This is a genomic window from Klebsiella sp. GG_Kp173 (genome assembly GCF_040062415.1).
GTDB lineage: Bacteria > Pseudomonadota > Gammaproteobacteria > Enterobacterales > Enterobacteriaceae > Klebsiella > Klebsiella quasipneumoniae.
In genome coordinates this window covers 168315-223914 of the sequence record NZ_JBEAFZ010000086.1, presented here as the reverse complement: position 1 = coordinate 223914, position 55600 = coordinate 168315, and the positions used below count along the sequence as shown (strand labels likewise).

Below are 55600 nucleotides of genomic sequence, written 5' to 3'. Positions count from 1 at the left end.
CGCCTCTCACGAATACACCTCGGATCAAGAAGCGCGAAAATCCTCGCTGAAAAGAAGGGTTAAAGCCGACCTGTTAACGTTTTAAGTAATTATTTAATAACGTAATGTTGATCCCATCAATATTTGTATATCTTCCTTGACGAAGCCCTCATTTTGTCACAAAACTAGTGGGTCTTATCTGCTATAACGTCTGCCGAAAAAACTGCATTTACAGGGATCTCTTTATGCGTACTCGCGTGTTATTTAAAGTCGCCGCTCTGGCGGGGATGTTAGCGTTGACGGGCTGTGCGTCCAAACTGGCGCAACCGAATCAGTATTCGGGCTTTTTAAAAGACTATTCCAACCTGAAAGAAGCCACCACTGCCTCCGGTAAGTCGGAGCTGCGTTGGATCGATCCAAACTACAATCCGGCCAACTACGATAATGTCGTCTACCATCCGGTAACGTACTATCCGGTACCGAAGCCGACGACCCAGGTGGGTGAAAAGGCGCTGCAGGATATTTTGAATTACACCAACAAGCAGCTCAAACAGGCCATTTCCGAGCGTAAACCGCTGGCAACCACCGCCGGCAAGCGTAGCCTTATTTTCCGCGGGGCGATCACCGGAGTGGACTCCAGCAAAGAAGGGCTGCAGTTCTATGAAGTGGTTCCGGTAGCGATGATTGTGGCCGGTACTCAAGCCGCCACCGGCCATCGTACGATGGACACCGACCTCTATTTTGAAGCCGAACTGATTGACGCCAGCACCAACAAGCCGGTGATCAAAGTGGTTCGTAAAGGTGAGGGCAAAACCCTGGCCAATGAAAACACGCCGCTGACTATCGAAACCATGAAGCAGGTGATCGATGATATGGCGGTAGACGCCGTCAAATTCGACCCTTCCCAGCGGTAATCTCGTCAGCGCCGTCTGCCGACGGCGCTGATTTATCTTCCGCCGTTTCAGGCCAGCTTTCGGCGCAGCAGCAGCTGTTCCGGTTTGGCAAACATCACCAGATTACCCAACAGGATCAGCGCCAGTCCGATAACGGCGTTGCTGTGCCATACATACCCTTCATAGACGGTGGAGATGGACAGGGCGACCAGCGGAAACAGCAGCGTACTGTAGGCGGCTTTGCTGGCGCCGATGCGCCCTACAAGGGTGAAATAGGCGCCGAAGGCGACAACTGAGCCGAACAGCGCCAGGTAAAGCAGGGCGCCAAGATAGCTGACGGTCCACTCTGGCATGAAATTATCCCCGCGGAGCAGAGCGATAGCCCCCATCACCAGCGTGCCGTACAGCATCGCCCAGCTGTTGGTGGTCAGCGTCTCCAGCCCCCGCCGCTGGTGACGAATACTGAACATATTGCCCAGCGAAAAGCCATAGGTGCCCAGCGCGCTCAGACCGATCCCCCACAGTAGCGTAGCGTTTAGCCCGTTGGCCAGCAGGTCATCCCAGAACAGGGTGACGATACCGGCCAGACCGAGCGCGGCGGCAGCCCAGAAGCGTCCCGGCGGCTGCTGGCGGAAGAAAAGAAAGCTGTTGATGGCGTTAAACAGTACCGCCATGGAAAAGATCACCGATTCCAGACCGGTGTTGATCCAGGCGGCGGCGGTATAAAAGCACCAGAAATTGAAGCAGAAGACGCAGCAGCCCTGCAGCAGGCAGCAGAAATGGTCCTTCGCGCCCAGCGGCCGCAGACGTCGTGTGACGAGCAGAATCGTCAGCATTGTGACGCTGGCCACGGCGAAACGCCAGAATATCGATACCGGCGCCGCCACCGGCCCCTGCTGTAAAAAAATAGCAATCCACGTCGTCCCCCAGATAACGACAACGAGTGCATAAAGTAATGCGTTCACCCTGGTTCTCCTCTGCTTGTTGAACGGAGGAGTATGCCGCCTGCCGCAACCTGCGGCTTTCATCCGCTTGTTGTCGGCTTGCAAATTCTTGCGCTTATTTGTCTTTTGCCGGCGGTGAGGACTGGAAACCGCATCGCAGTCTCCCTAGACTAGAGTTTTCTTGACAGAACAGATGTGTGAAGGCGATGGGTTACGGGACGTTTGAAACATTACGGCGACAGAATGCGGTGCTGAAGGGCACCGTGGAGCTGAATTCCGGTATTCAACTGGCCGCGTGGTATAACAACTGCGATACCGTGACGGTGCGCAGCGATCATCATACCTTAAGCCTGTACATCGCCGATGGTTATGAAAGCTATCAAAAGACGCCGCACGGCTGGAAGAATGGCGGCGGCCCGGATCGCTTTTGCCTGATGCCGAAAGGCGATGAAAGCGTCTGGGATATCCGCGGCGATCTGTCGTTTGTCCATCTCTATTGTACCGATGCGCATCTGCGCCGCGTTGGGGAGGAAGTGTGGGATCGCAGCCCGGCTAACTTCACCCTGCAGGAAAAAACCTTCGCCAGCGATGACAAAATCACCAGCGTGTATCGTCAGTTTTTGCTGGCTAATGACTGGCGACAGCCGGCGAACCAGCTGACACTTAGCGCCGCCAGCAGTTTGTTGCTCACCCATCTGATCCAGCACTATTCCACAGTGCAGTGGCGCTTGCCCTCGGTCACAGGAGGACTGGCGCCAGGGGTGAAGCGTCACGTGCTGGCCTGGATTGACGCTCATCTCGATCAGCCGTTGACCCTGGCCGACCTGGCGCAGCAGGCGGGACTGAGTGAATTTCATTTTGCCCGTATGTTCCGCCAGTCGCTGAATATGGCTCCGCATCAATATGTGATGCAGCAGCGAATGGCGAAGGCGCAAAACCTGATCTGCCACAGCGCGCTGCCGCTCACCGAGATCGCTCTGGCATGCGGTTTCAGCTCCGCCAGCCATTTCAGCCATCGGGTCAAAGCCGCCACCGGCCTGACGCCCTCCCAGCTACGGGCGGCGCAGCGCGGATAACACGCCGTAGCTCACTCCGCCGAGCATCACGCCCCAGAACGCCGAACCAATTCCCGCCAGCGTCACCCCGCTGGCGGTGATCAGAAAGGTCAGCACCGCCGCGTCGCGCTCACTGGCCTGGTGTACCGCCTGAAACAGGCTACCGCCGATGGTGCCGAGCAGCGCCAGGCCGGCCAGCATCTGGATCCACGCTGTCGGCAGGGCCGACATCAGCGCAGTGATCGATCCCCCGAACAGACCGGCCAGCAGATAAAAACCGCCGGCAGCCATGGCCGCCAGCCAGCGCTGCTGAGGATCCGGGTGCGCTTCCGGGCTCTGGCAGATGGCGGCAGTGATCGCCGCAATACAGATGGAGTAGACCCCAAACGGCGCCAGCAGCAGCGCCAGCACCCCGCAGACAACGATCAGCGCGGAGACCGGTACGACATAGCCTGCTGCCTGCAGGGTAGCGAACCCGGGCGCGTTCTGTGAAGCCATGGTGACGAGGAAGAACGGCAGGCCGGCGCTGAGAAGCAGCGCCGGGGTAAACTGCGGGGCGATCCATTCCGGTGCGACAAACGCCAGCGGCACAGCGGCGCTGGCTACTTCCCCGGAGACCGCGGCTATCAGCGCCCCCGCAGCCAGCGCGGCCACCACGGCGAAGCGGGGCCACAGCGCCTTACACAGAAGCCAGGCGGCGAGCATGCCGCCGCACAGCAGCAGATGATCCTGTAAGCCGGCGAAGGCTTGCAAACCGAAACGCAGCAGAATGCCGGCCAGCATTGCGGCGGCCAGCGAATGGGGAATGATTTTCATCAGCCAGGCAAACAGGCCTGTGACGCCGCAGAGGACGATCAGCGCATTGGCGAAGATAAATACCCCCACCGCCTCGGGTAGGGTCACCCCCTGCAGGCCGCTGACCAGCAGGGCGGCGCCCGGCGTTGACCAGGCGGTGAGCACCGGCACTTTTCGCCAGCCGCTCAACGCGAGGGTGCTGACGCCCATGGCGAGGCCCAGGGCCGTCATCCAGCCGGCGATCTGCCCGGGCGTGGCGCCGGCGGCCGCGGCGGCCTGCCAGATGATGGCGGCAGAACTGGCGTAGCCCACCAGCACGGCGACGAAGCCGGCGAACAGGGTGGGAAGCGGAACGGTAAACGAGCGCATAGTTTTCTCTTGTGCGTTATAACGTCCGTTTACTCTATCATTGTACGTTATAGCGCACAAGCTATTCGCGGCGTGAGGGTAGCGCCACCGAGGCGCTCGTCGCAAACGGCCCGCGATGCCGCTAATCGCCCTGTAGAATGAGGCAAATGGGGGTATACTCTGGGCTGAAAAATCAGGAGGTAGGATGAATATTGCGCAACATCTGGCGGCCACCCTCAAACATCTGCGTCAGCAGCGCGGCTGGAGCCTGTCGCGTCTGGCGGAAGAGACCGGGGTGTCGAAAGCCATGCTCGGGCAGATAGAGCGGAATGAATCGAGTCCGACGGTAGCGACGCTGTGGAAGATTGCCACCGGGCTGAACGTGCCGTTTTCGGCATTTATCGTTCCGGATGACAGCGTGGCGCCCTCCGCGTTTGACCCGCAGCAGCAGGCGATGGTGGTAACCCCTGTCTTTCCGTGGGACCCGGAGCTGCGCTTTGATCATTTCTCGATAACCCTCGCTCCCGGGGCGCTGAGTGAATCGACGCCGCATGAACAAGGGGTGATTGAGCATGTGGTGGTGATTAGCGGTACTCTGGAGCTCTGCTTACAGGGGGAGTGGCACTCGCTGCAGGCGGGTGAGGGGCGGCGCTTCGCCGGCGATGCGGCGCATGCCTATCGGAACAGCGGCGTCCTGGCGGCTCATTTCCATTCGCTTATCCATTATCCAAAAGAAAAAACCGCGGGCGAACCCGCGGCCAGACAAGATGACTGATGATAACCACTCACAACGTGACGAGGAAAATCCGGAATACGTAATGACAGTACTCTGTACGGTGATTTGAAGGAAATATCTTTTCCTTCAATACTTTGCTGAAAACTGAAAATTCGTCGTCCCGCGACGGCGGAAAAGGTTTTCGTCTGCGCCCGGTTCTGACTACAATAGCCGCCATTTCGACCTCCTTATACTGGATAACAACACGCGTATGCGCCTGCACAATCATCGTCTTGAACTTCTTAGTCCTGCCCGCGACGCCGGTATCGCTCGCGAAGCGATCCTTCACGGCGCTGACGCCGTTTATATCGGTGGACCTGGCTTTGGCGCCCGCCACAACGCCAGCAACAGCCTGAGTGACATCGCCGGGCTGGTGCCTTTCGCCCATCGCTTTGGCGCCAAGGTCTTTGTGACGCTGAACACCATTCTGCATGACGATGAGCTGGAGCCGGCGCAGCGGCTGATCACCGATCTCTATGACGCGGGCGTCGATGCGCTGATTGTTCAGGATATGGGGATCATGGAGCTGGATCTGCCGCCAATCGAGCTGCACGCCAGCACCCAGTGCGATATCCGTAGCGTGGAGAAAGCAAAGTTTCTCTCAGACGCCGGCTTCAGCCAGATCGTGCTGGCGCGCGAGCTGAACCTCAGTCAAATCAAAGCCATCTACGATAATACTGACGCCACCATTGAATTCTTTATCCATGGCGCGCTGTGCGTGGCCTATTCCGGCCAGTGCTACATTTCCCACGCTCAGACCGGACGCAGCGCCAACCGCGGCGACTGCTCGCAGGCCTGTCGCCTGCCGTATACCCTGAAGGACGATCAGGGGCGCGTGGTGGCCTATGAAAAGCATCTCCTGTCGATGAAAGACAACGACCAGACCGCCAACCTGGCGGCGCTGATCGACGCCGGGGTACGCTCCTTCAAAATTGAAGGCCGTTACAAAGACATGAGCTACGTGAAAAACATCACCGCTCACTACCGCCAGATGCTGGACGCCATAATCGAAGACCGCGGCGACCTCGCGCGCGCTTCAGCCGGCCGCACCGAGCATTTCTTTATCCCGTCCACCGATAAAACCTTCCACCGCGGCAGCACCGACTACTTCGTTAATGCCCGTAAAGGCGATATCGGCGCCTTTGATTCGCCAAAATTTATCGGACTGCCGGTGGGCGAAGTGCTGAAGGTGGGTAAAGACCATCTCGACGTCGAGGTTAGCGAACCGTTAACCAACGGCGACGGCCTTAACGTGATGATTAAGCGCGAAGTGGTGGGTTTCCGCGCCAATACCGTGGAAAAAACTGGCAAAAATCGCTATCGGGTGTGGCCGAACGAGATGCCTGCGGATCTGCATAAAGTGCGTCCGCATCAGGCGCTTAACCGCAACCTCGACCACAACTGGCAGCAGGCGCTGCTGAAGACCTCCAGCGAACGCCGCATCGCCGTAGACGTCACCCTAAGCGGCTGGCAGGAGCAGCTGGTTCTCACCATGACCTGTGAAGATGGCGTCAGCGTGACCCATACCCTTGACGGGGCGTTTGCCGAAGCTAACCAGGCAGAGAAAGCGCTAACCAACCTGCGTGACGGTGTCACAAAACTGGGGCAAACCATTTATTATGCGCGCGATGTGCAGGTCAACCTGCCGCCGCTGTTTGTTCCCAACAGCCTGCTCAACCAGCTGCGTCGTGAAACCGCCGAAATGCTGGATGACGCGCGTCTCAACGCCTGGCAGCGCGGTACCCGCAAGCCGGTCTCCGTGCCGCCCCCGGTTTACCCGGAGACCCATCTCTCCTTCCTCGCCAACGTCTATAACCATAAGGCGCGGGCGTTCTACCAGCGCTATGGCGTGCAGCTGATTGATGCCGCCTATGAAGCGCACGAAGAGAAGGGCGATGTGCCGGTGATGATCACCAAACACTGCCTGCGCTTTGCCTTCAATCTCTGTCCGAAACAGGCGAAAGGCTCCATCAAGAGCTGGAAAGCCACGCCGATGCAGCTGATCCATGGCGATGAAGTGTTAACCCTGAAGTTTGACTGCCGTCCGTGCGAAATGCACGTGGTCGGCAAGATCAAAAACCATATCCTCAAAATGCCGCATCCGGGGAGCATCGTGGCCTCCGTTAGCCCTGACGAGCTGATGAAGACCCTGCCGAAGCGCAAAGGGGTCTGATCGGCGGCGACGCTACTGGCTGTGTGATGCCCGCGGTTTGCGGGCGTCCTGCCAGCGGTGATGCTCGCGCAGGTCGGCGGCGTTCTCTTCGCACCGGCTGCGAAGCTCATCGCTATCCGCCTCATGCAGCAGCTGCTGTTCGAGACCCTGTACCGGAAAGTAATCGTGCCCCTGACGGTGGGCCAGCAGATGCCCGGAAAATAGCGCGCACAACAACAGCAGGGCACTCGTGCTTCTTCTCAACATACCTTTTCTCTGTGAATCAATGGCGTGGGCTTACTATGCCAGGGGCTGTGCAGGTTTTTTTCCCGATTTATCAAAGAAGGGCAAGGGTTTGTCAATGTCTGCTGAAAGAGGGTGAAAAAAGCCTGGCGTAGAAGGCCAGGCCTGAGGGATTACGCTTTTGGCGGCAGTGGTCTCCCGCTGTGCTCGCCGCCTTTTGGCGGCTGCTTACCACCATGCTGCGGTTGTTTGCCGTCTCGTTGCGGTTGCTTGCCATCATGCTGCGGCTGCTTGCCGTTGTGTTGCACTTGCTTACCGTCGTGTTGGCCCTTTTTCGCCGGCAATTTACCCTGATGGTGCGCGCCTTTTTCTGGCGGCGGCGGCGGGTTGTCGGCAGCGAAAGCCCATGACGATATTCCCAGCGTCAACGCGGCGGACAGTAAAGCTAACTACTTCATAGCAATATCCTTTATTCTGATGTGTCCGCGTATTTCAGCAGGTAAAAGTGAAGACAAGATGGAGAAGTCCAGATCCGGAATACTCTGCATCCCGGTTCAAACTTTAAGACCTGCGGCGGTCATCAGCAGGCGAAATAGCAGGCTGATGGCGGCCAGCGTCAGCACGCTGCCTCCCCACAGCGCGATCAGCCACAGCAGACGTTTGGACCAGACGGTTTTCATCAATGATACCCCTCCCCGGGCTGGACTTTGCCGCGGAACACGTAATAGCTCCAGCAGGTATAGCCAAGAATAACCGGAATAATCAGCAGCGCGCCCACCAGCATAAAGCCCTGGCTTTGCGGCGGGGCGGCGGCCTGCCACAGGGTGATCGACGGCGGAATAATATGCGGCCAGATGCTGATCCCCAGTCCGCTAAAGCCGAGAAACACCAGGCTCAGCGTCAGGGTGAAAGGCGAGACATGGCGGTCATGCAGAGGCAGCGTGCGCCATAGCCAGGCGCTAATCAGGAGCACCAGCAGCGGCACCGGCAGCAGGAAATAGAGATTCGGCAGGCTGAACCAGCGGGCGGCGATCGCCGGGTGCGCCAGCGGCGTCCACAGGCTGATGACGGCAAATACCCCCAGCAGCGCGATCAGCATCTGCCGCGACGCCCTGCGCATCCGCTGCTGCAGCGCGCCTTCGCTCTTCATTACCAGCCAGGTGGCGCCGAGGAGCGCATAGGCCACGCACAGCCCGAGTCCGCAAAAGAGGTTGAACGGGGTCAGCCAGTCAAACATGCCGCCGCTGAAGGCGCGACCGCTGACGGTAAAACCATTAATCACCGCTCCGACCACCACGCCCTGGCTGAAGGTTGCCAGCAGGGAACCGCCGAAAAAGGCGCGATCCCAGAACGGCCGGTGCGACGGCGTGGCCTGGAAGCGAAATTCAAAGGCCACGCCGCGAAAGATCAGGCCGATCAGCATCAGGGTCAGAGGGATCGACAGGGCGTCGATTATCACCGCGTAGGCAAGAGGAAAGGCGCCAAACAGACCGGCGCCGCCCAGCACCAGCCAGGTCTCATTGCCATCCCAAACCGGGGCGACGCTGTTCACCATCACGTCGCGCTCTGTGCTGCCCTCGACCGTGCCGAACAGTATGCCAATGCCCAGATCAAAGCCGTCCATGACGATGTACATCAGCGTGGCAAAGACGATAATCACGAACCAGATCACCGATAATTCGATACCCATTAGCGGGACTCCTTCTGCAGATAACCTTCAGTAGCGGCGGACAGTGGGCGGGCTGGCGTACCGGTTGTCGCGGGTTGCACCGCCTGCGGCCCCTTGCGGATCAGGCGCAGCATATAGCTGTAGCCAACGCCGAAGACGGCGCTATAAACCACAATAAAGGTCAACAAACTGACCGACATATGCAGATCGCCGTGGGCGGAAACGGCCTCGGCGGTGCGCTGAACGCCATACACTACCCATGGCTGGCGGCCCACTTCGGTGGTCACCCAGCCGGCGAGAATGGCAATCAGTCCTGAGGGGCCCATCCACAGGGCGAAGCGCAGAAACGGCCGCGAGTGGTACAGCCGGTCGCCACGGCGCAGCCACAGGGCCAGCACCCCGAGCAGCAGCATCAGCATACCCAGACCGGCCATCAGGCGAAATGACCAGAACACCACGGTGGAGTTTGGGCGATCCTCAGGGGCGAACTCCTTCAGCGCCGGCACCTGTTTATCCAGGCTATGGGTGAGGATCAGACTGCCCAGCGCCGGGATCTCAAGCCCGTAGCGGGTGCGCTCCTGCTCCATATCTGGCCAGCCAAACAGCAATAATGGCGTAGGCTCGCCGGGCGGGTTTTCCCAGTGGCCCTCAATGGCGGCGATTTTTGCCGGCTGGTGTTTCAGGGTGTTCAGGCCATGCATATCGCCGATCAGCGCCTGGACCGGCGCGACCAGCAGCGTCATCCATAGCGCCATGGAGAACATCTTGCGGATCGCTGGCGACTGATTGCCGCGCAGCAGATGCCAGGCCGCCGAGGCGCCGACGAACAGCGCGCTGCTGAGAAATGCCGCCACCGTCATGTGCAGTAAGCGGTAGGGGAACGACGGGTTAAAAATCACCGCCAGCCAGTCGACGGGCACCACCTGGCCATCGACGATTTCAAATCCCTGCGGAGTCTGCATCCAGCTGTTGGAGGCGAGGATCCAGAAGGTTGAGATGATGGTCCCCAGGGCTACCATGCAGGTGGCGAAAAAGTGCAGCCCCGGCCCCACGCGGTTCCAGCCGAAGAGCATGACCCCGAGAAAACCGGCTTCGAGAAAGAACGCCGTCAGGACTTCATAGGTCAGCAGGGGGCCGGTGATGCTGCCCGCGAACTGCGAGAAACCGCTCCAGTTAGTGCCGAACTGATAGGCCATCACCAGCCCGGATACCACTCCCATACCGAAGTTGACGGCGAAGATCTTCGACCAGAAATGGTACAGCGAGCGCCAGGTGGGATTTTTGCTTTTCAGCCACAGGCCTTCGAGAACCGCCAGGTAGCTCGCCAGGCCAATGGTGATGGCGGGAAAGATAATATGAAACGAGACCGTAAAGGCGAATTGAATTCGCGCCAGATGGAATGCATCAAGACCGAACATGCAGGACTCCACAACAAAATTGATTCAGCGCAATTTTAGGCAGGGCGGTGGCAAGGGGGCAGAGGCAGTCGGGCCATTTTTTAGCATAACAGTTAACGGCTGTTATGATCTTTTTGCCTGTCTCCGGGACATTCGGCGCAGTACTGCCCCTCGAGGGAGTCGCGCCGTTTTTTCAACCCTGAAAGCACAACCAAATTATTGGCCATGGGGAAATATGGATTATATATATCCCTTAATTATCGAAGGCTTACGAATTGGCTTAGACCTGAACTGAGGCGGCTATGGCCTTTCAGGTTTTTTGGGCAATATCCTCAGAGCACGACAGTCAGAGCATTTCTTGTCGGTACTTTATTCATAAAAGTTTATGCTTCAACTCATTTATTAGTATTAGGAACAGTAAAAAAGATGAGGCAGTTAATTGTGAATTAAATAATTTTAAATTGTCGTCTTTTACCGCGCTTTGTATTTTATTCTCAGGATATCAATACAAAGGAATGTACATGTCAGAAAAAGGATTACATAGTTTATGTATTACGCTCGGTATCATGCTCATTTTTTGGTTGGGCATAATTACGTTGTTTTGGGCAATTTTCGCGTAACTCCGGCCTGGGGGCTTTCTGCGCGATAGGGTTGCGCTGTTTTACATAACAGTTTCTTAAAACTGTTAATTTATAACAACTGATATATGATAAAAGGAGGTTGCAGCAAGGAAAGGGTAACAATGAAAAAGTATCAACAGCTGGCGCAGCAGTTGACCGACCAGATCGCGCTGGGCGTCTGGTTACCGGGCGATCGGCTCCCCTCGCTGCGCGAGCAGGTGATCAGCAGCGGCATGAGCTTTATGACCGTCAGCCATGCCTATCAGCTACTGGAAAGCCAGGGGCGTATCGTCGCCCGACCACAGTCAGGGTATTACGTTGCCCCCCAGCCGGTGAAGCTTCGTCAGCCGGCGCCGCCTGCCCAGGTGACCCGCGATGAAGCGGTTGATATCAATACTTACATCTTTGAGGTGCTTCAGGCCAGCCGCCAGGCGTCAATGCTGCCCTTTGCCTCGGCCTTCCCGGATCCGCGCCTCTTTCCGCTCCAGCAGCTTAACCGTTCGCTGGCGCAGGTGAGTAAAACCGCCACCGCCATGAGCGTGATTGAGAACCTGCCGCCGGGCAACGCGGAGCTACGGCACGCCATTGCCCGGCGCTATGCTCTGCAGGGGATGAACGTCTCGCCCGACGAGATCGTCATTACCGCCGGAGCGCTGGAGGCGTTAAACCTTAGCCTGCAGGCGGTGACCGAGCCGGGGGACTGGGTGGTGGTGGAAAATCCCTGTTTTTACGGGGCCCTGCAGGCGCTGGAGCGGCTGCGCCTGAAGGCGCTGTCGGTGGCCACCGACGTCAAGGAGGGCATTGACCTGACGGCGCTGGAGGCGGCCCTGCAAAACTATCCGGTCAAGGCCTGCTGGCTGATGACCAACGGTCAGAACCCGCTCGGCTTCACCCTCCGCGCCGAAAAAAAAGCGGCGCTGGTGGCGTTGTTGGCGCGCTATAACGTGATGCTGATTGAAGATGATGTTTACAGTGAGCTCTATTTTGGCCGCGAGAAGCCGTTGCCGGCGAAGTTCTGGGATCAACAAGATATGACGCTGCACTGCAGTTCGTTTTCAAAATGTCTGGTGCCCGGCTTTCGTATCGGCTGGGTGGCGGCAGGGAAACAGGCGCGGCGGATCCAGCAGTTGCAGCTGATGAGTACGCTCTCCACCAGCTCGCCGATGCAATTAGCCCTGGTGGATTACCTGTCGACCAAACGCTACGACGCCCATCTGCGCCGTCTCCGTCGCCAGCTGGCGGAACGTAAACAGCAGGCCTGGCAGGCGCTGCTGCGCCATCTGCCGCCGGAGGTCACTATTCATCACAGCGACAGCGGCTATTTTCTGTGGATCGAACTACCGGAAGGGGCGGACGCCAGCGTGCTGAGCGCCCGGGCGCTGGCGTCGCACATCAGCATCGCTCCGGGAAAAATGTTTTCCACCTCTGCCAGCTGGACCTCGTTTTTCCGTTTCAATACCGCCTGGGGCTGGGGAGAACGCGAAGAGCAAGGGGTGAAGCGGCTGGGTGAACTAATTCGTGAGCAGCTTTCCTGATCGCTTTGGCTATTTTTCGCCGCGATAACCAATCGCTATAAATAAACGAAGAGTTTTTTTTATCGAGGCCGGTCATTATTTTACCGGCGCTCACCATAGGAAATATGCATACCCCTCCTTTTTCTCTAACTCGTTGTCTATAATCCATAAAGTCATTCTTGTGTTGGCGATTTTTGCGTAATGCGTCCCGGGTCACAACCTGAATAAATTCCCTCGAGGGCGTTAATCCGCTGACTACCCTTATTTCAGGAGATATTTTTACGGCACGGCTGCCGCTAATTCCCTTGTGACAGGAGTAACACCTGATGAGCAAAAAATTGGCCCGTTGCAGCCTTTATGTGCTGGGGATGGCCTGCCTGACCGTACAGGCGGCTGAGCCACTCACCTCGCTGGATAAACCGGAAGGGCGCCTGGATATTATCGCCTGGCCGGGGTATATCGAACGCGGTCAGACCGACAAGCAGTACGACTGGGTCAGCCAGTTTGAAAAGGAGACCGGCTGTCAGGTCAATGTGAAAACCGCCGCCACCTCCGACGAAATGGTCAGCCTGATGGCTAAGGGGGGCTACGATCTGGTGACCGCCTCGGGCGATGCTTCGCTGCGTCTGATCATGGGTAAACGCGTTCAGCCGATTAACACAGCGCTGATTGCTGGGTGGCGCACTCTTGACCCGCGCATTGCGCAAGGGGCATGGTTTAACGTCGGGGGCAAAGTTTACGGCACGCCGTATCAGTGGGGACCGAACCTGCTGATGTACAACACGCGCGTATTCCCGACGCCGCCGGACAGCTGGAGCGTGGTCTTCGTGAAGCAGGATCTTCCGGATGGCAAAACCAATCAGGGGCGGGTGCAGGCCTATGATGGCCCGATCTATATCGCCGACGCCGCGTTGTTTGTCAAAGCCACCCAACCACAGCTCGGGATCGACGACCCCTATCAGCTGACCGAAACCCAGTACAACGCGGTGCTGAAAGTGCTGCGTGACCAGCAACCGCTGATTCACCGCTACTGGCATGACGCCACCGTGCAGATGAACGACTTCAAAAACGAAGGGGTGGCCGCCTCCAGCTCGTGGCCCTATCAGGCCAACGGCCTGAAGGCGGAAGGCCAGCCTGTCGCCACCGTATTTCCGAAGGAGGGGGTGACCGGCTGGGCGGATACCACCATGCTGCACAGCGAGGCGAAGCACCCGGTCTGCGCCTATAAATGGATGAACTGGTCGCTCACGCCGAAGGTGCAGGGCGATGTGGCGGCCTGGTTCGGCTCGTTGCCGGTGGTGCCTGAGGGCTGTAAAGCCAGCGCGCTGCTCGGAGAGAAAGGCTGTGAGACCAACGGCTATGACCAGTTTACCCGCATCCACTTCTGGAAAACGCCGATTGCCGAGGGGGGGAAATACGTTCCCTACAGCCGCTGGACGCAGGACTACATTGCGATAATGGGCGGCCGCTAAGGATCGGAGGCAAACAATGACGTATGCGGTCGAGTTTCAGAATGTATCGCGCCTGTATGGCGATGTACGGGCAGTGGACGGGGTCAGCATTGGCATCCGTGACGGCGAGTTTTTCTCGATGCTGGGTCCTTCGGGCTCGGGGAAAACCACCTGCCTGCGGCTGATTGCCGGTTTTGAGCAGCTCTCCGGCGGCACCATCCGGATCTTCGGTCAGCCGGCCAGCGAGCTGCCGCCCTGGCAGCGGGACGTCAATACCGTGTTCCAGGACTATGCGCTGTTTCCCCATATGTCGATCCTCGACAATGTTGCTTACGGCCTGATGGTCAAAGGCGTGGCGAAGAAAGCGCGCCATGCCCGCGCCCAGGAAGCGCTGGAAAAGGTGGCCCTCGGTTTTGCGCACCATCGCAAGCCCTCCCAGCTCTCCGGCGGTCAGCGGCAGCGGGTCGCCATCGCCCGGGCGCTGGTGAACCAGCCGCGGGTGCTGCTGCTCGACGAGCCGCTGGGCGCTCTGGATTTAAAGCTGCGCGAGCAGATGCAGGTGGAGCTGAAAAAGCTACAGCAGTCGCTGGGGATCACCTTCATCTTCGTTACCCACGACCAGAGCGAAGCGCTGTCGATGTCCGATCGCGTGGCGGTGTTTAACAACGGGCGCATTGAGCAGGTGGACGCCCCGCAGGATCTTTATCTGCATCCGAAGACCGCCTTTGTCGCCGGTTTTGTCGGCACCGCCAACGTCTTTGAGGCCGAGGCGGCCCGGCGGTTATGCGGCCTGGCGGGCTGCTGGTCGCTGCGCCCGGAGCATGTTCGCCTGCAGGGCGGCGGGGAGGTGCAGGTGCAGGGCGTGGTTCAGGCGGTACAGTATCAGGGGGCGGCGACGCGGATCGAGCTCCGGCTGGCGGATGGCGACAAGCTGCTGGTTAGCCAGGCCAATATCGACGGCGCGGCGGCGGCGAGCGTTCCTCGAACCGGGCAAACGGTGCAGGCGTCATGGTCGCGGGCGGCGATGACCCCGCTGGAAAGCGGAGGCTGAGATGACCATGGCGATTGTTCCTGCGCAGGCCGGACGCGTATCGGGGATCTTCTGGCGCCGGCCGGCGCTGGGCCTGTTTTTGCTGCTGCTTGGGCCGTTGATGTGGTTTGGCATCGTCTATCTGGGCTCGCTGCTGACCCTGCTGTGGCAGAGTATCTACACTTTTGACGACTTCACCATGTCGGTGACCAGCGACTTTACGCTGGCCAACCTGCAGGCATTGTTCAACCCCGCCAACTACGACATTATCGTCCGCACCCTGGTGATGGCGCTGTGCGTGACCTTGGCCAGCGCCCTGCTGGCGCTGCCGATGGCCTGGTATATGGCGCGCTACACCAGCGGCAAAATGAAGGCCTTCTTTTATATCGCGGTCATGCTGCCGATGTGGGCCAGCTATATCGTCAAGGCCTACGCGTGGGTGCTGCTGCTGGCCAAAGATGGCGTAGCGCAGTGGTTCCTCGGCCATCTCGGGCTGGAAGGGGCGCTGAACGCTCTGTTGACCGTCCCGGCGGTGGGCGGCAACACCTTATCCACTTCCGGCCTCGGACGCTTTCTGGTCTTCGTCTACATCTGGCTGCCTTTTATGATCCTGCCGGTGCAGGCGGCGCTGGAGCGTATTCCGGGCTCTCTGCTGCAGGCCTCGGCCGATCTTGGCGCTGCCCCACGGCAGACCTTTCGCTACGTGGTCCTGCCGCTGGCTATTCCCGGAATTGCCGCCGGGTCGATCTTCACCTTTTCGCTGACGCTGGGCGATTTTATCGTGCCGCAACTGGTCGGCCCACCGGGGTACTTTATCGGGAATATGGTCTACTCGCAGCAGGGGGCGATCGGCAATATGCCGATGGCGGCGGCGTTTACCCTCGTGCCGATCGTGCTGATTGCCCTTTATCTGGCGTTCGTGAAACGTCTGGGAGCCTTCGATGCACTCTGAACGCGCACCCTGGTACCTGAAACTGGCGACATGGGGAGGGGTGGTGTTCCTCCACTTTCCGCTGCTGATCATCGCCATCTATGCTTTTAATACCGAAGATGCTGCCTTCAGCTTTCCGCCGCAGGGGCTGACGCTGCGCTGGTTCAGTGAGGCGGCAGGGCGCAGCGATATTTTGGAAGCTGTGACGTTGTCACTTAAGATCGCCGCCCTGTCGACGGCCATTGCCTTAGTGCTTGGCACGCTTGCTGCAGGCGCCCTGTGGCGGAGCACCTTTTTTGGTAAGAACGCGGTGTCGCTACTGCTGCTCCTGCCCATCGCCCTGCCGGGGATTATAACCGGCCTGGCGCTCCTGACAGCCTTTAAAGCGGTCGGCCTGGAGCCTGGTCTGCTGACCATCGTGGTGGGGCACGCGACCTTCTGCGTGGTGGTGGTATTTAACAACGTCATCGCTCGCTTCCGCAGGACCTCCTGGAGCCTGGTGGAGGCCTCGATGGATTTGGGGGCGACTGGCTGGCAGACCTTTCGCTACGTGGTGCTACCCAATCTGGGTTCGGCGCTGCTGGCGGGCGGGATGCTGGCATTCGCCCTGTCATTTGATGAAATCATCGTCACGACTTTTACCGCGGGGCATGAGCGAACCTTGCCGCTGTGGTTACTGAATCAGCTGGGGCGGCCGCGAGATGTGCCCGTCACCAACGTTGTCGCGCTGTTGGTGATGCTGGTAACAACGATACCAATCTTAGGGGCCTGGTGGCTCACCCGCGACGGCGATAACGTCGCCGGAAACGGGAAATAAAACCATGAAACAGGATAATGCTATGCAACACAACCTCTTAATAAACGGTAAGTTAGTGGCAGGTGAAGGCGAAAAGGTGCCGGTATACAACCCTGCGACCGGCGAAGTGATCCTGGAGATTGCCGAAGCGACAGCGGCCCAGGTGGATGCCGCCGTTGAGGCGGCGGATCGGGCGTTTGATGCCTGGAGCCAGACGACGCCGAAAACGCGCGCGGAATGTCTGCTGAAGCTGGCGGATGCCATCGCGGCGCAGGCGGAGCCCCTGGCGCAGCTGGAGTCGCTGAACTGCGGCAAGCCGCTGCACTGCGTGCTTAACGATGAGATGCCGGCCATTGCGGACGTTTTCCGCTTCTTCGCCGGCGCCGCCCGTTGCCTGCCGGGGATGGCGGCCGGAGAGTATCTGGAAGGGCATACCTCGATGATCCGTCGCGACCCGGTGGGCGTGGTAGCCTCCATCGCGCCGTGGAACTATCCCCTGATGATGGCGGCCTGGAAGCTGGCCCCGGCGCTGGCGGCAGGCAACTGTGTGGTGATAAAACCCTCCGAGATCACGCCGCTGACGGCGCTGAAGCTGGCAGAGCTGGCAAAAGATATTTTCCCGGAAGGGGTGATCAACGTACTGTTCGGCCGCGGCAAAACGGTGGGCGATCCGCTGACCGCCCACGCGAAAGTGCGGATGGTTTCCCTGACCGGGTCGATTGCCACCGGCGCCCATATCATCGGCCATACCGCCTCGTCGATTAAACGTACCCATATGGAGCTGGGCGGTAAGGCGCCGGTCATCGTCTTTGACGACGCGGATATCGACGCGGTAGTGGATGGCGTTCGGACCTTCGGGTTTTACAACGCCGGCCAGGACTGTACGGCCGCCTGCCGGATCTACGCCCAGCAGGGTATTTATGAGCAGCTGGTGGAGAAGCTCGGGGCGGCGGTGGCCAGCCTGAAAATGGGGGCGCCGGAGGATGCCGCCACCGAGCTGGGGCCGCTGAGCTCGCTGGCCCATCTTGAGCGGGTCAGCGCCGCGGTGGAAGCCGCAAAGGCACTACCGCATATTAAAGTGGTTACCGGTGGCAATCGGGCTGACGGCGCCGGCTATTATTTCCAGCCGACGCTGCTCGCCGGAGCCCGGCAGGAGGACGCTATCGTGCAGCGCGAAGTGTTTGGCCCGGTGGTCAGCGTGACGCCTTTCAGCGATGAAGCGCAGGCCCTGAGCTGGGCAAATGACTCCCAGTATGGGCTGGCCTCTTCGGTGTGGACGAAAGATGTTGGCCGCGCCCACCGGCTCAGCGCCAGGCTGCAGTACGGCTGCACCTGGGTCAACACCCACTTTATGCTGGTGAGTGAAATGCCGCATGGCGGCCAGAAGCTGTCGGGCTACGGGAAAGACATGTCGATGTATGGCCTTGAGGATTACACCGTGGTTCGCCATGTGATGGTTAAACATGGCTAACGGATTGACCCTTAAGCGGCAAAAGATTATTACGCAATGGGTGTGTTAGTGCGCTAATAGTCACGATGGCAAAAATGGTTAAAACTCGCGGCGGGGGATGTGAGATTATTCTGATACCCCTTCAAGAGCTAAGCCATCGTGAGTGCCGGAGATAAGCGCCGGATGGGGTTCGCCAGCCACCCTGGGCGCATCGCGCCCGGCGGGTGAGGCGGCAACGTCGCGGTTTGCGACCGGATACCGGCCCCTGCCTGATGGCAGGGGCTTTTTTATGTCCACAGTAAGCCAGGAAGAGGAGGATGCCAGCGACGCTGGAGCAGGGAGGAATTTGTTTTAACCGTATTCAGCGTTTGGTTTTTTTGCTCGGCAAGCTGGCGCTGCGACGGTCACGTATATAGGAAATAAGATTATACACCGCCGCGACCAGCAGGATCAGCGCGATGACCAGCGTGATGATTCCGGACATATCCACCTCGAAATATAAAAGCGCACTGCGCTAAAAACATTACCAATAGTTATGAATGTAAGTATTCTCTGCAGAGAAGGCAAATGATATTTGTTGTCATTTAGCGCTATTTTGGGCCCTGGCCAGCGAGGCCAGACAGGAAAAGGTTTGGTTACAATAGCTTGTAGTCGCCTGTTATCTTATTCAGATCCAGCGCCAGCGTGGTATATCGCATTTTCGGTCAAGGCGCGCTAATCTTTTCATTTGCGATTGGCGAAATATGATCTTTATCAGATGAATCAGATTGCGCTGAACAGAAACTATTTCACGACTATAAATAAGGCTTTTATATTTGCAGTCAGCGGGTGATATTTATTCGCAATATTTAATCACCGACGAATCAATCCACCATACGCGCCAGCGCGGTGGCGCACGCTCCCGGGTTTGACTTTCCGCCGCCGCTCATGCGATCATTTCATGCATATTCGGTTTTAACGTTGATGTCGCTGTGAAAATTTTGGCTTTTATTCTGCTGGCAATCGGCACCGTGGCGCTGAGCTATGGTAACGCGCCGGCAAAACGTATTAAGGACTGTGAGAACGCGGGAGTGGGGCAGGCCGTCTGCGCCGCTGCCGAATGGGATAATGAGAAAGTGAATGTTCTGCCTCATTATAACCCTGAGCTGAATAAGGTTATTATCGCAGGCCATTCAGCCCGTAGCGTTTATGACCCTGATAATGGCGCCAGCCTCCGCACGTAAAAAAGCAGCCCAGTGGGCTGCTTTTTTAGGTTTCGTTGCTGAGTAAAATGATTAAAACCAGCCAAATCTCACCGACAGCAGGCTGATAAGCGCGAACGCGGCGCAGACATTAATCATAACGACGGTCTTGCTGGAGACATCCATAACGCCACCTTAATGAGTAAGTCCCTAAAGGTATAGTACGGCTGGCGCGGTTGCGCTATCGGATTAAGACGAATCAGGCTTTGTTCTGAATATTGAGCCCGATTCTGAATTTGTTATACAGGTATCTCTGAATCACGACGTCATGGCAGATAATTATCCCACCATGGAACGCTCCTCAGGGAAGGAAAACTAAGAATGACGTTATATCAAAAAATGTTGGTGTTTTACGCCATTATGGGCGTGATCTGTGCCGTAATTAGCTGGTTTTTAACCAAAGAGAGTTGGGTGATCCGCCTGCTGGCGGCTCTGTTGATCGGTGCCACCTGGCCGTTCAGCTTCCCCATGGCGCTGCTCGTCTCGCTGTTTTAACCTTCCGGCTGCGGACGACAGAAAAGGGTGGCGGCAAAGGTAAGGATACTGTATAAAAACACAGTAACCTTATCATGGAGGCAAACAGGTGAACGGTTTCTTTTCGTCCGTCGCAGGCGCCACATTGCGCTGGCTCGATCTCCCGGGAGAGGGGCTTCCGCTGGTGTTTATCCACGGCCTCGGCTGCGCGTCCTCTTACGACTACCCCCGCGTCGCCAGCGACCCCGCGCTCAACGGGCGGCGCAAAATACTTATCGACCTCCCGGGCTTCGGCTACAGCGATAAACCGCACGACTTTAGTTACAACATACATAAGCAAGCGCAAGCTGTGGAGCAGGTCCTCAACCACCTGCGCCTGCAGCGCTTCGCGCTGTATGGGCATAGCATGGGTGGAAGCATCGCCATCGAAGCGGCAGGGCTGCTGGCGGAGCGGGTGACGACGCTGCTGGTGTCTGAACCCAACCTGTTCGCCGGAGGCGGTGAGTACAGCAGACGCATTGCGGCGCAGGCAGAGGGGGCCTTTATCGCCGAAGGTTACGCCAGGATGGTGGCGGAAGAGCGCTCGCCGTGGGCCGGCTGTTTGCAAAACAGCGCCCCCTGGGCCGTCTGGCGAGCCGCCAGCAGCCTGATAAACGGCAGCGACACGCCCTGGTTTACCCAGCTCTGCCAGCTGCGCTGTCAGAAGATGCTGATCGTCGGCGAGCAGTCGCTCCCTTATGCGGATATCGAACGGGCAGAGGCGCACGGGATCCCGGTCGGGATTGTGCCCCACGCGGGGCACTCGATGGCGTGGGAAAACCCGGAAGGGCTGGCGCAACTCATCGCCAGCCACGGCTAAGGGGAGACGGCGTCAGAAAGGCAGTTCGCGGGGCTGGGTCTGGAGCGTTATCCAGCGCAGCTCAGTGAATTCTGCAATTCCGGCCCGGCCGCCGAACCGGCCATAGCCGGAGGCTTTGCAGCCGCCAAACGGCATCTGCGCTTCATCATGAACGGTTGGACCATTGATATGGCAAATGCCGGTTTGCAGACGTTGCGCCAGGTTCCACGCTCTGGCGCTGTCGCGGCTGTAGACCGCCGCGGAAAGGCCATATTCGCTGTCGTTGGCTACCGCCAGCGCCTCTTCGTCATTATTAACCCGAATAATCGCTTTTACCGGGCCGAAGGACTCTTCGTTCCACAGCCGCATCTCGCGGGTGACGCCGTCCAGTAAGGTCGGCGCCATGTGGGTATCGCTGGCTTTACCGCCGGTCAGCAGGCGGGCGCCCTTGGCTAAGGCATCGTCGATTAACGCGTTGCAGCGGGTGACGGTATTCATGTCGACCACCGGGCCGGTCAGGCTGGCGGGGAGAGAGGCGGCGCGCCTGGCCAGCAGAGGGATAAAGCGCTCCGCCACGGCGTTGTCGACAATAATGCGCTCGGTGGACATGCAGATCTGTCCGGCGTTGGCGAAGGCGCCAAAAATGGCGCCCGCCGCCGCCTGTTCGATATCGGCATCGTCGAGGACCAGCAGCGGCGCTTTGCCACCGAGCTCCAGCACCGCTGGTTTCAGATACTGCCCGCAGGTGCGGGCGATAATCCGCCCCACCGGCGTGGAGCCGGTAAAGTTGACGCGCCGCACCGCCGGATGGGCGATCAGCGACTCCACCAGCGCCGGCGCGTCTTGCGGCGCGCAGGTAAGATAGTTCACCACACCCGGCGGGAAGCCCGCCGCGTCGAGGGCGTCGATAATCAATCCTTGTGTCGCCGGGGAGAGCTCAGCGCCCTTGAGGATCACCGTGTTGCCGCAGGCCAGCGGCGTCGCCAGCGCCCGGGTGGCAAGGATCAGCGGCGCGTTCCACGGCGCCATGCCCAGCACCACGCCAGCCCCCTGGCGGACGCCCATCGCCAGATTGCCCGGCACGTTGGATGGAATGATCTGTCCTTCAATCTGGGTGGTCAGCGCCGCCGCTTCGCGCAGGATATCAGCCGCCAGATGGACGTTAAATCCGGCCCAGTGCGCGGTCGCGCCGGTTTCCGCCGCCATGGCGGCGATAAATTTAGCCTCCCGCAACAGCATATGTTCCGCCGCGTCGAGCAGTAAGCGACGCCGTTCCGCCGGGAGCGTATCGCGCCACTGTGGGAAGGCGCTGGCCGCGGCCTCGACGCAGCGTTTGCCGTCGGCGAGACTGGCGGCAGCGGCAACCGAAGCGACATCGTCTTGGGCCGGGTGGCGCCGGGTGAAGGTCCGACGGTCTTCGGCATCGTGCCACTGGCCATCAATGTACAGATTGCAGGTGATTGTCATGGGGATAACCTCTTGTTCTGCGGTCCCTCCAGTGTACCGGTCGCGGCTGATGGCGAGCGTGAGCGGGGCGGTTATCGCACATTTTTTTGCCGGAATTGTGCGTAGCTCACAACATCCCAATCGTGCCTGACGCAAAAAGCAGCGCGACGCCGATTAAACCAGCAAATTCAGCGCGATTGGCATAAGGTGATAGCCATTGATTATTTGCCGGTGGCGAGGGGCTGTGCTGTTATTACTGTTCTTATAATCAATAATCAGGACTTATAACCATGTCTACAGGGAAAACTACGCTGGCGCTGCTGCTGAGCGCGCTGTTGCCGGTCAGCGCCGCATGGGCAGCGGGCAATGATACGCTGGTCTATTGCTCAGAGGCCTCCCCAGAGTCTTTCAACCCGCAGATCGCCAGCTCCGGCCCGTCGTTCGTCGCCAGCTCGCAGGTGCTGTATAACCGCCTGGTCACTTTTGACCCGGTGAAGAACACGCCGATCCCGTCGCTGGCCACCGAGTGGCACGTCTCTGAGGATGGCAAGACCTGGACCTTCACGCTGCGTCAGGGGGTGAAGTTCAACAGCAATAAATTCTTCAAACCGACCCGCGATTTTAACGCCGACGACGTCCTGTTTTCCGTGCTGCGCCAGATGGATCCTCAGCATCCTTATCACAAGGTGTCGCAGGGGAACTATGAGTACTTCCACGACGTGGGCCTCGATAAGCTGATTAAGTCGGTGAAAAAGGTCGATGACTATCACGTCCAGTTCGTACTTAACGAGCCGAACGCGGCGTTTCTTGCCGACTGGGGAATGGACTTCGCCTCTATTCTGTCGGCGGAGTATGGCGAGGCGATGCTGAAGAAAGGGACGCCGGAAAACGTTGATAACTGGCCTGTCGGTACCGGACCCTATGCCCTGCAGCAGTATAAAGTGGATTCGCAAATCCGCTATATCGCCAATCCCCACTACTGGGAAGGCGAGGTGCCGACTAAGCACTTAATCTTTTCCATCACGCCAAACGTCGAGACACGCCTGGCGAAACTGCAGACTAACGAGTGCCAGATTATTCCTGCGCCTTCGCCGGTTCAGTTCCCGGTAATTAAGGGCAATAAAGATCTGGCGCTGCACGCCGTCGAGGCGCTGAACGTCGGCTACCTGGCGTTTAACACGGAGAAAAAACCGTTTGATAATGTGCTGGTGCGCCAGGCGTTAAACTATGCCACCGACAAGCAGGCGATCGTTAAGGCGGTGTTCCTCGATTCCGGTACGGTGGCGAAGTCACCGATCCCGTCCACCATGCTCGGGTATAAAAAAGACCTCCCGGACTACGACTACGATCCGCAGAAAGCGAAAGCGCTGCTCAAGCAGGCGGGTCTGGAGCAAGGGGCGGAAGTGACCCTGTGGTCGATGCCGGTTCAACGTCCGTACAACCCGAACTCAAAACGCATTGCTGAAATGATCCAAAATGACTGGGCGAAAGTCGGGGTGAAAGCGAAGATCGTCAGCTATGAGTGGGGCGAATACCTCGCCGGCATGCGTAAAGGTGAACACGATAGCGCGCTGTACGGTTGGATGTCGGACAATGGCGACCCGGACAACTTTGCCGGCACGCTGCTCAGCTGTGATAATATCCAGACCGGCTCTAACGCCGCCCGCTGGTGCGATAAGTCGTATGACGCGCTGGTGAAGAAAGCGCTGCTGGTGAGCGATCCGCAGGCGCGCGCCACGCTCTATGAACAGGCGCAAGAGATCTTCTACCAGCAGGCGCCGTGGATCACCCTGGCGACCGGCAAGACCTTCTATGCCACCCGCAGCAACGTCAGCGGCTACCGCGTGAGCATGATGGGCAGCGATTTTTCCAAAGCGAAGCTGAATTAAGCGAAAGGAGAACAGGATGGCACATCTGGATGAGGTTATCGTCAAAGTCGATGACACTATTGCTGAGGGGGTTATCGCTCATATGAATGAGCTGCTGATCGCCCTGAGCGATGACGCGCAACTCAGTCGTGAGGAGCGCTATACCCAGCAGCAGCGCCTGCGCACCGCTATCGCCCACCATGGCCGACAGCATCAGGAAGAGCAGGACGCGCGCCGCGAGCAGTTGACCAAAGGCGGCGCCATCCTCTGAAGAGGCGCTTAGAACTGGCGTCTGGCCACCAGCCAGGCGCCTACCACCAGCATCACCGCGCCGCATAATGGCCCGAGCAGCGCTCGCAGCGGTACGCCGTGGGCGCGAATTAAATCCATGATCAACCCGCCGACCAGCTGGCTGGCCACCAGTACCGCAATGGTGGTGGCCGCGCCGACGTTTTGATAGCCGCTGATGCTGGCAAAAACGAAAAAGGACCCCAGCAGGCCGGGGATCAGCGTCCACCACTTCACGCTCAGGGCCAGCTCCTGAAAGCCAGCGGCGCCCTGGCGCAGGAGCAACAGGGTCACGAAAATAACGATACCCACCAGCGAATTGAGCAGCATGGCGATGAGGATCGTCGACGCCGACTGGGTGATGCGCACCATCAGGGTGTTCTGTAGTACCAGGCCTACGCCGGCGGCCACCAGACAGGCGAGGGTGAGCGACGCATTCATGCCTTACCGTCCGGTTCCTGGCGCGCATCCAGCTGCAGCTGCATAAAGGTGAGATCCAGCCAGCGGCCAAATTTGGTTCCCACCTGCGGCATCTGCCCGGTGGTGATAAAGCCCAGCGTTTCATGCAGGTGCAGCGAGGCGTGGTTCTGCGACTCGATCCCGGCGACCATCACATGTTTATTCAGCCGCCGCGCTTCGGCGATCAGCGCAACCAGCAGTTTGCGGCCCAGGCCTTTCCCCTGATGGTCGGGGTGAACGTACACCGAATGCTCCACGGTGTGGCGAAAGCCGTCAAACGCGCGCCAGTCGCCAAAAGAGGAATAGCCGGTGATGACGCCGTTTTCCTCGCTCACCAGCACCGGAAAGCCGGCCAGCTGGCGGGCTTCAAACCACGCGATGCGGTTGTCGGTATCCACGGTTTTATCATTCCAGATAGCGGCGGTATGCACGACGGCGTGGTTATAGATCTCGGCGATCGCCGCGCAATCGTCTTTAATGGCTGGGCGGATGGACATAGCAAACCTCAGTTCTCGTACACTATAGTAGTACGTTATTATTACAATAATGAACGTCACGCTGTCATCCGTTTTCAGCAAAATATTGCTGATGGGCCAGGGTTTGCGCGGCCCAACGGGCGATTGTGTAATGCGGGCGCGCACACTATAGTGTTACGTTATGAATACTATAGAAGACAACCTCAATCAGCGCATCAGCGCGCGCATCCGCATCGAGCGCGAATCCCGCGGCTGGTCGCTGAACGACCTCGCCGAACGGGCCGGCGCCTCGCGGGCGATGATCCATAAGATCGAGCGCGGTGAAAGCAGTCCGACGGCCTCAATGCTGGGCCGCCTTTCCGGCGCCTTCGGCATCAGTATGTCGACGCTGATCGCCCGGGCGGAAATGCAGGAAGGCAAGCTGCTGCGTTTTGCCAGCCAGCCGGTGTGGCACGACCCGCAAAGCCACTATCTCCGTCGCCACGTCTCGCCGCGCAGCGATCTGCCCATTGACATGGTGCAGATCGAGCTGCCGCCCGGCAGCGATGTGCCGATGCCGGCCTCGTCCTACGCGCTGGCCCGCCAGCTGATCTGGCTGCAGCAGGGCGAACTGGTGTTCATGGAAGGGAATACCCGCCACGAGATGCAGACAGGGGACTGTCTGGAGCTCGGCCCGCCGAACGACTGCCGCTTTATCAATGAGTCCGCAGAGACCTGCATCTATCTGGTGGTGCGCCTTAATCAATCGCCATCCGGCTCTTAATGTTAAAGCGCATTGCGCATAAAGCAGCTAGCCTCAGTACTGTCTGCTAACAAGAGGAGTTTGCTATGACAGAACAACCGCAACGCCATCGCCGCTGGGTACTGGCTTCCCGTCCCCATGGTGAACCGACGGCAGAGCATTTCCGCCTGGAAGAGAGCGAGGTACCGACGCCAGGGCCGGGTCAGGTTCTGCTGCGTACCGTTTATTTATCGCTGGATCCCTATATGCGCGGGCGGATGAGCGACGCGCCGTCCTATTCACCGCCGGTGGCCATTGGCGCGGTGATGGTGGGCGGGACCGTGAGTCGCGTCGTGACCTCGCAGCATGATGATTTTCAACCAGGCGACTGGGTGCTTGGCTACAGCGGCTGGCAGGATTATGAGCTTTCCGACGGCAGCGGACTGGTGAAGCTGGGGGACAACCCGCAGCACCCGTCCTGGTCGCTGGGGGTTCTGGGGATGCCGGGCTTCACCGCCTACATGGGGTTGCTGGACATTGGCCAGCCGAAGGCGGGTGACACGCTGGTGGTCGCTGCGGCCACCGGGCCGGTGGGCGCCACGGTCGGACAGATCGGCAACATTAAGGGCTGCCGTACCGTCGGCATCGCCGGCGGCGCGGAGAAGTGTCGCTATGCGGTTGACACCTTAGGCTTTGATGTCTGCCTTGACCATCGCGCAGCGGACTTTGCCGAACAGCTGGCCCAGGCCTGCCCGCAGGGCATTGACGTCTACTACGAAAACGTTGGCGGCAAGGTGTTTGACGCGGTGCTGCCGCTGCTGAATACCGCGGCCCGGGTTCCGGTCTGCGGGCTGGTGAGCGGCTATAACGCCACCGGTCTGCCGGATGGGCCGGATCGTCTGCCGTTGCTGATGGCGACCATCCTCAAGAAACGCATCCGGATGCAGGGCTTTATTATCGGCCAGGATTACGGGCATCGGATCGCGGAATTCCAGCAGCAGATGGGGCGCTGGGTGCAGGAGGGAAAAATTAAATATCGCGAACAGCTGATTGATGGTCTGGAGCAGGCGCCGCAGGCGCTGATCGGTCTGTTGAAAGGCGAAAACTTTGGTAAGGTGGTGATCCGCGTGTCAGCGGACGACTAATACGCCGGGTCTAGCCTGAATGCGCCTCTCCCCCGGCCGGGAAGAGAGGCGCTGCTGCATATCAGGCGTAAAAGGCTAACCGCTGGGCGAGCAGATCGACAAAGGCTTCGCGGTCCACATCCAGCAGCAGGGTGGTATTGGGCGGATTGCCGGTCAGATGGTAGTAATCGACCACCGTCATCCCCTGGGTATATTTTCCTTCCGTTTCCACGCCGACCCAGCGCTCGATGGTGGTAAAGAGCTCCGGCTTGAGGAGCCAGGCGATGGTGCAAGGGTCGTGCAGCGGCGCGCCGTCGAAGCCCCACTTTTCATCCTTATGGTAGGCCATAAAGAAGTCGAGCAGTTCGGCGACGATAGTGGATACCGGATTGCCAATCTTGCGGAATCGCTCAATATCCGCAGGAAGGATCTGCGCCCGGTGGGTGACATCCAGGCCCGCCATTACCACCGGGATCCCCGACTGAAAGACCATCTCCGCAGCCTGCGGATCAACGTAGATATTAAACTCCGCCGCCGGCTGCCAGTTGCCCAGCCCCATGGCGCCCCCCATGATCACGATGCGGGCGATCTTCACGTGCAGCTCCGGATGGCTGGCGAGCAGCAACGCCACGTTAGTCTGCGGCCCGGTGGCCACCAGAGTCACCGGCTCCCGGCTTTCCCGCAGCACTCTGGCCATCAGCTCGACGGCGGTGCAGTTCTGCGGGGAAAAGGCCGGCTCCGGCAGGTTCGGTCCATCCAGTCCGCTTTCCCCGTGCACGTTATCGGCGATGATCAGATCGCGCATCAATGGCTTCCACGCGCCGCCGGCGACCGGAATATCCGCTCGGTTCAGCAGGGTCAGCATACGCAGCACGTTGCGCAGGGTCTTCTCCGGCGTCTGGTTGCCTGCGGAGGCGGTGACGGCTTTCACCTCCAGCTCCGGCGAGGCGAGGGCGAGGACCAGGGCGATCGCGTCATCATGTCCCGGATCGCAATCAATCATAATCGGCAGTGCCATAGCAGCTCCTTGTTGGCGTTGTTCTGTGACCAGACTAACGCTGCGGCGCGAGGCAGACGAGATAGTGTGCAGAATAGTGTGATGGCAAGCACGGTTGCAGCGGCAATCGCACGGTTAGTCGCGGCGGTCCTGCGTCATCAGGCCTCGCCTTGCGGTGGCGCAAGCTAGCGCCCGCCGCGGCGCGATAGAATAAAAATCGCTAATCCTTACGGATATTAATGGTTTGCTTTTCGGCGAGCGGATTCTTATCCTTAAGAAAACTCAAGAGGTTATTACGATGAAAGATGTAGTAGATAAATGCAGCACCAAAGGCTGCGCCATTGATGTCGGGACGATCATTGATAACGAGGACTGCGTCTACCGGGCTGAGAAATTATTCCCGAGCCGCGAGGAAGCGGAGTCAACCGTAGCCGCCGTTCGCGAGCGTGCCGCCGCGGCGGCGCCCGCCAGTGAACCGCCGCAGGTTGACTACACCCTCGCCGCCGCCGGCGACGAGGTGAAGCTCGATCTGTCCATCGCCTTTTCCTGCCAGGCGGAAAAGATCATTTTCGAATTGTCCCTGAGAAACCTGCTTTAATCAGCGTCCTGGGCGCCAGCGCCTGAGAATAACGACTTCGCCCGCGAATCCGCGGGCGAAGTCGAGCGTTACTCGAAGCGCCAGGCGAGGTTCAGTCCAATACCGTAGTTGCGTCCTGGCGCGGGCTCGTAGTAGCGTCCGTTGGACTCGTTAACGATGACGGACCCGACGTACTCGCGGTCAAACAGGTTGTCGACCCGGCCGAACAGATCCATATCCATCCTGCCATAGCTCCACTTATAGCCGGTCGTCAGGCCGACCACCGTCCAGGACGGGGCTTTGGCGGTGTTTTCGTCATTCGCCATGATGTCGCTCATGTAGCGAATATCGCTTCCGGCGTACCAGCCCTGCTCCGGCTGATAGCCGAAGGAGGCGTAGCCCATATTGCGCGCGATCCCCGGAATACGGTTACCGTTGCAGCTGGCGTCGCCGCAGACGTTGGTGCGATAGGTCGCGTCCAGCCAGGTCCAGGCCGCCTTCAGGCGCCAGCTCTCGCCAAACTGCTGATCCAGTCCCAGCTCCATGCCCTGACGACGGGTCTTGCCGGCGTTTTTATAGCTGGTGCGCCCGCCGCTGCTGCTGTCGACCACGATCTCATTATCGGTATCAGTCTGGAACAGGGCGGCGGTGAGCAGCCCATTGCCGATCCGCGTCTTGCTGCCGATCTCCACCGTGTCGTTGGTGGAGGGCTTCAGGCCGAAATTAAGGCCGCTCTGGTTATCTGAACGGTATGACAGTTCGTTGATGGTCGGTGTCTCGAAGCCGCGGCCGGCGGAGAGGTAGACGTTCCACGCGTCGGTCAGGGCATACTTCAGCGAGCCTGCGGGCAGCCATTTGTGATAGCTGGCATCGCCGCTGTCATCGCCATTGCCCGGCGTGATGTAGTAGTCATTCGAATCGAACCATACCGAGCTGTAGCGCACCCCGGCATCGAGCGAAAGTTTGTCGGTTAGCTGCCACTGGGTCTGCAGGTAAGGGTCGACGTTCCACATCAGGTTGCGTTCGTTACGACGCAGCGCGCCCTGTTCGCCATACTGCGGCGCGCCGTTGACCATCACAAAGTTTTCATAGCCTTTGCGGCGCTCGCTCATGTTCTCGTAGTCAAGACCGGCGGTCAGGGTGACCGGCACCAGCAGCTCCCCGCGATGGGTCAGCCGGGTATCGATCCCCTGGTAGTGGCGGGTGAGGTCAATCACCCCGCCGGCGTGGCTCGGCTTCAGCTGCGGCGCGCGCGGGATCGACTGGAACTGGGTGGTTTCGCGTTCCCCGGCGTACATCATGACGCTGAGATCGTCCTGGGCGCTCAGCTGGCGCTCATAGCGCAGACCTGCCTGGGTCTGCCGGGTATTTTTGCGGGTATTATACTGGTCGCCGCGCGGCGACTGGCGCGGGTTATCGCGCCATTCATCGGCGGTTAATCCGCCGGCGTCATTGGCTTTGATATCGACACTATTCAGCAGCAGAGTCAGCTTACTGACGTCGTTGATACGCACCCCCAGCCGGGCGTTGGCCAGATTTTTGCGCGCGCCGCTGTGATCGCGATAGCCGTGGGTGGTGAAGCGGTTAGTCGACACCGTGTAATCCACATCGCCCGCGTGGCTGCCGTCGCCAACGGCGCCGGTGGCTTTCATTCCATAGTGCCAGGTGCCAAAGCTGCCATAGTAGCTGCTGGCTTCCACGGTGGGCGGCTGGGTGCCGGTCTGGCTGGTGACGTTGATCACCCCGCCGGACGAGTTACCGTAGAGGGCAGAGAAGGGGCCGCGCAGCACCTCAATGGTGTCGACGCTGCCGATATCGATATTGGACGTCTGCCCCTGGCCGTCGGGCATGGTCGCCGGAATGCCGTCCACATAGATGCGCAGCCCGCGCACGCCGTAGGTGGAGCGGGAGCCAAAGCCGCGAATCGACAGCTGCAGATCCTGGGCATAGTTTTGCCGGTTCTGCACCTGCAGGCCCGGCACGGCGCCTAGCGATTCAGAAAGGTTGACGCGCGGCGCGGCCTGGCGCATCTCATCCCCATTGACCACGCTGACGGCGGCGGGGGTATCCAGTTCAGAAACGGTGGTTGGCGCAGCGGTCACCACCATGGTTTGTTCATCGGCGGCCTGGGCGGCGGCGATGAGCGGCAGCAGCAGCGCCGGCAAGGCCGCATGTCGCACGGATAGGATTTTCATCGATAGTACTCGGGAGACGAACCAAATGGAACATATGTATATATGTTACCCCGTTTGTAAAATATTTGAAAATTATTAACTGCCGTTGGTTAACGGATAGTGCTCAAGGCTGACGAATTTACCGAACAACAACAATTAGCGCTCCACTTTAATAAGAATAATGATTACTATTCTCATTCAAAATAAGGTAGAGCCATGACTTTGCCGCCGGAAGCGATGTCGGGTCAGCACATACAGGTTTATCAAAGGGAGTCGTCATGTCATTACGTCAGTTTGCCGCGCCGCGTCTGCGCCATTCACTGTTATTCACTTCTCTGCTGCTGGCAGGCAGCTTTAGCGCCCACGCCGCGGAAGAGATGCTGCGCAAGGCCGTCGGGAAAGGGGCCTACGAAATGGCCTACAGCCAGCAGGAGAACGCGCTATGGGTTGCCACTTCGCAGAGTCGTTCGCTGGACAAGGGCGGGATTGTGTATCGTCTTGACCCCACCACCCTCGACGTGACGCAGATTATTCACAACGATCTGAAGCCGTTCGGCGCCGCTATCAACCATGCCACCGGTACGCTGTGGTTTGGCAATACCGTTGACAGCACCGTCACCGCCATTGACGCCAAAACCGGCGCCGTGAAGGGGCGACTGGTGCTGGACGAGCGTCAGCGCAGTGAAACCGTGCGCCCGCTGCAGCCGCGCGAGCTGGCGGTCAATGAGCAAACCAACACCGTCTACATTACCGGTCTGGGCAAAGAGAGCGTGATTTGGGTGGTGGACGGCGCTACCCTGAAGCTGAAAACGACCATTACTGGCACCGGGGCAATGGCGACGGGCCTGGCGATCGACCCGCAGGCTAAGCGTCTCTATACCACCAACGCCGACGGCGAACTGCTGACCATCGACAGCGAGAACAACACCATTGTGTCGCGCAAAAAATTGCTGGATGACGGCAAGGCGCATTTCTACCTTAACCTGAGCCTCGATACCGCCGGCCACCGCGCCTTTATTACCGACAGCAAGCAGCCGGAAGTGCTGGTGGTCGATACCCGCGACGGCAAGGTGCTGGAGAAAATCGCCGCGCCGGAATCGCTGGCGGTGCTGTTCAACCCCACCCGCAACGAAGCCTATGTGACGCATCGTAAAGCGGGGGAGGTGAGCGTTATCGACGGCAAGAGTTATAAGGTGGTGAAGACCTTTAAAACGCCGACCCATCCCAACAGCCTGGCGCTCTCTGATGACGGCAAAACGCTGTACGTCAGCGTGAAACAAGCTTCCAGCCGTGAGAAAGAGGCCACCGCCCCGGACGATGTGATCCGCATCGCGCTGTAAGGTCCCCGGGCGCGACGACCACTGCCACCGGAGGTCGCGCCCGGCATCACACCCTCTGTTACAAACGCGTATTGGCCTGATAAACCAGATGGTTATACACTTACCCCTTTCCCGCCTCGCGCGGGCAGTGGTAATCAGTGGAGATAAAATGAAAAAGCCATTTATGGTGATTTGCGCCGGCGCGATGCTGGCCTTGATGGCAGGCTGTTCGTCCAACTACGTTATGACCACCAAAAGCGGTCAGACGATCGTGACTCACGGCAAGCCGCAGCTGGATAAAGAAACGGGGATGACCAGCTATATCGATGAGTCTGGTAATAAGCGGGAAATTAACAGCAGCGACGTGTCGCAGTTGGTTGAGGATAACTAAGTCCTGACCTCCCGGTTTGCCCGCGATGGACAAACCGGGAGTCCTGCCATTTACTGCTTGAGCGTCGGCGCTGTGCTGTGAATCGCATGCACGCGCTTACGCACGCCAAACCAGCCCGCCACCAACAGCACCGCCAGCAACGGGATGGAGCCAATGGTATAGGTGCCGTTCGGATAATCGAAGGCCATCAGCACCAGCACGCTAAACAGGAACAGCAGCGTCAGCCACGAGGTGAACGGCGCCCCCGGCATTCTGAAGCTCACCTGAGCCGCTTTCCCTTCCTTAATCGCTTTGCGCAGACGCATCTGACACACCACGATAAAGCCCCAGGAAGCAATGATCCCCAGCGAAGCGACGTTGAGGACGATCTCAAACACCTGCGACGGCACCAGATAGTTGAGGAACACCCCGACCACGTACACCGCCAGCGTCGCCAGGATCCCGGCGTAAGGGACGTGGTGACGGCTCATCTTCGACATGAACTTCGGCGCGGAGCCCCCCATCGACATGGAGCGCAGAATACGTCCGGTGCTGTAGAGGCCGGAGTTAAGGCTGGAGAGGGCGGCGGTTAATACCACGATATTCATCACGCTGCCGATGTACGGCACGCCCAGTTTTGAGAAGAAGGTAACAAACGGGCTCTGTCCCGCCTGGTAGGCGTTCCACGGCAGCAGCAGCACCAGCAGCACCACCGACCCAACGTAAAACAGGCCGATACGCCAGATCACGCTGTTGATGGCCTTCGGCACCATCCTCTCCGGATCTTTACACTCACCGGCCGCGGTGCCCACCAGCTCAATGGAGGCGAAGGCGAAGACCACGCCCTGCACCAGCACCAGCGCCGGCAGGAGGCCGTGCGGGAAGAAGCCGCCGTTATCGGTGATCAGGTGGAAGCCTGTGGCATTACCGTCCAGCGGCTTACCGGAGCCGAGGAAAATGGTACCGACCACGAGAAACGCGACGATCGCCAGTACTTTGACCAGTGCGAACCAGAACTCCATCTCGGCGAACCACTTCACGCCAATCATGTTCATGGTGCCAACGATGGCGAGCGCGCCAAGGGCGAAGACCCACTGCGGCACATCGCCAAAGGCGCCCCAGTAGTGCATATACAGCGCCACGGCGGTGATATCGACGATCCCGGTCATCGCCCAGTTAACGAAGTACATCCAGCCGGCCACGTAGGCGGCTTTTTCACCGAGGAATTCCCTGGCATAAGAGACGAAGCTTCCGCTCGAGGGGCGGTGGAGAACCAGTTCGCCGAGCGCGCGAAGAATAAAGAAAGAGAAGATGCCGCAGACCAGATAGACCAGTGCGAGCGCTGGCCCTGCCATTTGTAAACGTGCCCCGGCGCCGAGGAACAAACCGGTACCGATGGCGCCGCCGATGGCAATCATCTGTACCTGACGGTTGCCCATCGCTTTGTGATAACCCGCTTCGTGTGAGTTGAGCCAGTGGCGTTTTGCAGCATGGTGCTCCGCTGCAGTGTCGTGTTTCGTATTCATTGATGTATCAGTTTCCTGTCAATGCCCATGTTTGCAGCCGGTGTGGAGGACGGCTGGCACATTATGCTGGCTTTCTCATCATTCTGACGTAGGAGATAAGCTCAGACATGGCGCTGAATCCTACACGTAACCTAATAGTTACGCACCTAAAACATTTACCGATAGCATTTGACAGATTTATCAATGAGATCAGCGTCGCAGAGTTTCCCGCAACAGAATGAAAGCGCTGGTATGTTGGCGTCGACTGGGGTAATAGCGAGGCTGTCCGGGGACGGCGTGGGGCCAGTTCGCCTGCTGGCGCATTCGTTGGTCACAGGCGATAGCCAGCTGTTCGCCGAGTCGCAGCCCAGCGTTTAACCGGTCATCGACGACCACCGTTTGGCCATTATCATCAGTGCTTTTGATGTTAATATCCGGATATTCCAGCATAAATGGCTTCAGCGTCAGTCACGGCGGGGATGCGCAGACGGGAGAAGCATGACGCCTGCCTGCCGAAGAGCAGAATGAACAGAGCGGTTAAGCCTTAGTGTTTAATTCATTCTGGCGGCGCAGGTATTGTAAGATGCAAGATCAGACCCATAGCGCCAGGCGACCCCACACAATGACCCCCTTACAGTTTCATAAATATCACGGACTGGGTAATGATTACCTGGTATGCCATCGCGCCGTTGCCGACCAGCTGAGCAACGAGCATATTCGAATTCTGTGCCATCGCCACTATGGCGTTGGTTCCGATGGTCTGCTGATCGACAGCGGCGATCAAACCCATCCCACGCTGCGTATAATCAATCCGGACGGCTCCGAGGCGGAGAAAAGCGGTAATGGGCTACGGATCTATGCGCGCTATCTGTTTGATATCGGTCGCGTCGGCCATGAGCCTTTTTTAGTGCACACGGCGGGCGGAGATGTCTATTGCACCGTGGAGAGTGATTTTCATCAGATTAGCGTGGATATGGGGCGGGCGAATTTCAATCCGGCGGCGTTACCCGCCTTAGTGAATTTGCCCGAGGCGGTGAATTATCCGTTGACGCTGGCGGATGAAACCCTGTCCGTCGTGCTGGTCTCCATGGGCAATCCCCACTGCGTTGTCCTCGTGGATAAGCTCGACCTGGAACAGGTTCATCGTTTAGGACCGCAAATTGAACATCATGCCTTATTCCCCAAACGCTGCAATGTACAGTTCGTGGAAATTGTCGAGCGCCATACCCTGAAGATTGGTATCTGGGAGCGGGGCGCCGGGTTTACGATGGCCTCCGGGAGCAGCAGCTGCGCGGCAGCCAGCGCCATGCGCCGGTTAGGGAAGGTGGACGATCGGGTGGATGTCAACATGCCAGGCGGCCAGCTGTGCATCACCTTCGGCGCGGATTTTCAGGTGAATATGCGCGGTCCGGTGCATAAGATCGCCAGCCTGACGCTGGATAAAGACTGCTTTGACGGCGGCGGCGTCATCTTCAATGACGAAGCATGACAGAGGGAGCGGTAAGCCTGACATTAAGCTCCTTCAGGATCCGCCGACGCCCCGTTTGCCACACAAACTATGGTGGTATGTTCCCACCAGACATTGTGCTTAATGTCGGTGGCAAGGACGGTAAATCGCGCCTGCTGGATCTCATTCATTAAATCCGGGAGGGGTTTAAGCGTACGCCAGGGCTGCCCCTCTTTCAGGAGATGATGCTTGATGGGATCGTAAGTGGCGAGGTCTTCTGCGTAACGCGGGAGCTCGCACATCGAGCAGACACCAGCCGGCCAGCGGGTTGAAGTCATCTTCTCGCCCCGTCAGAGCCTGGCTCCGCTCTCTGGTGCCTTGCCTGCGAGTAGCGCATAATGGCAACCTTTCCAATTCGTTACGGGCAGGAAAGCCGGTATGTTGAAGAAATTGTGTTTATTAACCCTTATCTCTGCCTTGGGCGCGGGCTGCGCACCGTTACAGCCCTCCGGCTGTCATAAAACGACCGCGACGGGAAGCTGTGGCTCTGGCCGCTGGGACGATCGGGATGAGTGGGGCGCCCAGGCGCGGGCCATCAGGGCCGCGATACTAGCCCAGATGGATACCCCCGAGCGCTGGCAGGGTAAGAAATGCAGGTTGCATTTAGCCTTTGCGCAGGATGGCACGGTTTTACATGTCTCGACCAGCAACGGTAACAAAGCCTATTGTGACGAGTTAGCTGCTGCTGCCAGGAAGGCCACGTTCCCGCCTTTTAACAACCCCGATGTCTTCCGGGATTTTCAGCAGTCCGGCTTTGATATGCAGGGTTAAATTGACTGTCTGGTCGGCTTTTGCCGGCTGGAAAAGCCTGGCGACACCGCGTGTGCGTGGCTGACCGTGGTTGCCGGGGAATCTCACCACTTTTTTCATTGCGCTTGCTGTCGTCAGCGGCTGTTACACATTGCCTTTTCTCATCCGGGCAAAGGCGGCGAACAACGGGAATGGCTATCAGGGAGAAACAGAGATGAACATCAACGTGGTCGGCACCAGCGGCTCAGGCAAATCCACTCTGGCCCGGCGCCTGGCGCACCGGCTGGGACTACCCTGGATCGAGCTCGATCGCCTGTACTGGCGGCCGAACTGGCAGGGCACGCCGGATGAGGCGTTTTTCGCCGCTATTGCCGCCGCTACGGCCTCGCCGGGCTGGGTGCTGGATGGCAATTACAATCGCAGCCGCAGCGTCAAATGGCGCGAGGTGGATCTGGTGATCTGGGTCGACTATAGCCTCTGGCGCACGCTGCGCCAGGCGGTGTGGCGGGCGACGAGCCGGGCGTGGCGGCATCAGGAGCTGTGGCCGGGCACCGGCAACCGCGAGAGCTTTCGCCGTTCGTTTTGCAGCCGGGAATCCATCATCCTCTGGACGCTGAAAACCTGGCGGCAGAATCGCCGACGCTATCTGGCCGACATGCAGGATCCGCAATATCGGCATATTCGCTTCGTCCGGGTGCGCAGTCCGCGGCAGGCTGAGGCGCTGCTCCGCGAGCTGGAAGCGCATCGGCCAGGCGGGCATATCTAATTTTCAGCAGTACACATGTGAATTAATTGTTTCTCAATAGTTAGCTGAGATTTTAATAATGCAGGCACGTACTTTCATATGAGCCTGCGAAATGTCTTATCGAATCAGTATCCTGGATAAAAGTCCGCTTGCCGCCGGGGAAACCGCCGCGCAGGCGCTGGCGCGTACATTAACGCTGGCGCAACACGCCGAAGCCTGGGGCTATCACCGCTTCTGGGTCGCCGAACACCACAATACCGATCAGCTGGCGAGCCCCTCTCCGGAGCTGGTTATCGCCTGGCTGCTGGGCCACACCCGGCGCATTCGTCTTGGGTCCGGCGGCGTCATGCTCCAGCACTACAGCCCCTATAAAGTCGCGGAAAACTTTAACCTGCTGGCCGCCCTCGCGCCGGGTCGCATCGATCTCGGGGTGGGCAAGGCGCCTGGCGGCCTGCCGCTCTCCACCCGCGCCCTGCAGCAGGGCCTGCATCAGGAGGAGAAAGGCACCTTTGCCGATCAGCTGGCGCAGCTGGATAACTGGCTGTCACTGACTGAGCCAGGGGGAGAGGAGAGCCTGCGCGCCACGCCGATCCCGCCGCGCCGGGCCGACGGATTTCTGCTCGGCGCCAGCCTGGAGAGTGCGGAACTGGCCGCCCGTCTTGACTGGAACTTCGTGTTTGCGGCCCATCTCAATGGCGACAGCGCGCTGCGCCGCACGGTGATCAACCGTTGGCGCGAGCTCAGCCCGCGTGAGGCGATCGTCGCCGTGCAGGTGGTGGTGGCTGACGATCCGGCCACCGCCGCTGCGCTGGCGCAGCAGGTCGAGGTGTGGGGCGTCGAGCTGGAGAACGGCCAGCGGGTGACCGTCGGCAGTGAGGCTCAGGCCGTCGCCTTTGCCCGCCAGGCTGGCAGCCGGCCGACACGCATCCACCGCCGCGAATCTTCACTGATCTCCGGTACTCCCGAACAGGTGAAAGCCCGGCTGGACGCGCTGCAGGCGGAAGATCGGCTGGATGAACTCATCATTGATACCCCCATTAGCGACGGGCCTGCGCGCCTGCGCTCCCTGCGCCTGCTGGCGCAGGCTCACTACGGCAAGGAGGTGCTGAATGTCCTTTGAACAACAACTGATTAGCTGGCGGCGCGAGCTGCATCAGAACCCGGAGCTCTCCCTGCAGGAGGTGGCCACCACCGCGCGGATCCGCGACTGGCTGCAGAGCGGCGGGCTGACCCTGCTGCCCTACGATCTGAAAACCGGGCTGGTCGCCGAAGTCGGCAGCGGCGACAAGGTGATTGCCCTGCGGGCGGATATCGATGCGTTGCCCATCGAGGAGGCGACCGGTCTGCCTTACCGCTCGCAGAATCAGGGGGTGATGCATGCCTGCGGCCACGATATTCATACCAGCGTGATGCTGGGGGCGGCGCTGCTGCTGAAGGATCGGGAAGCGGAACTCCCGGGGCGGGTGCGGATCCTGTTCCAGCCGGCGGAAGAAAACTTTGGTGGAGCGAAAACCCTGATCCGCGCCGGGGCGCTGGAGGACGTCTCGGCGATCTTTGGCATGCATAATGAACCCGGCCTGCCGGTGGGCGAATTCGCCACCCGCGGCGGCGCGTTCTACGCCAACGTCGACCGCTTCGTCTTCAAAGTGACCGGGAAGGGGGCGCACGCCGCACGCCCCCACGAGGGAAAGGATGCGATCCTGCTGGCCAGCCAGCTGGTGACGGTGCTGCAGAGCGTAGCCAGCCGGGAAGTGAACACCCTCGACTCGGTGGTGCTCAGCGTGACGCGGATCCAGGGAGGCAATACCTGGAACGTGCTGCCGGAGAGCGTCGAACTGGAGGGGACGCTGCGCACCCACAGCAGTGAAGTGCAACAGCGTGTCAAAGCCCGGGTCAGCGAGATTGCGGCCGGTTTCGCCAGCGCTTTTGGCGCGCAGATTGACGTCTTCTGGTACGCCGGCCCGACGGCGCTGGTCAACGACGCCCGCTGGGCCGACTTCGCCAGCGAGGTGGCAGCTCAGGCCGGGTATCGCACTCACCACGCCGATCTGCATCTCGGTGGCGAAGATTTTGCGGTCTATCTTCAGCATATTCCCGGGGCGTTCGTCAGCATCGGCAGCGCCAGCGAATATGGTCTGCACCATCCGGCATTTAATCCGGATGAACGGCTGATTGCGCCCGCGGCGCATTATTTCGCCCGGCTCGCAGAAGAAGCGTTACAACACATTTAATGGATGGCAGGGGAAGGGGTAGCTATGTCTGAAAATCGACAATTGCGTCTGGGAACCATATTACATGGTGCATCGGGAAATATGTCCGCATGGCGTCATCCGGCGGCCCAGGCCGACGCCAGTATTAATTTTGATTTTGTTACAGAGACGGCGTTAAAAGCGGAAGCGGGTAAGCTGGATTTTATTTTTGTCGCCGACGGTTTATATATTAATGAAAAATCGATTCCCCATTTTTTAAATCGCTTCGAGCCCTTAACGGTGCTTTCCGCGCTGGCCGCGGTTACCCGGCGGCTGGGGCTGGTGGGGACTTTATCCACTTCGTACAGCGAGCCGTTTACCACCGCCCGACAGTTCGCCAGCCTTGACCATTTAAGCCAGGGACGGGCAGGCTGGAACGTGGTCACTTCGCCGCTGGAAGGGTCGGCGAAAAACTTCTCCCGGGCCCAGCATCCGGATCATGCGCTGCGCTATCGCATTGCCGATGAATATCTGCAGGTGGTGAAAGGCTTATGGGATTCATGGGAAGAGGACGCCTTTGTGCGCAATAAGGAGACTGGCCAGTTCTTTGATAAAAATAAACTGCATACGCTCGATCACCATGGCGATTTCTTTAAAGTGGCCGGGCCGCTAAATATTGCCCGCACGCCACAGGGACGGCCGATTATTTTCCAGGCTGGCGCGTCGGACGACGGCAAGAAATTAGCCGCACGCCACGCCGATGCCATTTTTACCCATCAGGAATCGCTGGCCGAGGCGCAGGCATTTTATCAGGATGTCAAAAGCCAACTCAGCGCATATCAGCGCACCCCGGACCAACTGCATATCTTCCAGGGCGTCAGCGTCATCGTCGGGGATGACGCCGAGGATGCGGAACGTCAGTACCAGACTACCGCGGCGCTGGTTTCCATCGAGGATGCGCTGAACTATCTTGGGCGCTATTTCGAACACCATGATTTTTCGCAGTACCCGCTTGATGAACCGTTCCCGGATATTGGCGACCTGGGACAAAACAGCTTCCGCAGCACCACCGACGAGATTAAACGTCACGCCCGCGAGCGGGGATTAACCCTGCGTCAGGTGGCCCTGGAGGCCGCGAGCCCACGTCCGCGCTTTACCGGCACCGCCAGCGATGTCGCCGATGGCCTGCAATTGTGGTTCGAACAGCGCGCGGCGGACGGTTTCATCATTCAGGGCGGCACGCCGGAAACCTTCCCGCGCTTTGTTGACGAGGTGGTGCCTCTGTTACAGGCGCGCGGTCTGTTCCGTCGCGACTATCCGGGCACCACCCTGCGGGAAAGTCTGGGCCTGGCGCTACCCGCTAATCAATTCCAAAAATAAGAAAAGAGAATCACGCTATGCAGAAAACAACACTCTTGCTGGCCGTCGCGTTGGCATTTAGCGCCTCGTCGTGGGCACAGGACGTCAAGATCAATGGCACCGGGGTAAGCCTGGAGGCCAACAAAACGCCGATTCACACAGCGAAAAACCCGCAGGCCATTGCCCTGTTGCCGAAAGATCTGCATCTGGCGGTGCCGGGTAAATTCACCGTCGCGGTGGCGGCCCTGAACTCACCGCCGCTGACGGTCTTCGCCGATGACAACAAAACCCTGCTCGGCAGCGAGGCGGATATCGCCCGGCTGGTGGCGGAGAGTCTCGGGCTGGAGGTGAACGTAGTTCCCACCTCCTGGGAAGACTGGCCGCTGGGAGTCACCTCCGGCAAATATGATGCCGCGATCAGCAATATTACCGTCACCAAAGAGCGAAAAGAGAAGTTCGATTTCGCCACCTACCGCAAAGACTCGCTGGGCTTCTACGTCAAAAGCACCAGTCCGCTGAGCAAGATTGACAAGGCGGAAGACATCGCCGGGCTGAAGATTATCGTTGGCTCCGGTACCAACCAGGAGGCGATCCTGCTGGCGTGGAACGCGGAGAACGTCAAAAAAGGGCTAAAACCGTTTACCCCGGTCTACACCAAGGATGATGCCGCCCAGACGCTGGCGCTGCAGACCGGGCGAGCCGATGCCTTTTTCGGCCCCAACGTGATTGGCGCGTGGAAGGCGGCGCTGACCGGCAAAACCAAACTGGTGGGCAGCGTTGACGGCGGCTGGCCGAAAGCGGCGCATATCGCGGTAACGCTGAAAAAAGACAGCGGGCTGGTGAATGCCGTCCAGGCGGCGCTGAACGGCGCTATCGCCAGCGGGGACTACGCCAAAGTGCTTAACCGCTGGGGAGAAGGGGTAGAAAGCATACCGCAATCGGAAATCAACCCGCCCGGGCTGGGCGACTGACAGGAGGCGCGATGAGCGAAGCATTCCGCGATATTTCTCCGGACGCCCCGGAGCTGCAGCCGATTATTAGCGGGCTGTTTGCTGAATACGCCGCCCGCTATGGCGACTATTTTTCCCGCGATGCGGAAGTGGAGTTGAACGAGTGGTATTTGCCGCCGCAGGGGCTGTTTATCGTCCTTGAGCGTGAGGGCGAAATTATCGCCACCGGCGCTTATAAACCGAAAGATCGCCACACCGCGGAGATCAAACGTATCTGGACGCACCGCCGTCTGCGCCAGCAGGGGCTGGCGGCGAAAGTGGTTCAGGAGCTGGAGCGGCGGGCGGTGCTGGCCGGGTACAGCCATATCTACCTGACCACCGGCTTCCGCCAGCCGGAGGCGGTAAAGCTCTATCTCAGCCAGGGGTATGAGGCGCAGTTTGACCTCGCGCGAGACCCGGAAGAGTACAGTCAGCCGCCTTACGATGGCCGGCTGCGGTTCACTAAAGCGCTGGCGGTGAGCGCCTTTAGCCACAGCGCCTGAGGAGGCATTATGCATACATCTGAAACGATCAAAGTGGTGCCGGCGCGCTATCCGCTGCGGGTGGTGGGAGCCCTGGTGGCCCTGCTGGTGCTGGCGGTAGTGATCCAGTCGGTGGCCTTCAACCCGCGCTGGGAGTGGGGCGTCTTCGCCCGCTGGTTCTTTGACCCGGTGATCCTCGAAGGGCTGGGACAAACCCTGCTTCTGACCCTGCTCGGCACGGTGCTGAGCGTGATCTTCGGCGGCCTGCTGGCGCTGGCCCGCTTGTCCTCATCCTGGCTGCTCAGCAGCCTCGCCTGGAGCTATATCTGGCTGTTTCGCTCGCTGCCGCTGATTGTAGTGCTGATCATTCTCTACAACTTCTCCTATCTTTACGACACCCTGTCGCTGGGGATCCCGTTTACCGGCGTCACCTGGGCCAGCTACCAGACGATAAACGTGCTGGGGCAATTCTCCACGGCGGTGGTGGGCCTGACCCTGGTGCAGAGCGCCTATACCGCGGAGATTATTCGCGGCGGCTTCCTCGGCGTTGACCATGGGCAGTATGAGGCCGCTGCCGCGCTGGGGCTGCCCGCCTGGCGACGCACGCTGCGCATTATTTTGCCGCAGGCGCTGCGCACCATTCTGCCATCCGGCTTCAATGAGATCATCAGTCTGGCGAAAGGAACGGCGATGGTGTATGTCCTGGCGATGCCGGAGCTGTTCTACACCATCCAGATGATCTACAACCGTACCCAGGAGGTGATCCCGCTGTTGATGGTCGGCGCCGCCTGGTATCTGGCGATCACCAGCGTTCTCTCCGCCATTCAGTACCTGGTGGAACGTGGCCTGGCGCGCAGCGAGCGCCGCTCGGCGGTGAACAGCGCCCGCAGCAGCCGTCTGAATCAACCCGCACGTCAACCACAGCCCCAGGAGGCCGTCCATGCCCAGCTCTCGTAATGGCCATATTTCTATCACCGGCGTCAGCAAATACTATGGCCGCCACAAAGCGCTGGACGATGTGTCCTTGGAGATACCTCCGGGCACGGTGACGGTGATCCTCGGCCCTTCCGGTTCGGGCAAGTCCACGCTGCTGCGCACCATTAATCACCTCGAGCGCGTTGATGAGGGGTTTATTCAGATTGATGGCGACTATATCGGCTATCGCCGCAAAGGCGACAAGCTGTATGAGATGAAAGAGAAGGAGATCCTCCGCCAGCGGATCAACGTCGGCTACGTGTTTCAGAACTTTAACCTGTTTCCGCACCTGACGGTGCTGGAGAACCTGATTGAGGCGCCGATCGCCCACAAGCAGGTCACGCGCAAAGAGGCCATTGCCCGCGCCTGGGAACTGCTGGACGTTGTCGGACTGCGCAATAAAGCCGACGCCTGGTCGCGGCATCTCTCCGGCGGCCAGCAGCAGCGTATCGCGATTGCCCGGGCGCTGGCACTGGACCCGCGGGTGATCCTGTTTGATGAGCCCACCTCGGCGCTGGATCCCGAGCTGGTGGGCGAGGTACTGGATGTCATCAAGAAGCTGGCGCGCTCCGGTACCACCCTGGTGGTGGTGACCCACGAGGTAGGCTTTGCCCGCGAGGTGGCCGACCAGGTGGTGTTTATGGTCGACGGCAGGATCGTCGAGCAGGGCAGCAGCGACGAGGTGCTCAACCATCCGCAGCATCCGCGTACCCGACAGTTTTTATCCAGGGTACTGCCGTCATGAACAGAGCGCTAATGACCCTTGTTCTCAGCGCTTTTGCCATGAGCGCTCACGCGGCGCTGGATCTGCGTGCCAATGAGCAGCCATTGCCGGTCACCCGCGACCCGCAGGCGATAGCTAAAATTCCGCCGGGCTATCGCTTCGTCGAGCCGGGGACGCTGACGGTGGCGATCTCGGCGCTCAATTCGCCGCCGCTGGCGCTGCTGGCCAGCGACAACCGCACGCGGATCGGCAGCGACCCGGATATGGCCCGCCTGCTGGCCGGAAGCCTTGGCCTGAAACTCAGGCTGGTGCCCACCGCGTGGGAGGACTGGCCGCTGGGCATCGCCTCCGGCCGCTACGATGTGGCGCTGATCAATATCGCGGTAACCGAGAAGCGCAAAGAGAAGTTCGATTTCGCCACCTACCGGGTGGACTCCCTGGCCTTCTCAGTGAAATCCACCAGCGACATCGCCGCAGTAAACGGACCCGCAGACCTCGCCGGGCGCAAAGTGATCGTCGGGTCTGGCACCAACCAGGAGCGGATCCTGCTGGGCTGGAATGAGGACAACCGGGCCGCCGGGCGGCCGCCGGCCCAGCCGGTCTACCTGACCGATGATGCCTCCGGCAACCTCTATATCCAGTCCGGGCGGGCGGATATCTTTTTCGGTCCGCAGTCGGTGGCCGCCTATAAAGCGGCCCTTAATGGCCAGACCCGGGTGGTAGGCCTGGGGCCGAAAAAAGCGTGGGTGGCGACGACCACTAAAAAAGGTAACGGTTTGGTCTTTGCCCTGCAGGCAGCCCTCGATGGGGCGATCGCCCGCGGTGAATATCAGCAGGTGCTGGCGCGCTGGGGAGAGCAGGGCGAAGCGGTGGCGCAGTCGGTGGTCAACCCGCCGGGGATCACCTACTAACCACCCGGGCCATGGTATGCCGGTTGGGTGAGCGGTAATTTTCTGCCTACACTTAGGCTTTATCCTGGAGGCAGACCATGATTACCGTTTATGGCGTGCCGGGATGGGGCTCGACGATTAGCGAGCTGATGCTCTCCCTGGCCGATATTCCCTACGAGGTGGTTGACGTGGAGGGCTTTGACCAGCCCGGTCCGGCGCGCGAGCGTCTGCGGCAGATTAATCCGCTGTGCCAGGTGCCCACCCTGAGGCTGGCCGATGGGAGCATCATGACCGAAACCGCCGCCATCGCGCTGATGATCCTCGATCAGCGTCCCGATCTGGCCCCCGCGCCGGGGACGCCGCAGCGTCAACAGTTCCAGCGTCTGCTGGTCTGGCTGGTGGCCAACGTCTATCCCACCTTTACCTATGCCGATTACCCGGAACGCTGGGCGCCCGCCGCCGCGGAGCAACTGGTGGAGAATTGTCGCCAGTACCGGAAAAATCTCTATCTCTGGTTCGAACAGCAGCTGGCCGCCGGGCCGTGGGCGCTGGGCGCGTCGGTAACGTTGCTGGATTGCTATATCGCGGCGATGTACAGCTGGGGGCCGCGACAGGCGTGGTTTGACGACCACGCGCCAAAATTCGCCGCCGTCGCCCGGGCGGTCTGTCAGCGACCGGAGCTGGCCGTGGCGCTACGCCGTAACAAGCTGATTTAACGCACGCGATGGCAACCAGAACGGCCATTCTGTGGTAGCGTTATGGCTCTGACCACAAGGAGTCTTTGCTATGCCGCATGTAGATATTAAATGTTTTCCCCGTGAACTGACTGACGAACAAAAAACCGCGCTGGCCGCCGACATCACAGAGGTGCTGATCCGCCATCTGAACAGCAAAGAGAGCGCCGTCAGCGTCGCGCTGACTCAGGTTGAGCCGGACGCGTGGCAGGCGGTGTGGGACAGTGAGATCGCCCCGCAGATGGCGCAGCTGATAAAGAAGCCGGGTTATAGCATGTAATTGTCACTGGCGGGCATGATGCCCGCCAGTGACGCTCGGTCAGAACCAAATCTCCGTCTGCACGCCGAAGTTCCATGTCCCGCCAGCGGTAAAGCCTTTGCTGCCGAAATCATCGTTGATCGCATAACGATCCAGGTCTTTATCCCAGTTCATCCACGTGACAAAGAAACGTATCTCCGGCCGCGCTTTGATATCAAACACATCGCCCACTTTAAAGGTGGGGGCGAAGGTCAGCTTGTAGAAATCACCGCGCACCGCCTGATACTGATAAACGTTGTCATTATAGCGATAGCTGCGCCCGTTCGGATTGAGATCCATATACTGCCACGAGGCCTCATACAGCAGGGCGAAGTGAGCGGAGATCCCTTGCGATACCCGCAGGTTAAACGTCGCCCAGTCGTAGCGGTCGCCGTCGCGATAGCGGTCTTCGCTGTGCTGGGCTATCACCGACGGCGCCAGCTGCCAGTTTTTCCCCAGCGGCAGGATCCCGTACGACGCAAAGCGCAGGGAGGCCGCGTTCTCGGTCAGGTCGCCATCGCTCCCCGGCTGACGCGCTTCGGCGCCCAGCCCGACGCCGTACTGCAGGGCGCTTTCCGACACCCCCGGCGCCAGGCCGTAGAACTGCTGTTTGTCGTGGAGGGCCAGCATCGCGTAGTAGCCGTTTTTGGCGGTGTTATCGCTGCGCAGGGCATAGCTCCCGGTGGTCGAGGTATTATCTTTCAGGTCATCGTTGCCCTGGGCGGTCATCACCGTGGTCATCAGCTGCCAGTTGCCGTAAAAATGGTTTGCGGTGAACAGCAGATTCTGGATGTCATTATCCGCGTAATTATCGCTGCCAAGGTCGCCGAAGTTACGCGCATACACCGAATAATCGCCGCGCAGGCCGCTTCCCCAGTCGACATCATTGATCCCGCCGCCGGTGCCACCGAGGAACATGATGTCGCTATCGGTAAAGTGGATATCGAAGTTATCCCGATCGAAGCGCTTGCCAGCCCAGATCGAGGCGCGTTTTAACGGCCCGGTGAACTCGGCGAAGTCGCCCATCTCGACGTACAGCTGACGAATGTTCAGATGGTGGCTGTCGTTATCCTGAACCCACGGATCCGGGTTGGTGGCCCCGTCGGCGAGCATGGTCTTAAAGCGCGCCCATGAGCCATCGTTGAAGGTAAGCTTTTTGCCAAAGCTCAGCTCAGCGTAATTATCTTTTTCGTTGCCGAGACGGCCGACGTGGGCATCGCCGTTGAGCGAACTGGCCGGGGAGATACCTGGCCCGCCGCGGGCGCCTTTGCCGTGGCTATTGACTAACATTCCGGAACGGGCGTAGGCGTTAAAGGTAAAGCCATCGTCCGGGGCGCGTTTCGCCAGCTGCTCGCTCAGCTGCTGATTGGTGGCCTGCTGTTTTTGTTCGCGAGCCGTGGTCTGTTGGCTGAGCGCCTGCACCTGCTGCTCCGCTGCCGCCGCGCGCTGTTCGGCGGCGGCGGTTTGCTGTTCTGCCCGCTGCGCGCGGCGGCTGGCTTCGCTGGCCTGCTGTTCGGCGAGATTGAGGCGCGCTTCAAGTTGCGCCAGCCGTTGTTCGACGCTCAACCCGGCGGCGCTGACGCTGGTGAGCGGAAAAAGGGCGCAGCAAACCGCTGCGCTAATCACAGAGATACGCATAAAAGTCCTTAATTTATCCAGAGGTTAAATCAGCGGGGCGCCTTACATGGCGGGGGATTCTCCGGTGGCCGGGGCTGGCGAGGCGCCGCGTCCGGCATCAAGGTCGGCACGGATCTGCTCATAGTGATCGTCGAGGCGGTAGAAGCGGCCCATCCACAGCATCGAGGCGAGGATCAACAGCGCCGGAATGTACAGATAGCAGGCCTTGATGGCCAACAGGGCGCTGTCGCTTTGCGCCTGGTTGGCGATATACCCGCCGGAGGAGAGCAGTGCTCCGGTGATAGCCCCGGCACCGGCCATTGCCACCTTGCCGAGAAAGCCGTTTATCGAGGTCAGGATCCCAGCGGTATTAATGCCGGTTTTCCACACGCCGTAATCCACCGGGTCGGCCTGCATCGAGAAATAGATAGCCGTGCGCTGACCGGCGCCAAGAGAGAGGATCACCGCTCCGACGATCAGCCCCAGGGCGTAGGTGCCAGAGAGCATCATCATCCCCATCCCGAGCAGATTGACCGCGCTGGCCACCAGATAGACATGACGTTTTTTCATGCGTCGGGCCAGCAACGGGATGGTGAGGGTGCCGAGCAGGGGAACGAAAGTGGAGATCCCGGCGATAACCGCCGTCAGCTCGGTATTCCCGACGTAATAATGGAAGAAGTACACCAGCGCTCCGGTCTGAAAGAAGAATGCCCCCCACATCAGAAAGATATTGCTGGCGAAGATCCACCACGGAGGATTGGCGCGCAGGCTAATCCAGGCGCGTTTTAGGGTCATGCGCTCCCCGGTGAGGGTGATCTTTTCTTCGACGTTGCGAAAGCTCACCAGCAGGAAAAAGGCCGCCAGTACGCCAAAAATCACTGCGGTATAGAGGAACCCCTGCTGCTGGTCGCCTTTGCCCAGCATGCCGACCAGCGGCAGGGTGGCCACGGCGACGATGGTGGCCCCGAGGGATCCCAGCAGAATACGTACCGCCGACAGCGTGGTGCGCTCTGCGGAATCACTGGTTAAAAACGGCAGCATGGCGCAGAACGGAATGTTCACCAGGGTGTAGAGGAACGACAGGCAAAGATAGGTGATAAAGGCGTACAGCAGTTTGCCGGTGGTGCCGAAATCCGGCACATAAAAGGCCAGAATACACAGCAGACCAAAAGGCAGGGCGCCGATCAGCAGCCAGGGACGGCAGCGCCCCCAGCGGGTGGCGGTATTGTCGATCACCAGCCCCATCAGCACGTCGGCCACGCCGTCCACCAGCCGGGTGACCAGGAACATCAGCCCGACATAATAGGCTGGGAGGCCCATCACGTCGGTGTAAAAAAACATCAGATACAGAGAGATCATCTGCCACACAAGGTTGCAGGAGAGATCGGCAATGCCATAGCCAAGGCGCTGCCGCCACAGGGTAAACGTTGTTTCTGCCATAAATCACTCGCTTATCGTTGTTGTTAAAGTCCGTACTGGCGAATAAACCAGGCCGGGGTACAGCTCCACGCATGGCAGTAACTGTTAATGAGCTTACTGCCATACGGGGAAAAGTCAGGATGCTGTGGGTCGAAAATTTCCCAGAAGGTGTCGGCGCCGGAGTCAACCATCGCCCCCCAGTAGGCCTTGATCTCCGCTACCGCCTCCTCGCGCAGGCCGCATTGCAGCAGGGCGACAATGTGATGATGGCGCAAGTACGGGGTATTCATGGCAATGGCGGGCGGATGTTGCTGCAGGCGGCGCATCAGCGCTTGCCGCTGCCCGGCGGTGCCAACCTCCGCCAGTACCAGCCAGATCTGCGATGCCCATGAGACCTGGCGCGCGGCGCCGCTGATAAACACCTGCCGCTCGCTGTCCCACAGGTAGCGGAGGGCGGCCTCTTTCAGCTGCGCGAGCGTAGCGGTGTAGTCGGCTACCCGCTGCGGTTCAACACGCTGCGCCAGCCAGAGGGCACGCTGCAGGCAGTAGATAAGCACCCCCTGCGCCGACGACTGTTTATTCAGCTCTGCCTGCCAGTCGATAAATACCCACCAGTCATCGCTGTCGCGCACCAGACCCTGGGGATCGCAGCGGGTCAGCGCCAGCTCGATTTGCCGTCGCGCCGTGGGCCACAGTTCACGGGCGGTTTCCATGTCGCCAGTGCTTTGCAGGTAGTGATAGAGTACGTCGACAAAAAATAGTGAATAATCAAAGAGAAATGTGTCATCGGCGCGCACGTCAGGCTGAACAAAGACATTGGCGGAGACCATGCCATCTTCCCGGGTATGGCCGGCAAACAGGTACAGGCAGCGGCGGACCAGATCGTGGTGGCCGAAGGTCACGTCATTGACCAGCGCCTGCAGGCGCAGGTCGCCGAGCCACAGCCGACGGTCGCGTTTCGGCCCATCCTCAAACACTTCCTGCATGCAGTTTTGCAGGGTGCGAACCGCGACGTCATCAATGGCTTTCAGCTCCGAATCGGCGATGACCGCCGGCTGCGGGCTGCCGGCTGAGGTAACGGTTTCCAGGGCTATCTCATCGAACTGCAGACGAAATTTGCGCGACAGCGCTTTGATTTCCACCTTCAGGTAGCGCAGGCAGTAGCGACGCGGCAGGTCAACCCGGGCGGGCAGGACGTCGAGCCACAGATCCTGTTGCTGCAACCAGCTACTGCTCAGCCACCCCTGGTACTCGCTGAACGGCTCGCAAACTTCGCTCAGCGTTTCGCCGAAGGTGAAGTGCAGATGGGCCGGGGCATCCGGCGGGCTGCCGACGCTGCGGCAGCTGAACTGCAGGTAGCCAACAAAATGGCTGCCAAAGTCAATGATGATGCTGTCGCCGACGCGAAGCGGCTGCTGATAAAACTGCTCAGGCGTGCAGACGGTGTGTCCCCGCCAGCCGTTCAGCGCCGCCGGATCGGCGACGGCCTCGACGATGGCCTGCGGCGCCTGGCGCTGACGATGTAGCGCGGGCGTTAGGGCGGCCGCACGCTCTAATAAATGCGGATGGCGGGTCATCGCCACACTGGAATTGTATTGAATTGCCTGTGACATACTGCGTCCTCTCCATTAGGTTAGGCGCAGCATAGGCCGTCGTCCGGCGGCACCACCACTCTGGCAATGCCAAACCGTCAGTGAAAATGGCAGGAATAATGAGGTGGGGGCGCTAGCGATCACAAATCCGCACATCGGGCGCGTGGCGAAGGCCGGAATAGATTATCGTGCCCCTGCGCACCAGGCTGTTCAGGATTTGCTGTAATGATGACACTGACCGTTGAGTATTATTTCACCCACCCCCAGGATAAGCTCGGCATGTACGCCAGCGACCCGGAAGATAATAGCCAGGAACATGGCCACGAGTTTGCCGAGCTGGTGATCGTCGAGGAGGGGCATGGATTACACGTTATTAATGGCCGCCCGCTGTATATCCAGCAGGGCGATGTATTTTATGTCCAGCCTGGCGATGTCCACTATTATGATGAGCTGGGGACGCTGAAGTTGATTAATGTCTTAATTAATCCGGCGGTGGCCTTTCGCTATTTACAGCAGATGGAGGGATTGCTGCAGCAATTATCGGCGCAGCGCGCCGCCTGCTATGGCTGGCTGGCACCGGAGACCCGCAGCTATTGTCGGGAACTGGTGGAAAAGATATTTTCCCCGGCGCTGAGGGCGGCGGATAATACCCCGCAACGGGAGTCTCTCTTTTTCCAGCTGGTGACCACCATTCTCACAGCCGAGTCGGAAGCCGAATATAGCAGCACCCGCTATAAACTGCATAAATTACTCACCTGGCTGCAGGAGCACTGTTTCGAAGAACATAACTGGCAGCAGCTGGCGGAGCAATTTCATCTCACCACCCGCACGGCGTTTCGCCATATTAAAGAGGCCACCGGATTAACGCCGGATAATTATCTGAAACGTCTGCGACTGGTTTCCGCGCGGGTCAAATTACGCGAAACGGAGATGACCATTACCGAAGTGGCTTATCTGTGCGGCTTCGCCAACAGCAACCACTTTACCACCCTGTATAAAAAAGTGTTTGGCCTGACCCCAAGCGCCGATCGCCGCCGCCCACCGGGTTAAAAGGGGGGCCGCAGGCCGGGCAGGGGAAAAATCTGCCACCCGCGGCAGGTCACGCTTATTCGTCGAGGGAGTTTGCCCGCACATGACGACCGCTGGCGACAAAATTGCCGGTGCCAAGATGATGCAGGGTATTGAGCTTATCGTCGTCGAACTGCCAGCGTCCGGTGACGAATGCGCGTTCATCGGCGGCGGCAGACACCACCTCCCCGAACAGGGTGTCGTACTGGGTCTGGGCCGCCGTCGCCGGCAGCAGGCGGCACTCCATCCATGCCAGACACTTCTCCTCGATCAGCGGCAGGCCCAGCTCCGGACCGGTCACCACCGGAATTCCGTAAGCATTGAATTTGTCTTCATCGCGGCCGCTGACGCTGCCGACGGCGTAGGTCCAGCTGGCGGCGGCCACACCGGGAACCACGATGCCGAAGGTGCCGTTGCGCTCGATGATTTCCCGCGTCCAGGTGCTTTTATCCACCACGATAGCCACCCGCGGTGGGGCGAATTCCACCGGCATCGACCAGGCGGCGGCCATGACGTTGCGCCGGTCGGACGCAGCGTCGTAGCTGGTGATCAAAATGGTCGGACCGTGGTTGAGCAGGCGGCTGGCATACTGCAGTTCCACGTGGCGAAAGCGGCTCATAGGCGTTCCTTGAGTAATGGGTCGGTTGGCGGGTAATACGTTAAGCCGCAATGAAAATGTAATCAATACGTCATCTCGTCTGACTATAGTCGCCAGCACAAAGTCCCAAAGAGGATCACAATATGTTGGCTCCCCTGATGTTATCCCAGGTGAGCGCGCCCCGTCGGATGTCGACCGCCGGGCAGGGGTTGCTTTCCCGCAAGGGAGGGCGACAATGCGCGCGCTGACCCCTATCACTCTGCAGGCGGTCTCATTCGCCTTCGCAGAGACCCCCATTCTCGATCGCTTCTCGCTGCATATCGAACCCGGCAGCATTGTGGCGCTGCTGGGCCCGTCCGGCTGCGGCAAAAGCACCTTGCTGCGCCTGCTGGCGGGGCTGAGCGTGCCGGCCAGCGGTGAAATCCGCTTTGGCGATCGGCTGGTGGCCCGCGCAGGCTGGGGATTGCCCCCGGAACAACGCGATATCGGCATGGTTTTCCAGGATTACGCCCTCTGGCCGCATATGAGCGTGGCGCAGAACGTCGCCTTTCCGCTGCGCATGCGCGGCGTTGTCCGCGCCGAACGCGAGCGCCGGGTGAGCGAGGCGCTGGCGCGGGTGGGCCTCGACGGCTTTGCCGAACGTAAACCTTCAGGCCTTTCCGGCGGCCAGCAGCAGCGGGTGGCGCTGGCGCGAGCGATCGTCGCCGCGCCGCGGGTGCTGCTGTTTGATGAGCCGCTCTCCAACCTGGACAGCGAACTGCGCGAATCGCTGTGTGGCGAAATGAGCCGCCTGCTGCGCCAGCTCGGCATCACCGCCGTGTATGTTACCCATGACCGCCGTGAAGCCGAGCTGTTAGCCGACCGGATAGTCCATTTATCCGCGGGCCGCGTGGCTGCTGTCCGCGCCGTTACGCCAACCTCAGGGGACGTTGTATGAACACCGTTATGACCGTTAAGAAAGGAGTGGTACTCGCGATGGCTCTCTCCGCCATGATGCTCTCAAGCGCCCATGCGCTGACCGTTTACACCGCCGGCCCTGGCTCGCTGGCGAAAAGCCTGGCCAGCGGTTTTGAACAACAGACCGGGGTGAAGGTGACCGTTTTCCAGGCCACCACCGGCAAAGTGATGGCCCGTCTGGAGGCCGAGCAGGCCAACCCACAGGCGGATGTGCTGATCTCCGCTTCATGGGATACCGCGGAGGATCTGCACCAGCGGGGTTGGTTGCTGCCTTTTCACAGCGCCAACGCCGACAAGGTACCGGCTAATCTGAAATCGGCGGACTATATCGCCCAGGGGGTCTCGGCGCTTGGCATCGTCTGGAACAGCAAAAGCGGCACTCCGGAGCCGAAAGAGTGGCGGGATCTCACCCAGCCGGCGTTTAAAGATAAGGTGACGACGCCTGACCCGGCGCTCTCCGGCGCGTCGCTGGATCTGCTGATTGGCCTGCAAAACAGCATGGGCGACCAGGCCTGGCAGCTGTTTGACGATCTGAAAAAGAACGGCATGGTGGTCAGCGGCCCCAACGCCCAGGCGGTGACGCCGGTGATGCAGGGGGCGAAAGCGGCGGTGTTCGGTGCGGTGGATTATGTCTCCTACGGCAATATTCAGCAGGGCGAGTCGCTGAAGGTGATCTTCCCGGCCAGCGGGACGGTGATTGCCCCACGCCCGATGATGATCCTCAAAACCAGCCAGCATGCCGACGACGCCAAAGCCTTTATCGATTACGTGCTGTCGCCGGAAGGTCAGGCGCGGGTCGCCGACGCCTGGCTGATGCCCGCTCGCCGCGATGTGGCCGCTAAACGCCCGCTGCTGAACGCGCTGAAGGTCTTGCCCACCAGCGGCGAGGGGAGTAGCGAGCGTAGCGCCGTCCTGACCCGCTTCAGTCAGCTGTATGCCCAATAATTGACACGATTCTCCGGCGCTGGCCGCCGGAGAACGCTTCGTTTCAGGAACCGCTGTGAAACAAAAATTCCTTTCCGGCGTGACCCTTGCTGCCCTGACGCTGCTGGTCGCGTTACCGCTGTTGTTTATTCTGCTGCAGGCAATTTTTCCCCATTTCAGCGCCGGTTCGCTCCATGATGCCTTTGGCGGCGTCTCGCCGCTGCTGGCGGACCCTCAGCTGATGTCGATGCTCGGCGGTACGCTGTGGATCGCCGGCGGCGTGGCGCTGGCCAGCGTCCTCATTGGCCTGCCGCTCGGCATTCTGCGCGGTATGTTTTCGTTGCCGCTGCCCCGGCTATGGGACCTGCTGTTTTTGATCCCCTTTCTGACGCCGCCCTATATCTCGGCGCTCTCGTGGATGTTGGCGCTGCAACGTCAGGGCTATCTGCAGCAGCTGACCGGCTGGCAGCTTAACGATCTGCTATTCAGCCGCAGCGGGATCGTGTTGGTGATGACCTTTAATATTTTTCCCGTGGTCTACTTTGCCGTTTCCCGCAGCCAGCTGGCGAGCGGGCAACGGCTGGCGATGGTCGCCCGGGTCCATGGCGCCAGCGCCTGGCGCGCCTTCTGGCACGTGACGCTGCCGATGCTCTCCCCGGCGCTGGCGGCGGGGATGCTGTTGGCGTTTACTCTCGCCATCGAGGAGTTTGGCGTACCGGCGGCGCTGGGCAGCCGGGCGGGAGTGGTGATGCTGACGGTGGGCATTGAGAAAAAGCTGGCCGACTGGCCGGTGGATCTCACCGGCGCTGCGCTGCTGTCGCTGCTGCTGATGGCGGTAGCGCTGTTCGCCTGGTGGCTGCAAACGCGGCTGGTGGGGGAGAAGGAGGTCACCAGCGTCACCGGCAAACCGGGAGAAAACCGTGGGACGTCGCTGGGCTGGATGACGCTGCCCGCGCTGCTGGCGATGGCGGCCGTCGGCGGCCTGGCGGTCGGGGTCCCCTCCGCCTCGATGATGCTCACCAGCCTGATGGGCACCCTCTCGGGCGGAGTCAGCCAGGAGAATGTCACGCTGCGTCACTTCGCGGCGCTATTCGACCAGCAGGGCGATGCCCTGTCGGCCCTCGGCGTCAGCCTGTCTCTGGCGCTAGGTTCGGCGCTGATCGTCGGCGTGCTGGGGCTGCTGGCCGCCTGGCTGGTGATGGTGCAGAAGATCAAAGGGCGCGGGGTGGTGGATGCGCTGTCGCTGATGCCGGCGGCGCTGCCGGGCGTGGTGGTGGGGGTGGGATTGATCCTGCTGTGGAACCAGCCCTTCTGGCCGCGCTCGCCCTACAACACGCTGTGGATGCTGCTGCTCTCCTATTGTTGCCTGCTGCTGCCCTGGCCGGTGCGCTATGTCGGCAGCGCGCTGCGCCAACTCGGCCCCAATCTTGAGCCCGCCGCCCGGGTCCACGGCGCATCGCCGCTGCAGGCGCTGCGGCTAATTGTTCTGCCGCTGGTCTTTCCGGCGCTGCTGGCGGCGATGCTGATGGTGTTTGCGGTGGCGTCCCGGGAGCTGGTGACCTCGCTGCTGCTGGCGCCCGCCGGCACGCAGACCGTGGCGGTGTTTATCTGGCGCCAGTTCGAACAGGGATCCGTTGGTCAGGGCATGGCGATGGCCAGCCTGACGCTGTTGACCGGTCTGCTCCTGATGCTGACGGCGCTGGCGCTGATGCAGCGCAGCACGCGCGGTTAACGACAAGCGCACAAAAAAGAGGGTCGGCGCGGGAATATAGGCTATAAATGTCGGACACCAACAGCTGGAGACCCTGATGAGTCCCTTTTTACGCGCCTATTTTTCCCGTCTGGGCTGGACGGGAGAGCCTGA

57 protein-coding genes and 2 pseudogenes (1 of these 59 running past the window's edge) are annotated in these 55600 nt (G+C 59.7%); 37 read left to right on the top strand and 22 right to left on the bottom strand.

The features are described from left to right. The first annotated feature begins 224 nt into the window (after positions 1–224). The gene (locus tag ABLU50_RS21885; RefSeq protein ID WP_004202796.1) at positions 225–893 is read left to right on the top strand and encodes a DUF3313 domain-containing protein; all 669 of its coding nucleotides are present in this window, start codon (positions 225–227) and stop codon (positions 891–893) included. Between the two features lie 47 nt (positions 894–940). Here the strand turns inward: ABLU50_RS21885 and ABLU50_RS21880 are convergent, their stop codons facing one another. Next, the gene (locus ABLU50_RS21880) at positions 941–1837 is read right to left on the bottom strand and encodes a DMT family transporter (RefSeq protein ID WP_032456156.1); all 897 of its coding nucleotides are present in this window, start codon (positions 1835–1837) and stop codon (positions 941–943) included. A 185-nt stretch (positions 1838–2022) separates the two neighbouring features. Here ABLU50_RS21880 and ABLU50_RS21875 point away from each other — a divergent pair, with 185 nt between their 5' ends. Next, positions 2023–2892, top strand: coding sequence for an AraC family transcriptional regulator (locus ABLU50_RS21875; protein WP_004202793.1), 870 nt, complete (start codon positions 2023–2025; stop codon positions 2890–2892). Here ABLU50_RS21875 and ABLU50_RS21870 read toward each other — a convergent pair. Next, complete coding sequence (locus ABLU50_RS21870) at positions 2869–4035, bottom strand: benzoate/H(+) symporter BenE family transporter (protein WP_087833025.1); 1167 nt, start codon at positions 4033–4035, stop codon at positions 2869–2871. The genes ABLU50_RS21875 and ABLU50_RS21870 overlap by 24 nt on opposite strands. Positions 4036–4219: 184 nt before the next feature. Here ABLU50_RS21870 and ABLU50_RS21865 point away from each other — a divergent pair, with 184 nt between their 5' ends. After that, positions 4220–4789 (top strand): XRE family transcriptional regulator, encoded by a 570-nt coding sequence (locus ABLU50_RS21865; protein WP_004202791.1) that lies wholly within the window; start codon positions 4220–4222, stop codon positions 4787–4789. 10 nt (positions 4790–4799) lie between these two features. On the opposite strand, the gene ABLU50_RS21860 is transcribed toward ABLU50_RS21865, so the two are convergent. Continuing rightward, entirely contained in the window at positions 4800–4967 is a 168-nt protein-coding gene (locus tag ABLU50_RS21860; RefSeq protein ID WP_032431237.1) for a hypothetical protein, read from the bottom strand. A 33-nt stretch (positions 4968–5000) separates the two neighbouring features. Here ABLU50_RS21860 and ABLU50_RS21855 point away from each other — a divergent pair, with 33 nt between their 5' ends. Continuing rightward, entirely contained in the window at positions 5001–6962 is a 1962-nt protein-coding gene (locus ABLU50_RS21855) for a U32 family peptidase (RefSeq protein ID WP_087833026.1), read from the top strand. Between the two features lie 12 nt (positions 6963–6974). On the opposite strand, the gene ABLU50_RS21850 is transcribed toward ABLU50_RS21855, so the two are convergent. The 5 genes from ABLU50_RS21850 to ABLU50_RS21830 all read right to left on the bottom strand — a co-directional run bounded on the left by ABLU50_RS21850 (position 6975) and on the right by ABLU50_RS21830 (position 10271). Then, positions 6975–7208: a DUF2554 family protein gene (locus tag ABLU50_RS21850; RefSeq protein ID WP_017900476.1), complete on the bottom strand. Its 234-nt coding sequence runs from the start codon at positions 7206–7208 to the stop codon at positions 6975–6977. 149 nt (positions 7209–7357) lie between these two features. Beyond that, positions 7358–7624 (bottom strand): hypothetical protein, encoded by a 267-nt coding sequence (locus ABLU50_RS21845; protein ID WP_323084161.1) that lies wholly within the window; start codon positions 7622–7624, stop codon positions 7358–7360. A 114-nt stretch (positions 7625–7738) separates the two neighbouring features. Beyond that, the gene (locus tag ABLU50_RS21840; protein WP_004202785.1) at positions 7739–7864 is read right to left on the bottom strand and encodes a DUF2474 domain-containing protein; all 126 of its coding nucleotides are present in this window, start codon (positions 7862–7864) and stop codon (positions 7739–7741) included. Then, on the bottom strand, positions 7864–8874 hold the full coding sequence (gene cydB, locus ABLU50_RS21835; protein ID WP_087833027.1) for a cytochrome d ubiquinol oxidase subunit II: 1011 nt from the start codon (positions 8872–8874) through the stop codon (positions 7864–7866). The genes ABLU50_RS21840 and cydB overlap by 1 nt, the downstream gene beginning before the upstream one ends. Further along, complete coding sequence (locus ABLU50_RS21830) at positions 8874–10271, bottom strand: cytochrome ubiquinol oxidase subunit I (protein ID WP_023318407.1); 1398 nt, start codon at positions 10269–10271, stop codon at positions 8874–8876. The genes cydB and ABLU50_RS21830 overlap by 1 nt, the downstream gene beginning before the upstream one ends. Before the next feature lie 721 nt (positions 10272–10992). Here ABLU50_RS21830 and ABLU50_RS21825 point away from each other — a divergent pair. The 6 genes from ABLU50_RS21825 (at position 10993) to patD (ending at position 18063) form a co-directional block, all read left to right on the top strand. Next, positions 10993–12405 (top strand): PLP-dependent aminotransferase family protein, encoded by a 1413-nt coding sequence (locus ABLU50_RS21825; protein ID WP_023318406.1) that lies wholly within the window; start codon positions 10993–10995, stop codon positions 12403–12405. A gap of 305 nt (positions 12406–12710) precedes the next feature. After that, positions 12711–13856 (top strand): putative ABC transporter substrate-binding protein YdcS, encoded by a 1146-nt coding sequence (ydcS, locus tag ABLU50_RS21820; RefSeq protein ID WP_017900481.1) that lies wholly within the window; start codon positions 12711–12713, stop codon positions 13854–13856. A gap of 16 nt (positions 13857–13872) precedes the next feature. Continuing rightward, a complete protein-coding gene (locus tag ABLU50_RS21815) occupies positions 13873–14886 on the top strand; it encodes an ABC transporter ATP-binding protein (protein ID WP_004202778.1) in 1014 nt (337 codons plus the stop codon). Between the two features lies 1 nt (position 14887). After that, positions 14888–15817, top strand: a complete 930-nt coding sequence (locus ABLU50_RS21810) for an ABC transporter permease (RefSeq protein WP_004202776.1) — start codon at positions 14888–14890, stop codon at positions 15815–15817. Continuing rightward, the gene (locus ABLU50_RS21805; RefSeq protein ID WP_017900483.1) at positions 15807–16613 is read left to right on the top strand and encodes an ABC transporter permease; all 807 of its coding nucleotides are present in this window, start codon (positions 15807–15809) and stop codon (positions 16611–16613) included. Before ABLU50_RS21810 ends, ABLU50_RS21805 begins: the two co-directional genes overlap by 11 nt. Positions 16614–16635: 22 nt before the next feature. Beyond that, positions 16636–18063: an aminobutyraldehyde dehydrogenase gene (gene patD, locus ABLU50_RS21800; RefSeq protein ID WP_043520012.1), complete on the top strand. Its 1428-nt coding sequence runs from the start codon at positions 16636–16638 to the stop codon at positions 18061–18063. Between the two features lie 340 nt (positions 18064–18403). Here patD and ABLU50_RS21795 read toward each other — a convergent pair whose 3' ends face one another. After that, positions 18404–18526, bottom strand: a complete 123-nt coding sequence (locus ABLU50_RS21795) for a small membrane protein (protein ID WP_004175940.1) — start codon at positions 18524–18526, stop codon at positions 18404–18406. A gap of 487 nt (positions 18527–19013) precedes the next feature. On the opposite strand from ABLU50_RS21795, the gene ABLU50_RS21790 reads away from it, so the two are divergent. Then, the gene (locus ABLU50_RS21790) at positions 19014–19265 is read left to right on the top strand and encodes a hypothetical protein (protein ID WP_032456152.1); all 252 of its coding nucleotides are present in this window, start codon (positions 19014–19016) and stop codon (positions 19263–19265) included. A gap of 51 nt (positions 19266–19316) precedes the next feature. Here ABLU50_RS21790 and yncL read toward each other — a convergent pair whose 3' ends face one another. Continuing rightward, a complete protein-coding gene (gene yncL / locus ABLU50_RS21785) occupies positions 19317–19409 on the bottom strand; it encodes a stress response membrane protein YncL (RefSeq protein WP_002906891.1) in 93 nt (30 codons plus the stop codon). 195 nt (positions 19410–19604) lie between these two features. Here yncL and ABLU50_RS21780 point away from each other — a divergent pair, with 195 nt between their 5' ends. Together ABLU50_RS21780 and ABLU50_RS21775 are read left to right on the top strand one after the other, a co-directional pair. Next, positions 19605–19778, top strand: coding sequence for a GhoT/OrtT family toxin (locus ABLU50_RS21780; RefSeq protein ID WP_004202771.1), 174 nt, complete (start codon positions 19605–19607; stop codon positions 19776–19778). 88 nt (positions 19779–19866) lie between these two features. After that, a complete protein-coding gene (locus ABLU50_RS21775) occupies positions 19867–20616 on the top strand; it encodes an alpha/beta hydrolase (protein WP_087833028.1) in 750 nt (249 codons plus the stop codon). Between the two features lie 12 nt (positions 20617–20628). Here the strand turns inward: ABLU50_RS21775 and ABLU50_RS21770 are convergent, their stop codons facing one another. After that, complete coding sequence (locus ABLU50_RS21770) at positions 20629–22062, bottom strand: aldehyde dehydrogenase (RefSeq protein WP_017900487.1); 1434 nt, start codon at positions 22060–22062, stop codon at positions 20629–20631. A gap of 269 nt (positions 22063–22331) precedes the next feature. On the opposite strand from ABLU50_RS21770, the gene ABLU50_RS21765 reads away from it, so the two are divergent. Then, positions 22332–23930 carry an ABC transporter substrate-binding protein gene (locus ABLU50_RS21765; RefSeq protein WP_004202766.1) on the top strand — a complete coding sequence of 533 codons (1599 nt, stop codon included), beginning with the start codon at positions 22332–22334 and terminating at the stop codon, positions 23928–23930. A 16-nt stretch (positions 23931–23946) separates the two neighbouring features. After that, positions 23947–24180, top strand: coding sequence for a YdcY family protein (locus tag ABLU50_RS21760; protein WP_004202765.1), 234 nt, complete (start codon positions 23947–23949; stop codon positions 24178–24180). Between the two features lie 8 nt (positions 24181–24188). Here ABLU50_RS21760 and ABLU50_RS21755 read toward each other — a convergent pair whose 3' ends face one another. Together ABLU50_RS21755 and ABLU50_RS21750 are read right to left on the bottom strand one after the other, a co-directional pair. Next, on the bottom strand, positions 24189–24638 hold the full coding sequence (locus ABLU50_RS21755) for a DMT family transporter (RefSeq protein ID WP_023318399.1): 450 nt from the start codon (positions 24636–24638) through the stop codon (positions 24189–24191). After that, positions 24635–25153 carry a GNAT family N-acetyltransferase gene (locus ABLU50_RS21750; RefSeq protein WP_004202758.1) on the bottom strand — a complete coding sequence of 173 codons (519 nt, stop codon included), beginning with the start codon at positions 25151–25153 and terminating at the stop codon, positions 24635–24637. Before ABLU50_RS21750 ends, ABLU50_RS21755 begins: the two co-directional genes overlap by 4 nt. Before the next feature lie 160 nt (positions 25154–25313). Here ABLU50_RS21750 and ABLU50_RS21745 point away from each other — a divergent pair, with 160 nt between their 5' ends. Both ABLU50_RS21745 and ABLU50_RS21740 read left to right on the top strand, forming a co-directional pair. Continuing rightward, positions 25314–25895 carry an XRE family transcriptional regulator gene (locus tag ABLU50_RS21745; protein WP_057215555.1) on the top strand — a complete coding sequence of 194 codons (582 nt, stop codon included), beginning with the start codon at positions 25314–25316 and terminating at the stop codon, positions 25893–25895. Positions 25896–25960: 65 nt separating this feature from the next. Beyond that, entirely contained in the window at positions 25961–26998 is a 1038-nt protein-coding gene (locus tag ABLU50_RS21740; RefSeq protein WP_049003822.1) for an NADP-dependent oxidoreductase, read from the top strand. A 61-nt stretch (positions 26999–27059) separates the two neighbouring features. On the opposite strand, the gene rihA is transcribed toward ABLU50_RS21740, so the two are convergent. Continuing rightward, positions 27060–27995 (bottom strand): pyrimidine-specific ribonucleoside hydrolase RihA, encoded by a 936-nt coding sequence (gene rihA, locus ABLU50_RS21735; protein ID WP_048324425.1) that lies wholly within the window; start codon positions 27993–27995, stop codon positions 27060–27062. A gap of 277 nt (positions 27996–28272) precedes the next feature. Here rihA and ABLU50_RS21730 point away from each other — a divergent pair, with 277 nt between their 5' ends. Continuing rightward, on the top strand, positions 28273–28572 hold the full coding sequence (locus ABLU50_RS21730) for a DUF406 domain-containing protein (protein WP_020481014.1): 300 nt from the start codon (positions 28273–28275) through the stop codon (positions 28570–28572). Between the two features lie 68 nt (positions 28573–28640). On the opposite strand, the gene pqqU is transcribed toward ABLU50_RS21730, so the two are convergent. Then, entirely contained in the window at positions 28641–30746 is a 2106-nt protein-coding gene (pqqU, locus tag ABLU50_RS21725; protein WP_017900492.1) for a TonB-dependent receptor PqqU, read from the bottom strand. Positions 30747–31003: 257 nt separating this feature from the next. Here pqqU and ABLU50_RS21720 point away from each other — a divergent pair, with 257 nt between their 5' ends. Both ABLU50_RS21720 and ABLU50_RS21715 read left to right on the top strand, forming a co-directional pair. Continuing rightward, positions 31004–32065: a YncE family protein gene (locus tag ABLU50_RS21720; protein ID WP_004202746.1), complete on the top strand. Its 1062-nt coding sequence runs from the start codon at positions 31004–31006 to the stop codon at positions 32063–32065. 148 nt (positions 32066–32213) lie between these two features. Further along, complete coding sequence (locus ABLU50_RS21715) at positions 32214–32435, top strand: YgdI/YgdR family lipoprotein (protein ID WP_087833029.1); 222 nt, start codon at positions 32214–32216, stop codon at positions 32433–32435. A gap of 50 nt (positions 32436–32485) precedes the next feature. On the opposite strand, the gene ansP is transcribed toward ABLU50_RS21715, so the two are convergent. Then, a complete protein-coding gene (ansP, locus tag ABLU50_RS21710) occupies positions 32486–33940 on the bottom strand; it encodes an L-asparagine permease (RefSeq protein ID WP_004202744.1) in 1455 nt (484 codons plus the stop codon). A 189-nt stretch (positions 33941–34129) separates the two neighbouring features. Then, positions 34130–34381 (bottom strand): annotated as a pseudogene (locus ABLU50_RS21705) (hypothetical protein); the annotation flags it as partial. A 160-nt stretch (positions 34382–34541) separates the two neighbouring features. On the opposite strand from ABLU50_RS21705, the gene dapF reads away from it, so the two are divergent. Further along, positions 34542–35408 (top strand): diaminopimelate epimerase, encoded by an 867-nt coding sequence (gene dapF, locus ABLU50_RS21700; RefSeq protein WP_087833030.1) that lies wholly within the window; start codon positions 34542–34544, stop codon positions 35406–35408. Between the two features lie 23 nt (positions 35409–35431). Here the strand turns inward: dapF and ABLU50_RS21695 are convergent, their stop codons facing one another. Further along, the gene (locus ABLU50_RS21695) at positions 35432–35668 is read right to left on the bottom strand and encodes a hypothetical protein (RefSeq protein WP_228703167.1); all 237 of its coding nucleotides are present in this window, start codon (positions 35666–35668) and stop codon (positions 35432–35434) included. A gap of 136 nt (positions 35669–35804) precedes the next feature. Here ABLU50_RS21695 and ABLU50_RS21690 point away from each other — a divergent pair, with 136 nt between their 5' ends. The 11 genes and pseudogenes from ABLU50_RS21690 to pptA all read left to right on the top strand — a co-directional run bounded on the left by ABLU50_RS21690 (position 35805) and on the right by pptA (position 45543). Continuing rightward, complete coding sequence (locus ABLU50_RS21690; protein ID WP_004202738.1) at positions 35805–36197, top strand: cell envelope integrity protein TolA; 393 nt, start codon at positions 35805–35807, stop codon at positions 36195–36197. A gap of 193 nt (positions 36198–36390) precedes the next feature. Beyond that, entirely contained in the window at positions 36391–36942 is a 552-nt protein-coding gene (locus ABLU50_RS21685; RefSeq protein WP_087833031.1) for a shikimate kinase, read from the top strand. A 91-nt stretch (positions 36943–37033) separates the two neighbouring features. Then, on the top strand, positions 37034–38041 hold the full coding sequence (locus ABLU50_RS21680; protein ID WP_069135728.1) for an MsnO8 family LLM class oxidoreductase: 1008 nt from the start codon (positions 37034–37036) through the stop codon (positions 38039–38041). After that, on the top strand, positions 38031–39152 hold the full coding sequence (locus ABLU50_RS21675; RefSeq protein WP_087833032.1) for a M20 peptidase aminoacylase family protein: 1122 nt from the start codon (positions 38031–38033) through the stop codon (positions 39150–39152). Before ABLU50_RS21680 ends, ABLU50_RS21675 begins: the two co-directional genes overlap by 11 nt. 24 nt (positions 39153–39176) lie before the next feature. After that, a pseudogene (locus ABLU50_RS21670) lies at positions 39177–41440 on the top strand (NtaA/DmoA family FMN-dependent monooxygenase). An 11-nt stretch (positions 41441–41451) separates the two neighbouring features. Then, on the top strand, positions 41452–41961 hold the full coding sequence (locus tag ABLU50_RS21665) for a GNAT family N-acetyltransferase (protein ID WP_087833033.1): 510 nt from the start codon (positions 41452–41454) through the stop codon (positions 41959–41961). Positions 41962–41970: 9 nt separating this feature from the next. After that, positions 41971–42897, top strand: coding sequence for an amino acid ABC transporter permease (locus ABLU50_RS21660; protein WP_004202730.1), 927 nt, complete (start codon positions 41971–41973; stop codon positions 42895–42897). Continuing rightward, the gene (locus tag ABLU50_RS21655) at positions 42881–43660 is read left to right on the top strand and encodes an amino acid ABC transporter ATP-binding protein (protein WP_053810329.1); all 780 of its coding nucleotides are present in this window, start codon (positions 42881–42883) and stop codon (positions 43658–43660) included. Before ABLU50_RS21660 ends, ABLU50_RS21655 begins: the two co-directional genes overlap by 17 nt. 38 nt (positions 43661–43698) lie before the next feature. Next, a complete protein-coding gene (locus ABLU50_RS21650) occupies positions 43699–44550 on the top strand; it encodes a transporter substrate-binding domain-containing protein (protein WP_176391549.1) in 852 nt (283 codons plus the stop codon). 77 nt (positions 44551–44627) lie between these two features. Further along, on the top strand, positions 44628–45245 hold the full coding sequence (locus ABLU50_RS21645) for a glutathione S-transferase family protein (RefSeq protein WP_087833035.1): 618 nt from the start codon (positions 44628–44630) through the stop codon (positions 45243–45245). 70 nt (positions 45246–45315) lie between these two features. After that, positions 45316–45543 carry a tautomerase PptA gene (gene pptA / locus ABLU50_RS21640; RefSeq protein ID WP_002906690.1) on the top strand — a complete coding sequence of 76 codons (228 nt, stop codon included), beginning with the start codon at positions 45316–45318 and terminating at the stop codon, positions 45541–45543. Between the two features lie 39 nt (positions 45544–45582). Here pptA and ABLU50_RS21635 read toward each other — a convergent pair whose 3' ends face one another. The 3 genes from ABLU50_RS21635 to ABLU50_RS21625 are packed head-to-tail and all read right to left on the bottom strand — an operon-like array spanning position 45583 to position 50210. Continuing rightward, positions 45583–47199: a carbohydrate porin gene (locus ABLU50_RS21635; protein ID WP_046619998.1), complete on the bottom strand. Its 1617-nt coding sequence runs from the start codon at positions 47197–47199 to the stop codon at positions 45583–45585. A gap of 42 nt (positions 47200–47241) precedes the next feature. Further along, a complete protein-coding gene (locus tag ABLU50_RS21630) occupies positions 47242–48618 on the bottom strand; it encodes an MFS transporter (RefSeq protein ID WP_087833036.1) in 1377 nt (458 codons plus the stop codon). Positions 48619–48641: 23 nt separating this feature from the next. Beyond that, complete coding sequence (locus ABLU50_RS21625; RefSeq protein ID WP_087833037.1) at positions 48642–50210, bottom strand: family 78 glycoside hydrolase catalytic domain; 1569 nt, start codon at positions 50208–50210, stop codon at positions 48642–48644. Between the two features lie 204 nt (positions 50211–50414). On the opposite strand from ABLU50_RS21625, the gene ABLU50_RS21620 reads away from it, so the two are divergent. Further along, the gene (locus ABLU50_RS21620) at positions 50415–51239 is read left to right on the top strand and encodes a helix-turn-helix domain-containing protein (RefSeq protein ID WP_004202721.1); all 825 of its coding nucleotides are present in this window, start codon (positions 50415–50417) and stop codon (positions 51237–51239) included. A 55-nt stretch (positions 51240–51294) separates the two neighbouring features. Here the strand turns inward: ABLU50_RS21620 and ABLU50_RS21615 are convergent, their stop codons facing one another. After that, positions 51295–51876: a flavin reductase family protein gene (locus ABLU50_RS21615; RefSeq protein WP_032456131.1), complete on the bottom strand. Its 582-nt coding sequence runs from the start codon at positions 51874–51876 to the stop codon at positions 51295–51297. A gap of 214 nt (positions 51877–52090) precedes the next feature. Here ABLU50_RS21615 and ABLU50_RS21610 point away from each other — a divergent pair, with 214 nt between their 5' ends. The 4 genes from ABLU50_RS21610 to nhoA form a co-directional block, all read left to right on the top strand. Further along, entirely contained in the window at positions 52091–52792 is a 702-nt protein-coding gene (locus ABLU50_RS21610) for an ABC transporter ATP-binding protein (protein ID WP_087833038.1), read from the top strand. Further along, positions 52789–53757 carry an ABC transporter substrate-binding protein gene (locus ABLU50_RS21605; protein ID WP_087833039.1) on the top strand — a complete coding sequence of 323 codons (969 nt, stop codon included), beginning with the start codon at positions 52789–52791 and terminating at the stop codon, positions 53755–53757. The genes ABLU50_RS21610 and ABLU50_RS21605 overlap by 4 nt, the downstream gene beginning before the upstream one ends. 55 nt (positions 53758–53812) lie before the next feature. Further along, a complete protein-coding gene (locus tag ABLU50_RS21600) occupies positions 53813–55468 on the top strand; it encodes an iron ABC transporter permease (RefSeq protein ID WP_087833040.1) in 1656 nt (551 codons plus the stop codon). Between the two features lie 76 nt (positions 55469–55544). Further along, positions 55545–55600: the 5' portion of an N-hydroxyarylamine O-acetyltransferase gene (nhoA, locus tag ABLU50_RS21595; RefSeq protein WP_004202712.1), read on the top strand. It continues 790 nt past the right edge of the window; the window shows 56 of its 846 coding nt (coding positions 1–56); it begins with the start codon at positions 55545–55547; its stop codon lies off the right edge, out of view.

Bases quoted from the DNA above. Each gene is read 5' to 3' on its own strand.
- ABLU50_RS21885 (WP_004202796.1), top strand. From the start codon at position 225: ATGCGTACTCGCGTGTTATTTAAAGTCGCCGCTCTGGCGGGGATGTTA.
- ABLU50_RS21875 (WP_004202793.1), top strand. From the start codon at position 2,023: ATGGGTTACGGGACGTTTGAAACATTACGGCGACAGAATGCGGTGCTG.
- ABLU50_RS21870 (WP_087833025.1), bottom strand. From the start codon at position 4,035: ATGCGCTCGTTTACCGTTCCGCTTCCCACCCTGTTCGCCGGCTTCGTC.
- ABLU50_RS21865 (WP_004202791.1), top strand. From the start codon at position 4,220: ATGAATATTGCGCAACATCTGGCGGCCACCCTCAAACATCTGCGTCAG.
- ABLU50_RS21860 (WP_032431237.1), bottom strand. From the start codon at position 4,967: ATGGCGGCTATTGTAGTCAGAACCGGGCGCAGACGAAAACCTTTTCCG.
- ABLU50_RS21855 (WP_087833026.1), top strand. From the start codon at position 5,001: ATGCGCCTGCACAATCATCGTCTTGAACTTCTTAGTCCTGCCCGCGAC.
- ABLU50_RS21850 (WP_017900476.1), bottom strand. From the start codon at position 7,208: ATGTTGAGAAGAAGCACGAGTGCCCTGCTGTTGTTGTGCGCGCTATTT.
- ABLU50_RS21840 (WP_004202785.1), bottom strand. From the start codon at position 7,864: ATGAAAACCGTCTGGTCCAAACGTCTGCTGTGGCTGATCGCGCTGTGG.
- cydB (WP_087833027.1), bottom strand. From the start codon at position 8,874: ATGGGTATCGAATTATCGGTGATCTGGTTCGTGATTATCGTCTTTGCC.
- ABLU50_RS21830 (WP_023318407.1), bottom strand. From the start codon at position 10,271: ATGTTCGGTCTTGATGCATTCCATCTGGCGCGAATTCAATTCGCCTTT.
- ABLU50_RS21825 (WP_023318406.1), top strand. From the start codon at position 10,993: ATGAAAAAGTATCAACAGCTGGCGCAGCAGTTGACCGACCAGATCGCG.
- ydcS (WP_017900481.1), top strand. From the start codon at position 12,711: ATGAGCAAAAAATTGGCCCGTTGCAGCCTTTATGTGCTGGGGATGGCC.
- ABLU50_RS21815 (WP_004202778.1), top strand. From the start codon at position 13,873: ATGACGTATGCGGTCGAGTTTCAGAATGTATCGCGCCTGTATGGCGAT.
- ABLU50_RS21810 (WP_004202776.1), top strand. From the start codon at position 14,888: ATGACCATGGCGATTGTTCCTGCGCAGGCCGGACGCGTATCGGGGATC.
- ABLU50_RS21805 (WP_017900483.1), top strand. From the start codon at position 15,807: ATGCACTCTGAACGCGCACCCTGGTACCTGAAACTGGCGACATGGGGA.
- patD (WP_043520012.1), top strand. From the start codon at position 16,636: ATGCAACACAACCTCTTAATAAACGGTAAGTTAGTGGCAGGTGAAGGC.
- ABLU50_RS21795 (WP_004175940.1), bottom strand. From the start codon at position 18,526: ATGTCCGGAATCATCACGCTGGTCATCGCGCTGATCCTGCTGGTCGCG.
- yncL (WP_002906891.1), bottom strand. From the start codon at position 19,409: ATGGATGTCTCCAGCAAGACCGTCGTTATGATTAATGTCTGCGCCGCG.
- ABLU50_RS21780 (WP_004202771.1), top strand. From the start codon at position 19,605: ATGACGTTATATCAAAAAATGTTGGTGTTTTACGCCATTATGGGCGTG.
- ABLU50_RS21770 (WP_017900487.1), bottom strand. From the start codon at position 22,062: ATGACAATCACCTGCAATCTGTACATTGATGGCCAGTGGCACGATGCC.
- ABLU50_RS21765 (WP_004202766.1), top strand. From the start codon at position 22,332: ATGTCTACAGGGAAAACTACGCTGGCGCTGCTGCTGAGCGCGCTGTTG.
- ABLU50_RS21760 (WP_004202765.1), top strand. From the start codon at position 23,947: ATGGCACATCTGGATGAGGTTATCGTCAAAGTCGATGACACTATTGCT.
- ABLU50_RS21755 (WP_023318399.1), bottom strand. From the start codon at position 24,638: ATGAATGCGTCGCTCACCCTCGCCTGTCTGGTGGCCGCCGGCGTAGGC.
- ABLU50_RS21750 (WP_004202758.1), bottom strand. From the start codon at position 25,153: ATGTCCATCCGCCCAGCCATTAAAGACGATTGCGCGGCGATCGCCGAG.
- ABLU50_RS21745 (WP_057215555.1), top strand. From the start codon at position 25,314: ATGAATACTATAGAAGACAACCTCAATCAGCGCATCAGCGCGCGCATC.
- ABLU50_RS21740 (WP_049003822.1), top strand. From the start codon at position 25,961: ATGACAGAACAACCGCAACGCCATCGCCGCTGGGTACTGGCTTCCCGT.
- rihA (WP_048324425.1), bottom strand. From the start codon at position 27,995: ATGGCACTGCCGATTATGATTGATTGCGATCCGGGACATGATGACGCG.
- ABLU50_RS21730 (WP_020481014.1), top strand. From the start codon at position 28,273: ATGAAAGATGTAGTAGATAAATGCAGCACCAAAGGCTGCGCCATTGAT.
- pqqU (WP_017900492.1), bottom strand. From the start codon at position 30,746: ATGAAAATCCTATCCGTGCGACATGCGGCCTTGCCGGCGCTGCTGCTG.
- ABLU50_RS21720 (WP_004202746.1), top strand. From the start codon at position 31,004: ATGTCATTACGTCAGTTTGCCGCGCCGCGTCTGCGCCATTCACTGTTA.
- ABLU50_RS21715 (WP_087833029.1), top strand. From the start codon at position 32,214: ATGAAAAAGCCATTTATGGTGATTTGCGCCGGCGCGATGCTGGCCTTG.
- ansP (WP_004202744.1), bottom strand. From the start codon at position 33,940: ATGAATACGAAACACGACACTGCAGCGGAGCACCATGCTGCAAAACGC.
- dapF (WP_087833030.1), top strand. From the start codon at position 34,542: ATGACCCCCTTACAGTTTCATAAATATCACGGACTGGGTAATGATTAC.
- ABLU50_RS21695 (WP_228703167.1), bottom strand. From the start codon at position 35,668: ATGTGCGAGCTCCCGCGTTACGCAGAAGACCTCGCCACTTACGATCCC.
- ABLU50_RS21690 (WP_004202738.1), top strand. From the start codon at position 35,805: ATGTTGAAGAAATTGTGTTTATTAACCCTTATCTCTGCCTTGGGCGCG.
- ABLU50_RS21685 (WP_087833031.1), top strand. From the start codon at position 36,391: ATGAACATCAACGTGGTCGGCACCAGCGGCTCAGGCAAATCCACTCTG.
- ABLU50_RS21680 (WP_069135728.1), top strand. From the start codon at position 37,034: ATGTCTTATCGAATCAGTATCCTGGATAAAAGTCCGCTTGCCGCCGGG.
- ABLU50_RS21675 (WP_087833032.1), top strand. From the start codon at position 38,031: ATGTCCTTTGAACAACAACTGATTAGCTGGCGGCGCGAGCTGCATCAG.
- ABLU50_RS21665 (WP_087833033.1), top strand. From the start codon at position 41,452: ATGAGCGAAGCATTCCGCGATATTTCTCCGGACGCCCCGGAGCTGCAG.
- ABLU50_RS21660 (WP_004202730.1), top strand. From the start codon at position 41,971: ATGCATACATCTGAAACGATCAAAGTGGTGCCGGCGCGCTATCCGCTG.
- ABLU50_RS21655 (WP_053810329.1), top strand. From the start codon at position 42,881: ATGCCCAGCTCTCGTAATGGCCATATTTCTATCACCGGCGTCAGCAAA.
- ABLU50_RS21650 (WP_176391549.1), top strand. From the start codon at position 43,699: ATGAGCGCTCACGCGGCGCTGGATCTGCGTGCCAATGAGCAGCCATTG.
- ABLU50_RS21645 (WP_087833035.1), top strand. From the start codon at position 44,628: ATGATTACCGTTTATGGCGTGCCGGGATGGGGCTCGACGATTAGCGAG.
- pptA (WP_002906690.1), top strand. From the start codon at position 45,316: ATGCCGCATGTAGATATTAAATGTTTTCCCCGTGAACTGACTGACGAA.
- ABLU50_RS21635 (WP_046619998.1), bottom strand. From the start codon at position 47,199: ATGCGTATCTCTGTGATTAGCGCAGCGGTTTGCTGCGCCCTTTTTCCG.
- ABLU50_RS21630 (WP_087833036.1), bottom strand. From the start codon at position 48,618: ATGGCAGAAACAACGTTTACCCTGTGGCGGCAGCGCCTTGGCTATGGC.
- ABLU50_RS21625 (WP_087833037.1), bottom strand. From the start codon at position 50,210: ATGTCACAGGCAATTCAATACAATTCCAGTGTGGCGATGACCCGCCAT.
- ABLU50_RS21620 (WP_004202721.1), top strand. From the start codon at position 50,415: ATGATGACACTGACCGTTGAGTATTATTTCACCCACCCCCAGGATAAG.
- ABLU50_RS21615 (WP_032456131.1), bottom strand. From the start codon at position 51,876: ATGAGCCGCTTTCGCCACGTGGAACTGCAGTATGCCAGCCGCCTGCTC.
- ABLU50_RS21610 (WP_087833038.1), top strand. From the start codon at position 52,091: ATGCGCGCGCTGACCCCTATCACTCTGCAGGCGGTCTCATTCGCCTTC.
- ABLU50_RS21605 (WP_087833039.1), top strand. From the start codon at position 52,789: ATGAACACCGTTATGACCGTTAAGAAAGGAGTGGTACTCGCGATGGCT.